This window comes from Terribacillus sp. AE2B 122 (genome assembly GCF_902497585.1).
In the GTDB taxonomy this organism is placed as follows: Bacteria; Bacillota; Bacilli; order Bacillales; family Amphibacillaceae; genus Terribacillus; species Terribacillus saccharophilus_A.
The window spans coordinates 321,605-379,275 of record NZ_LR700943.1 but is presented as its reverse complement, the minus strand read 5'-3'; the positions used below and the strand labels follow the sequence as shown (position 1 = coordinate 379,275).

The window sequence follows — 57,671 nt, the reverse complement described above, 5'->3', positions numbered from 1 at the left end:
CTAAATTTACTTTTATCAATTTCTATCTCTATTGGTACCTTAGAATAACTAATCAACTTATCTAAAATATATTTTATTGATATTGCATTATTAGAAGCAACATTATATACACCATTGGGTAATTCGCTTTCGATAACTTTTACATATTTTTGTATAATATCATCTATATATTGAAAGTCTCTTTCAGCTTGAATATTACCAACCTTAATTATAGGCGGAATGTTGTTATTCTCTATTTGGCATATTTGATTACAAAAGTCACTAACAACATAGCCTAATCCTTGTCCTGGACCATAATGATTGAAAGATCTTAAATGTACAAAATTAAAATTGTTCTTTTCAGCTAGTTTTGCGCCAAGTAAGCCTACTGTATATTTGCTTATAGCATAAGGATTTTGTGGACTACAGGGAATATCCTCATTCAATGACTGATTATACTTAGCAGCTAAACCATATTCTTCACCACTTCCAACAGATACAAACTTGATGCCTGATGATACTTTAGAAGTGATCTCCATTAACTTTGTAGTTCCTAAGATATTTCTTGAAATAGTGTCACTAGGGGCGTTCCAAGAACTTGGAACGCTCCCTTGTGCAGCTAAATGAAATATGCAGTCTATAGATAAACTTTTTAAAGTGTTTTCGAAATTACTTAAATTTTCTAGATCAACAATTATTTCTTCAGTATCTGTATTAGACACGTCTCGTTTTGTTCTTACTCCTGCATACACTTTGTGTTCCTTTTTAATTAATTCTCTTGTTATATGCTGACCTACAAAACCGGTTGAGCCAGTCACAAGTATATTCATCTTTAGATACCAAACTCTTTTTTCACTCTATGCATATCAGCTTCAACCATCATTGTAATCAATTCATTTAATGAAGTTGAGGCATTCCAACCTAAAGCATTTTTTGCTTTTTCAGGATTACCAAGTAAAACATCTACTTCAGCAGGTCTATAAAACTTAGGATCTATAACAATGTGGTCTTCAGGATTCAAATTAACGTGGTTAAAGGCAATATTACACATATCTCTTACAGTCGTTGTTTCTCCCGTTGCAATAACGTAGTCATCTGCTTTCTCCTGTTGCAGCATCAACCACATTGCTTCTACATAGTCACCTGCAAAGCCCCAGTCCCTTTTAGCGTCAATATTCCCTAAGCGAAGTTCCTGTTGTTTACCTAGCTTAATTCTAGCCACAGCATCTGTAACTTTACGTGTAACAAACTCGATACCTCTTAGAGGAGATTCATGATTAAATAAGATACCGCTTGATGCATGTAAATCAAAACTTTCTCTGTAATTGACAGTAATCCAATGCCCATAAAGTTTTGCTACTCCATAAGGACTACGAGGATAGAAAGGTGTTTTTTCAGACTGCATCTCTTCTTGAATTAAACCAAACATTTCACTTGTTGAAGCCTGATAGAATTTAATACTAGGATCAAAAATCCTTATAGCTTCAAGCACGTTTACAACACCCGTGCCAGTAACGTTTGCTGTTAGAATGGGTTGTTCCCATGAAGTACCTACAAAACTCTGCGCTGCTAGATTATATACCTCTGTAGCTTTAGAGACTTTTAATGCCTTTAGTATAGAGGCCAAATCTGTTACATCTCCATCAATGAATTCAACATCGTCTTTTATGTTTAAGAATTCTAATCTCCAAGTAGAATCAGTACTTCTTCTCGGAAACAAACCGAAAACCTTATACCCTTTATTTAATAATAGTTGCGCTAAATACGAACCGTCTTGTCCAGTAATTCCTGTAATTAATGCTGATTTCATATTACATTCTCCTTTTCATTATAATTAATTTTTTCTTCAACGAATGCTTTAAATTCATTTGTAAATCTTTCTACAGAGAAACGCATTGCATTTTCTCTACAGTATTCAGGCTTATATGCTTCAATATTATTCTCAAAGTCTTTCACAGCTTTAATTAAGGAGTTAACATTCTGCTCTTTAAAGAAAAGACCACTAGGTTTCTCAGAATTACTATTTATAGTTTCTAAAGCCCCGCCTTTCCCATAAGCTATGACTGGAGTGCCACTAGCTTGAGCTTCTAAAGGAGCAATTCCAAAGTCTTCCTCCGCTGCAAAAATAAATGCCTTTGCTTTTTGAAGATATTCTTTTAAAGTTTTATTATCCTGATAACCCAATAAATGAATGTTATCTTTAGCAATCTTCTTTATTTTTTCATAGTCTGGTCCCTGTCCGATAACAATTAATTTCTTATTTGGCATTTCGTTAAAAGCTTGAACAATCAGATCCATTTTCTTGTAAGGTACCATTCTTGAAGCAGTAATGTAATAATCTTCCTTGGTTTCTCCAATACTAAAATCTTCTATATAAACAGGGGGATAAATCACAGTAGAATTCCTTCTGTAGATCTTAGATATACGATCTTGAATAAAGTTAGAAATAGCTATAAATTCATCTACTCCATTTGAAGTTCTAATATCCCATATCCTTATCCTATGTAAGAGATACCTAACTATAATACTTTTAATACCTCTATCCAAGCCTGTCTCTTTTAAATATTGATGCTGCAAATCCCAAGCATATCTTATAGGAGAGTAGCACATACATATGTGCTTTTGCTGAGGCCCTGTAATTATTCCTTTTGCCACTGCATGGGAACTCGAAATTATTAAATCATATTCAGAAAAATCAAACTGTTCAATTGCTAAGGGCATTAAAGGCAAATAAGATCTATATTTCTTCTTAGAAAATGGTAAATTCTGTATAAAAGTGGTATGGACCTTTTTATTTTTTATAAATGCTCTGTCCTCTAAGTAGTCAACAGTACTATATAAATCAGCATCTGGATATACATCTAGCATTTTTTCAAGTACTCTTTCAGCACCAGCATAAGTTACAAGCCAATCGTGTACGATAGCTACTTTCAAATTTATCACCTCCTTATAGTATCCATAATTACTAATTCAATCTGATTAATAGTATTTTCTAAACGAAAATTAGATTCAAATCTTAATTTGGCAGCTTGACTAACCTTCTTTAGACAAGTTCTCTCCTCTGATAAGGTTAATAGTTCATTGGTAAGGCTTAAATAATCACCAGGTTCATATAGAAAGCCTGTTTTTTTATCATCTATTATCTCTTTAGGACCGCCTATATTGGTAGCAATAATTGGTATACCGGCATCCATAGCTTCTATTATTATTCTGCCAAATGGTTCTGGCTTAATTGCTGCGTGAACTAAAAGATCAAAGTGATTAATTAGTTCTGGAATATCTTTTCGGTAACCAAGAAACTCTATGTCAGGGTGAGCTATACTTTTTATGTGATCTTTGTATGTTATTTCATCTTTAAAGAGAGCCTCTCCAACAACAAAGAACCGAAAATCTTTTCTAGTTTTTAATATTTCATTTGCTGCTTTAATAAGGGTCTCTTGACCTTTCCACTTAGCAATTTGCCCTATTATAGCTATGCGAAACAGATTATCTTCGCTTTTTGTTTCCGTTACGTTTCCCCTTGATTTGATACCATTAAATATAATAGTTTTGTTTTTTTTGAAGTAGAATTGATCTTTTACAGCTTTTGATATACAAATTACTCTATTAGGAAGTATAGAAAACAAATTTGTTATGTGACTCAGCAATTTATTATCAATAATATCTCTCACATGCCAAATAGATTTCGTATTCTGAAAGATAGTTGCAGCAGAACTAATCAAATGTGCCTTCATTGAATTTGAATATAGAATGTCTATATCTTCTTCTTTTATTACTTTCCTTACCAATCGGATAGTACCAAGAACATTTTTCATTTGACTAAATATCCCACTAACGTTGCTTGTTGTTCTGCTATAATTCAATAGATTATCATCCATTTTAATTTTTATAACTTTAATCTCATTAGTTTCAGCTGCCTCTGTTAACGGGCCACTCGTTGGGCAAAGTAAGATTGGTTCTATTTTATGTCTATCAATATTTGTTAGGATGTCTAGAAGACTTTTTTCTCCACCACTTAAAATCGATACATGATTAAAAAAAAGTACTCTAATTTTTTGTTTCATATAATTCCTCCGACACCACACTAAAATCAACTAATCGATTCTTCCACATCGAATGTTTTTTTACCCAATCCTGACCATTTCTACCCATTTCATTAGATCTTATCTCATCTTTAAGAAGAAAGTTCAACTTTTCCGATACATCCTCGACAGAATTAGGATCAACTAGAATTCCAGTTTTATTATGCAAAATAGCATCAGGTATACCACCACTATTTCCTCCTATAACAGGTAATCCATAGTAATTAGCTTCTAGAAATACAATTCCATACCCTTCAACATCTCCTTGATCATCTAACTGTCTACTAGCCATAACAAAAATATCTGCTTCTTTATATAACTTTACAAGCTCACTATCTTCTACTTCTCCAGTAAATATAACTTTGTTATTTAAATTTAATGATTCCACTAAACTTTTTAGTGTTTTTTCGTATGGACCAGTTCCGCATATCAAATACTTTAAATTGTGGTTATTAATAGTTTTTATAGCCTTTAATACAATGTCGTGTCCTTTTCTTTCATGTAGCCGAGCAACAGTTAAAATTATTTTATCTGTCTTTGCTATACCATATTTCTCTCGAACATCAACATCATCATCAGTTGTACTGGGAATTCTAAAACCTGGGCTAATAATTTTAATTTTTTTTTCATTTATATTTATCTTAATTATCTCTCTCTTAGTAAATTCACTAATGGTTATTACACGATCTGATTTCTGTAACACACTTTTCAAAAGAGAAAGTTTTATCTTTGATTTCTTTGATTCAAGAAGGTCCAATCCGTAAATATATGTGAAAATCTTAACCTTTTTATTTCTTAACAATAAAGATAATAATCCAACAGGTAATGCATTTCCAAAATGTATTTCTTCTATTGATTTCTTACGTAAGATAGTCAATATTTGAAAGTACATCTTTATTAAAGAGAATACTTTATTTATAATGTTTGATTGAGTACTTAGTTCAACTCTTTTAATATCAAAGCCTTGTTTATTATCGAATTCTATAATTTCAGTACTATCACCTTTATATGTTGTTAAAACGTCAGTAGAATTTGAGTCTAAATTTGATACAATCCCATAGATATAGTTTTGAATACCGCCCCTAGATGGTGGAAAGTCAATACTAACGAAGAGCCTCTTTCTTTTCATAGACATCTCCCTTTAGTAATTTTTTATATTCTTGAATATACTGTTCCGTAACAATGTCCCAACTATATTTATTAACACTTACTAATCCATTAGTGATCAAGCTATATCTGAGGCTTTTTTTAGTTATTAAAGATACAATATTTTTGCTTATCTCATCATCATCACTAATTATCCCGGAATTAGTTTTTTCTAAGATCTCTATTGCACCCGGGTTTTTAGTTGCAACAACTGCTGTCCCCGAACAAAGAGCTTCTATATATGGCACGCCAAATCCTTCGTAGCTACTAGGTAAACAAAAAATCCATGCTCTTTGATATAGTTCTATTAGCTTCTCTGTAGAAACTCTGCCAAAACTTATAATACCTTCTCCTTGAACATCCTTATCAGCCACTAACCACAATTTGGCATTTGGGATTTCTTTCTTTATGTCTTTAAAGTTACTTAGAAGTAATTCTCCTCGTTTTCTCCCACCGATTGTTCCAACGAATAATATGGTTGGGTTTTCTTCCTTTAATGATGTTTCTTTTCCATTTGAGAATCGATCTAGATCGACTCCACAAGGTATAGTTTTTTTTATAAACGGTAAGTCATTTATAGTATTATCAGATATAGCTACATTCTTATCGGATTTTCTACCGGAGATAAATTCAAGTGGATACAATGTAGCCTGTCGTAGAAAACGGCCGAAACTAGTACTATTTTTAGCCTCTTGCTTAGCAGATCCATAAAAGGTTCTTAGTATTGGTGCTTTTTGTTTTTTTAATAGATAATCATCACCGTGAGTGTGTAAAAGGTCATAATTATCAAAATCAATTTTTCTAACTTTGTAAGCAAATGAATATGTTCTTAACAATTTATTACTAGCTAATCTTCCCATTTTAATTTTTTCAACATCATAAAGAGCATCTTTAGGCTTCTCACACATAGAATAAATCTTTACCTTAATCCCTAATTTTGATAGGTGATTAGCTAAATAGTGAACTTGATACCCTACCCCTCCTTTTGCTTCACTAGGTAGATATCTAGAAATCATTCCTATATTCATTTTTAATCCCACCTTATCTATTTATAATGATTTTTTTTAAGTACAAAATATCACTTTTATTCATGTAAAATCTTGGCAATGGAGTTTTCAAAATAACCGGATAGCATATAACTACAGTCAAAAACTTTAAAATAGAAGACAATAAAGTCGCTATTCCTGCTCCTAACAATCCATACTTAGGTACCAATAACCAGAGGAGAAGAAGATTTATAATCATTGATAGAACTTGTAAGGTTGTAATAGCTCCTGGTTTATTTAAGGACATAAATGGTTGTGACAAAATTACTGCACATCCAGAGAACAAAACTTCAAAAATCAAAAATTTCAAAATTATATCTGCCTGTTTAAAAGAAGGACCATATAACAATTCAATTACGAATGGTGATAAGAAAAACAGAATAATATCAATAATTAATATTGCCACTAATGTTATTCTAGTGATTACTAATGTAGTATCAATCATTTGTTTTTTATCCATAGTAAGCATTCTAGGAAACAGTACTGTAACAATAGAATTATGGATTATTCCAATCATCTTAGATAAACTTAATGAAATTACATATAGACCTATGGCAGTTGAATTTAGAAAAGCTGCTATTAATACCTGATCTAATTTTCCAGAAAGATTAGTAACTAAGTCGATCCCATAAGATCTTATCCCATAACTCGTGACCCTCTTTGAAGAATCAACAAAGTTATTGAAACTAACTCTGTACTCTCTTAATATGTAAATAAATATTATTAAAAACATAGGTAGGCTTGGCAAAATATAAGATAAAGCAGCAGTTAGAGGGCTTATATTGTTTGAAAAATAGAGTATAAGTAGTGACATCAATATTATTATAGGTTCAATATATCTCCATCGATTGAATAATTTAAAATTATCCCTTGCTTTCAGTATTCCTGTTAATACAATCCCTATTAGATAAGTGATTGAAAAAATCATTAAATACTGTGCGCTAACGATAACTCTTCCCGCATACCCCTCGAACAGGAAGGGTATTATTAATATTCCAATCAGGGTAGCAACTACTCCTAAACCAAAAGCAAAAATAAGAGTAAAAGTTACTAAGCTCCTTGATAGATTAGGATTTTTTTTAATATTAAATGTGATAGAAGTCGGCAAACCTAATGTTAAGCAATATGCGAGCAATTGGGGTAACATTAAAAGAGCAGCTTGTTCACCCCTTCCAGTAGCTCCCATAGATCTAGCTGTAATTATTCCGGTAACAATATTAATTATCACTACGAAAATACTCACAATAAAAGTTTGAACTGTTACATTCTTTAGTATTGAAAGGAAATTTAATCTTAGTTTTAACAAAATATAACCAACCCCATATGAACACTACAATTTTATTCTAGTAAGCTCCTTTTGAACCAAATAATACCCGAATCGTTTTAATAATTAGCATAAGATCAAGTACAATACTTTTTTCATTAATATATTTAATATCTAACTTCACTTGTTCTTCAAAACCAATATTACTTCTGCCTTGGACCTGCCAATAACATGTCAGCCCCGGCGTTACTTTCAATCTTTCTTTTTCATAATTACTGTATAATTTCACTTCTCGAGGAAGAGCTGGCCTCGGACCTACAAGACTCATATTCCCTATTAATACATTCAATAGTTGTGGTAACTCATCTAAACTTGTTTTTCTAAGTATTTTACCTATTTTTGTTATACGTGGATCCTCTTTTATCTTAAATATAGGTCCACTTGCTTCATTATGCTCTAATAAATCCTCTAATAACTCTTCAGCATTTGATACCATTGATCTAAACTTATACATATTAAAAGTTTGACCGTTTTTCCCAACCCTTACTTGACTAAAAATAACAGTACCTTTTCTATCTTCAATCTTAATAAAAAGTGCAATTAGTAAAAATACAGGTAGGAGCAAAATAATACTCACTGCTGATACAAAAACATCTATAAATCTTTTAATTATAAGATATGTTTTATCTCCAGTAGTTACTACAGTATTTGTCTCAACAGCTTTATAGGTTTGCTGCTTTGATTCTGCCATTTGTTATCTTATCCCTCCACATTAAAAGATTCCTAAAAACTTCTTCCGTCCAATTCTTTCTGGTACATCTCCTACAATTGTTTCACCCGCAACTAACAAATCTGCATTTTCTTGATAACTATAGATTAAATCTAAGCCATACTTATCTTCAATTTCCTGTAGAGCATCTTGTATTACAAATCCTCTACTATGTACGTTATGTGCGTCAGAAGCTACAAAATGAGTAAGATTTGCTTGTATGATTTCATGGCTGAAATTCCGTATTTTCTTTCCAAACTTCCCTACTATACTTGCTGCAGTCACTTGAGTAAGTACTCCACTTTTTACAAGTTCATAAAGCTTGTCTGGCTTGGATAGCAATTCACTATTACGTTCAGGGTGCACAATTATTGGCGTGTAGCCTTCCACTTGAAGATCATACAAAAGTTTGTTTGTATACTTAGGAACAGTTAAGGTAGGTAATTCAACCAGTATATAAGAGGTATCTAGGTTTACCGGTAGAATTTCTTTGGTTGATAAACCCTCAGCAAGATCACCGTATATTCTGGTTTCTTGTCCTGGCAGGATATTAACTTCTATGTTTTCTTCCTCTAAGATTCTGTTTAACTCATCTACACGCGTAAGGATATCTTCTCGATAATTATCAAATTGATTATTGCGATGATGTGGGGTAGCGACAATGGTGTGTATACCTTGTGCCGCTGCTGCCTTTGCCATTTCTATACTGTCTTCCAGTGTTCTTGCTCCATCATCAACACCCGGCAGTATATGGCAATGAATATCTATCATACAATCTACACCCTTCATTTCCCCAAATTATTCAAAAAAACAATGACATTTTCCCTATATCTTGCGCCAAAATATATCCTCGTAGATCGAGGACATATTTTGGCATAGGTTAACTACCATAGTAGTAGTAAGTATTAGATTTCTTTTGCGCTACATCATTCAGCACAATTCCAAGCAGCTTAGCATGCGCCGGTTCTAGCAGCTCTTTTGCTTTTTGAATCGCATCATACTCAGTCTGTTCACTGCGCACCACGATTAGAGCTCCGTCACACGTATTAGCTAGGATCTGTGCATCCGTTACAGCCAATACTGGTGGAGTATCAAATATAATCATGTCATACGTTTCTTGTGCTTTTTGTATTAATTGCTTCATAGCGTTAGAACCTAATAGTTCAGAAGGGTTCGGCGGAATAGGACCGCATGTTAGGATGTCTAGATTCGGAACATCTGTTTCCTTGGTTGCTTCCTCTAATAGTTTTTCGCCTACTAGTACAGTACTAAGACCCGCACGATTATCTAGCTTGAATGTGTAATGTACAGTTGGCTTACGCAAATCGGCATCTATTAACAGTACCTTTTTACCTTGTTGCGCAAAGACGACAGCCAGGTTTGCTGTGGTAGATGATTTACCTTCCGATGGACCGGAGGAGGTTACAAGCAGCGACCGCATTGCTGTATCTACAGATGCAAATTCAATATTCGTTCGGATTGTACGATATTGCTCAGAAATCGGTGACTTCGGATTAAACTTTGTTATGAGAGATCGGACATTTGTCTTAAACTGTTTTTTTCTTTTGGCCACTGTACTCTCTCCTAACTTGTCTTCTATCTGTAGGTGCTGCATATTGCTTGTTGGTTTTCATGTCTTCCTCTGTCATATGGCTGATGATACCGATAACTGGGATGCCAATGCGTTTTTCGATATCGGCTTCTGTTTTAACAGTATTATCAAGATACTCTAATAGGAATGCGAGTCCGATTCCCACCATTGCACCCAGTACAAGGGCAATTGCAGTATTCAACAGTATGTTTGGACTAGCCGGTGATGGGTTTTCTACTGTTTCAGCTAAAGATAAAGGTTTAACGTTTTCTAAATTCATTAATTCAGGAATTTCTCTTTGGAAAACATCAACTGTAGTGTTGGCAAGCTCGGCAGCTTTTGCCTGGCTTGTATCAGTTGCTGTTACGGTGATGATTTGTGTATCAGCTTCGGAGGCAACTTCCAGCTTCTCTGCCAATTCACTGGAAGAGAGGGATAAGTTCATTTCCTTTGAGACCTCGTCCAGGATGACTGGACTTGTCATGACAATCTTATATGTATTGATCAAGCTGATATTAGATTGGATAGCGTTATTCAGAGTGGAAACATCCACGTTTTCTTCTTGGTTGACTACGACAGATGCACTAGCTTGGTAGGTCGGGGTAATCAAAAAGTAACTGACTAAAAAAGCGATTGCAGCGAAACTGACGATCAAAGATAAAATCATGAGTGTCCGTTTCTTCAATACTGCGAAAATTTCCTTTAAAGAGATTGTCTCTTCCATTCATGTCCCTCCGATGAGATGTACTAAAAAAAGATAAGTCCAAAGACAAAGAAAAATGCTAACTTTTAGAAATTTATATGTACTTTTTTATTATAAAGGCTTTGACCAGCCTTGCAATGACTGATTTTGTCGAAAATATGTAAGCGCTACAATTGTCACTTGCATCTTGTCGAAACATCGTTATAATATATAGTCCAATTTTCTTAGCCAGCAATTAAAAACATGAAAAGTATACCACAAATTTCCCAGATGCAACATAGAATTACCAAATTATATTAAAAAAACCGAACCCACTTGCGCAGGTTCGGTTTCTTCTGATTTATTTTCTTATTTATCTTCTGTTACAACACTGTTATTCAGATAATCCTGCAGCTGATCTTTTAAATCAGGGCGATCAAGTGCAAACTCGATTGTTGCCTTGATAAAGCCGAATTTATCTCCAACATCATAACGATCTCCAGTGAACTCACAAGCATAAACAGCTTGCTTCTTGTTCAATTCTTTAATCGCATCTGTCAACTGGATCTCTCCGCCGGCACCTGGAGGAAGAGTTTCCAGAATATCAAAGATTTCCGGAGTAAGTACATAGCGACCCATGATTGCATAGTTAGAAGGAGCTTCTTCCTTCTTAGGCTTTTCAACAAGGTCACTAACTTGCATCAAGTTAGGCTCGCTTGTAGAACCTTGAGGTGCAACTACACCATATTTAGATACTTCAGATTCAGGTACTTGCTGAACACCAACAACTGAACCACGATATTTCTCGAAAGCCTCTGTTAATTGTTTCAATGCCGGTGTACCGTCTGTTTTTACGATGTCATCACCAAGCAATACTGCGAATGGCTCGTTGCCAATGAATTTCTTCGCTGTGGAAATGGCGTGACCAAGACCTTTTGCTTCTTTCTGACGAATATAGTGGATATCAGCCAAGTTGGAGATGTCTTGGATTTCTTCAAGCATCTTCATCTTATCCTTCTTAATAAGCTGATCCTCTAGTTCGTAGGATTTGTCGAAGTGGTCTTCGATTGCTCGTTTTCCGCGTCCGCTGACAATGATGATATCCTCGATACCAGATTTTACTGCTTCTTCAACAATGTACTGGATTGTCGGTTTGTCGACGATTGGCAGCATTTCCTTCGGCTGTGCTTTTGTTGCTGGCAGGAAGCGTGTTCCTAGACCTGCTGCTGGGATGATGGCCTTTTTGATTTTCATACGTTCTGCACCTCTTTATGTAGTGTATGTAGATTGCGTATAGAGTGTTTCGTACAAATTATACTTCCCGATGTGCAGAAGATAAAACAACTTCGTTAACAGGCGTCATACAACTCATACAAAAGTCCCTATACCCTTACTGGATTTGTAAAAATAGTAACATATTAAGTTTGCTTACTCAATAACATGCATTCTACATTTCCCTACAATATACGAGTTTAATATTACAGTTACATTACAATGACGTAAATTCTGGTAATCTAGGTGCCAAATTATGCTATAGTATGATTAATTTCTATGGATTATGAAAATAAAGGAGAACGTTACTAGAATGAAAAAGACGATTGTTACCCTTGCTGCTACTGCGGTAATTGCTAGTTCATATGCCACAACTGTTGACGCTGCATCATACAAAGTTCAGAAGGGCGACTCGCTCTGGAAGATTGCTAGCAAACACGACACTTCTGTTTCCGAATTAAGAAAAATCAACAACTTGAAGAGTGACTTGATTTTCCCTAACCAAGTATTACAGACTTCTGGTTCATCCAGCTCTACGAATAAGCCTAATACTAATACATCTTCATCATCTTCTAGCAGTTCATCTACATATACTGTTAAATCCGGTGATACGTTGAGTGGTATTGCATCTAAACATAATATTTCTTTGAACAACTTGAAAAAATGGAATAATATCTCCGGATACTTGATTTATCCTGGTGATAAGCTGAAGGTTTCTGCAGGAGGTTCTTCTTCATCGAATAACTCTTCCTCCAATTCTGGAAGCTCATCCAACAATAGCAGCAGCTCTTCTTCCTCTTATAAAGTGAAGTCTGGTGACTCTCTATGGAAGATCGCTAACAACAACGGCGTTTCTGTTGCGAACCTGAAAAGCTGGAACAATCTATCTTCTGATGTTATCCGCGTTGGTCAAACATTGAAGATTAATGGTAAAGCAAGCAGCGGTTCATCTTCTTCTTCGAAGCCTGCGAATAACACACAAGTGGATTCTGCACAGACTTCTAAGAGTGTGGACAAGCTAATCAGCGTTGCTAAAACTCAGCTTGGCAAACCTTATGTATGGGGTGGCGCTACAACTGCTGGTTTCGACTGCAGCGGATTCATCTATTATGCTTTCAAGAACGCTGGATATGATATCTCCCGTACATCTGCGGAAGGTTACTTCAACCGTTCTTACTATGTAAGCTCACCGCAGCCTGGTGACTTGATCTTCTTCAAAGGTACGTACAAAGCTGGTATCTCTCATATGGGTATCTACCTTGGCGGCGGTCAGTTCATTCATGCGGATAACGATGGCGTACGTATCACAAGCACAAGTAATTCTTACTACGCTAAGCATTTCGATAGCTACAAACGTTTCTATTGATCATAAGAGCTTGGGACAGAAACATCTGTCTCAGGCTTTTTTCTTTTGTTTTCTGGCGATATGAGCTGGCGAAGGTCTGTCAACTGGCGAGCTACTTCAACCACCAGGAACAGCATAACGAAGACACCAATGAGATAGAAAACTATCTGGAACATGTCGTTCCCTCCTATATTTGTTACTTATTAGACGGATGGGAAGGAGGATTTGTTTCATATTATTTTATAGGTATACATATTTCACAATAATGCTCCTTCAGCATACTCGCAGTGAATCTTTCAAAGGTAGGTCTACTGTCCAATACATATCCTAGTTTTGATATCTCAAGGAATATGTATCCCCATGCTTGCTGCATTGCCTCTACAGTATGCGGCACTGTGAAACGGATATACTTACCTCCTGTTAACTCTCCTATAAGTACAACGTCATTCTGAAAATCTGCAGGTACGACAAGAGCTGCGTCATATCGACATTTCTGCGGATCTGTCGTTTCTACATTGTCTTGCGATATGCCAAGAATAATCGAGGTGTCATCCAGCAGTTTTTTTGCCTCTGCCCATTCCTTTAATTCTTGCATCGTTTGATAATTAGCAGCGCCATAGGGTCCTACTCTGCGAAAGTAAGCAATTGTGTAAGTTGGGATGGTTTCGATTTTTACATTCATTTTCATCCTTCTTTCCTTATTTGTTTTCCTTACATTTTGAATGTAATATGTTATAAAAATTTATTCAATTGAATTTCAAGAAAATATCATTAGACACAAAAAAAGCTTATTCCTATACTCGGAATAAGCTTTTTGTATGAATGATCCGGTACTTGGCTACTTCTACACGAGTACCTTCTGTTGTGGAAGACGTAATATCGAAGTTATCCATAAGCCGCTTCACTCCAGGCAGTCCACGTCCTAATCCCCCGCCTGTTGTATAGCCATCCAGCAATGCTTCCTGGAGGTTGGATATACCAGGGCCATTATCCATGGCGGTAATGTAGATACCGATTTTTCTTGTGTCTTGTTCGCTGCGGATACAGATTGTTCCGCTGCCTGCATACTTATATATGTTCCGGGCAAGCTCTGAGATGGCTGCAGTGATGCGGGCTTGTTCGACCGCACTGAACCCTAAGTCTGCTGCTAGCTTTCTGCCGCAGGATCTGCTTGTGACGATATCCTTCTCACTTTCTATCTTCATTTCAGTCACCTTCCCCTCATCAGGAGCTGACGCCGCGTGCTTAAATATACTGATAGACAGGTCCCCTTTTTGGCTGGGTCCATTAAAATAAGCCAAAGCAAAGACGATTTGTCCTTACTTTGGCTTTATCGCTAGTTCCATGCCCAGCTGATGCTAGCCAGTTCATTTAGTTATCGTTCGGATCGATAATGACAACGATCATGCTCTGATCCTTTTCAAATGACCAATCGACAAAAATCTCCTGTGCAGTGCCTTGCAGCAATTGACTTTCTTTATCAAATGCCTCTCGCAGCTCCTGCTTTTCAAGATTTCCTTTGGCTTTTCGCAGTACTTCTTCTTCACCGCTGCGGACGATCTCTTTTTCGATATTGACGAGTATGCCTTCGCGATAGATGACTAGTGTTCTATTATTAAGCTTAACAGATTTTACCTTGTCCGGCAACCTCTCTGTTTTCTTCGTAACAGCAGCAACCAGCTTGTTCACTTCCTGTAAGGAAGAATCATCAGCTTGATCCCTTAACTCCTCTTTGACAGCAACAATAACGCCGCCGTTCGTTTCCATATTCCAATCATAATAGAAATGCTTGAAATAATGACCTGTCTCATCCTTAATCTGTTCTTTCAGTTCAGGAAGGCACTTTTCCATTAAACTATCCCGCGTTGCATAAACCATGCCAAATTGATTATTCTCCAACAGCACTTTCTCAACAGGCGTGAGCAAGTCCCGTACATAGATACAGATGACATCATCTGTAAAGGAAACGAATACCGCTTCTGGTCCTTTTCCGAAATGCTTTCGTAAAAGCCTTGCAGTGAAGCCTGCCACTACATTTTGTTTGTCTTTGATTTCCATTCTCGTGTACCTTTTTCCTGGTTATTAATTTCTATTATATTTTACTGTATAGAAGCATTTTTGGGTATAAAAAAAAAGCCTGCACTAACGAATTTTGATTGTCATTGTGTAGGCTTCGTTGTTCTGTTCCATTGACATGGATAATTCTTCTCCTTCCAGGATTATGCGGGGCATATCGTCCAATGTCCGCTTCGCTTTTGGGTTTTCATAAATGAATGATTGTGGCATAAAGAACAGACTGTTTTTACCATCCGTTCCTTTCTCGAGTACGATGTCATGAAGATCAGGTATTTCGATCATATGATTAGCTATATATATTTTCGCCACGATCGGCTTATGGTTGAAAACGAAAAAGTATTTATCGTTGATGGACGAACCTTGTTTTGTTCGCTCGACAAAATCCTGCATACTTAACGTCAATGAAGGGCAAGTCATCTCTTACCACTCCTTTCCTGTCTAAGCAGATGCAAAGCTTTTTCTTAGGTGGCTTGCTACTTGTTATGTACCCTTCCAGCAATTAAAGTAAACGACTTATCCACAGGCTTTATGAAACTTTCGCACCATGACAAATATGCTTTATAACAGGGGGTATGATACACTAAATGCTGTGATTTTACTTTATTCGACAACTGGGGGCAGACTTATGTATCCTACGAACACGATACACGAAAAAGCGTCTTTATTCTTTCACATATTATGGCCTATCCTCATAACACAGATCAGCTACAATGCCATGACTGTTCTGGACACAATGATGTCTGGTCGAGCTGGTACAGATGATTTGGCTGGTGTTGCTGTGGGATCCAGTCTATGGATGCCTGTCTATACCGGATTGACTGGAATCATGCTTGCCATCACGCCGATGGTCGGGCAGCTGATCGGTAACAACCGCCGGAGCGATGTTGGACGGACGGTTATGCAAGGCTTTTATTTAGCTATCTTAATCTCCTTGGTTGTGCTTGCTATCGGAGCAGCTGCACTGCAGCCTGTCCTTGGCATTATGAATTTGAGTCCTGATGTACATACAGTCGCAACAGATTATCTGCACGGACTTTCAATCGGTATTATCCCATTGTTTGCAAGCGCCGTCCTGCGTAATTTCTTTGATGCTCAAGGCTACACAAGAGTATCTATGGTCATTTTGCTGATGGCTCTGCCAATCAATGCAGCGCTTAATTATCTGCTCATCTTCGGTAACTTTGGTTTTCCGGAGCTTGGCGGAGCTGGTGCCGGCTATGCGACCGCCTTTACATACTGGTTCATCTTCGGCGCTAGCGTGTTCCTTACATTCCAGCTGAAGGAAATGCGCACACACTACTTGTTCGTCCGCTGGTATAAGGTATCATTCCAGACTTGGAAGGAACAATTGAAAATCGGCGTGCCGATGGGACTCAGCACATTTTTCGAAGCTAGTATCTTTAGTGTGGTTACGCTCTTGATGGGTTCTCTTTTCGACACAACAGTCATTGCAGCTCACCAGACAGCATTAAACTTTACAACACTCATGTTCATGGTGCCGCTCAGCATCTCAATTGGTATGACGATTGTTGTATCTCATGAAGTTGGTGCCCGACGGATGAACCACGCGAAGCAATACGCCATCCTTGGTGTCAGCTCTGCTCTCGTAATTATTGGTATATTAAGCCTGCTGTTGTTTATTTTCCGAGAGCAGATCAGCTACTTCTACACATCTGATCGTGCTGTGGTACTGCTGGCGATGCAGTTCATGCTGTTTGCGATTATGTACCAATTTTCCGATGCAGCTCAAGCATCTCTGCAAGGTGTACTGCGAGGTTACAAGGATGTTACTATCCCGTTTATCATCGCCTTTATATCCTATTGGATTGTCGGTCTGCCAAGTGGTTACTTACTTTCTCGCTTCACCACATTGGAAGCCTTCGGATTCTGGGTTGGAATAACGCTCGGTCTGACCTGTGCCGCTATTGGTTTCTTCCTGCGACTGCGGTTCATTCAGCGCAAACAAGAGAAAGCTGCTGTATAAGCACCTCCATCCCTGGAGGTGCTTTTTTTTGTACAACTTTCCTAGTTTCCACGAACAGCGCTTCTATACCCTACTTAATGTCTAAAAATTCGACCTACTTTCCCAATAAAAATCTGTTATGAAACATGCTATGCTTGATACAGGCAAAATCTTACAGACTAGGGAGTGTAACTGATGCGTTCTGACGTCACATTCAACTCAGAAGAGCTAAGGGAACTGCTCAATTTGTGGTATATGAATATCAAATTGAAGAAAGTCCAAGCAGCGGAAAAGCTTAAAACGGAAGTATCCGAACAGCTCGCTAAAGGTGAAGCGAATGACGACGTCGTCAAGCTAGCACTTCTGATCCATAGCCGCCACCATATTCTTTGCAAGAATTATTCGGAAGCTGAAAAGCTGATCAGCCAAGTAGAAGGGTTTTCTCCTTATCTTAAGGAAGAGCATCTCTACTATCTGCACCTTTTCAAAGGCATGTACCTGTATTCAACAAAGGACTATTACAATGCCATTGAAGAATACGGTGAAGTCGAATCCTACCTCGGCTATATCCAGGACGAAATTGAAAAAGCGGAATTCTTTGACCTGTTTGCATCCGCGTTATACTACTTGGATTATACGAATCGTTCTGCTATCTATGCGGAGAAGGCTATTTATATTTATCAGTTGTATCCGGCGTATGAAAGAAAATTGACGAGAGCAAAAATTTTGATAGCGTTGAATTATATTGATATGGGTGAGTTTGATTTAGCTGAGGAGTATCTGCATTCTGCTCTTCAAGATAGAAACGCCATGAATGACGAAATGGTAAAAGTCAGTATCTATCACAATTTGGGTTTGTTGTATGAACGTAAACGTTTATACGGAGCCGCAACACGCTATTTAAAAAAAGTCTTACCTCATCAAGATTTTGAGAATTACCTTTCTACTCTTTATATGTTGACTAGTATTTCTTTTGATGAAGAGAAATTCGAAAATGCTATTAAATACTATCAATTAGGAATGGATTATATTGGTCAGGAGACTGATAGAGACTATTACTGGAAGTTCAAGATACTCTATTCTCGATATATCGATAAAGATGAGTATATTAATGTGCTAACAGACGCTGTCGATTACTTTAAAGGCAAGAAGAGATTTTTTGAAACACAAATCTGCGCAGACGAGCTTGCAACTTTCTATTCAAATGAAAGAGATTTTGAACGCGCCAACCATTTCTATCGCTTAGCCCTTGGAAATCACAATAATATAGTAATGTTTCATTCAAGGAGGTGATAACAATGACAAAGAAAAGAATCGTTGGATTTCTAGTACTTGCAACAATCCTTAGCAGTATTGCAGGCTATTCCTTTAGTGATAGTGCAATTGAAAAAGGACACCTACCTAACGCCATCAAGTACACGGACTTCTAATACTTAAAAAGCGAAAAGCCCGGCCTAAGCCGGGCTTTTCTTATTTACCGTATCTATAGCTTGGTGCTCCGACTACGTCAGTCTCGTATACAAAGATCCCGCCAGCAAGAGGCTCTTTCTCCAGATCCTCTTCTTTTAGGTTTTGTCTCGCTGTCGTGATGTACAATGTCTTCCGCTCCGGACCACCGAAAGTACAGCTGGTTACTTGGCTGACCGGCAAATGAACGTCCTCGAGCCGCTCACCTGTTTCAGGGTTCCAGCGGGACACCTTGGATCCGCCGTAATGTGCAATCCAAAGCTTGCCTTCTTCATCAATCGTCATGCCATCCGGTTTACCGTCCTTGAACGAAACAACGGTGCACGGATTGCTGATTTCGCCTTTCTTTCCATCATAATCAAAACACTGCACCTCACCAGTCGGCGTATCGATGTAGTAGAAATATTTATGATCCGGGCTCCAGGCTAGTCCATTGGAATTTCCGATACCGTCGATGATGCGGGTCAGTGTCTGATCTACTTCCATCCGGTAAAAGGCTCCTTTATAGCCGCTGCCTTTTTTAGGCATGGTTCCTGCCCACAGCCTGCCGTAAGGATCTGCTTTACCGTCATTAAAGCGGTTGGAAGGTCTATCAGTTTCCGGGCTGTGGAGCAGCACCTTCGCTTTCAATTCGCTATCCGTTTCATAAATGCCTTCCTCCATTGCCATAATAAGGCCGCCATCCTTTTTCAATACGACCGCGCCGACTTTCTGATCGACGGGAATCTCTCGATGTTCTTCCGTTTTCGTATCATAGACATGAATTGCCTGACCATTTATATCCACCCAATATAGCTCTTCTGTTTCTTCTCGCCAAAAAGGACCTTCGGCTAAGCTCTGCTTTGCATCTAAGAATAATTTCGCTTCTGCCATTTTCTCCACTCCCTTTATGTATGAATTACCTGCTATAGTAATAATACCACTATATGGATTACTTATTACCTGAATCCCTATCATCTAAGCATGAAAAGGAGGGAATACGATGATTAAAACAGATCGGCTGCTAATACGACCTTATACAACTGAGGATATGCATTTTTTGGAGAGCTTAGTCAGCGATCCGCGAGTGGTTCGCTTTATCGGAAACGGAAAACCGAGAACTAAGGAAGGAGCTCGCTTGTTTTTCAATTGGAATTTGTCTCATATGAAGGAAAATCTGCAATTTGGACTGCAGGTTTTAGTTGAGAAAGTAAGTGGTGAATCTATCGGGCATGCCGGGTTGGTTCCACAAGAGGTGGACGGAGTGATGGAACTTGAGGTGGGATACTGGATTGCGCCTGCCTTTTGGGGAAAGGGCTTTGCTACTGAGGCTGCTGCTGCATTCCGAGACGTTGCACTTGAACAATTGAACGAAGATAGAATCATCGCCTTGATCTATCCAGATAATAGTGCATCCTGTAGAGTAGCCGAGAAGCTAGGGATGCATGTTTGGAAAACGATTGAGCGCCATAACAAGCCTGTACTTGTTTATGCCAAAGAAAAAACCCCTCCTAATTAGGAGGGGAAGGAATTATGCATCATAACCATTCGGACGGTTCTGATGCCATCTCCATGCATCACCAATGATGTCTTTCATATCTGTGCGCGTTGGGTTCCAACCGAGTACTTCTTTCGCTTTTGAGGAGCTTGCGATAAGTACAGCTGGGTCACCAGCACGGCGAGGACCGACTTTAGCCGGGATTTCTTTGCCAGTTACGGAGCGAGCCACGTCGATCATCTCTTTAACAGAGAAGCCTTGACTGGAGCCGAGGTTGAAGACATCACTCTGGCCGCCTTTATCCAAGTACTCCAAAGCGAGCAAATGAGCATCAATCAAGTCAATAACATGGATATAGTCGCGGATACATGTTCCATCTTCTGTCGGATAGTCGTCACCGAAGATGCTGATATGCTCACGCTGTCCGAGTGCTGTCTGCAGGATGATTGGAATCAGATGACTTTCCGGGCGGTGATCTTCGCCAATCTGCCCTTCCGGATGGGCTCCACCAACATTAAAGTAACGTAATGAGACGAATTTAATACCATACGCTCCGTCACACCATTTCATCATTTTTTCCATCATCAGCTTGGACTCACCATATGGACTTTCCGGATTTGTATCCAGATCCTCTGTAAGCGGCACGACATTCGTATCGCCATATGTTGCTGCTGTAGAAGAGAAGACAATCTTCTTCACTTCATGCTTACGCATTGTTTCTAGCAATACTTGCATACCATACACATTGTTGCCAAAGTACTTCAATGGATCTTCAACTGATTCTCCAACAAGAGAGCTTGCCGCAAAATGGACGACTGCATCAACTTTTTCCTTTGTGAATACATCATCCAAAAATGCTCCATCACGAAGATCTCCTTCATAAAAGACCGCATCCTTGTTTACTGCTGCTAAATGGCCGGTAATCACATTATCAATGATGACTGCCTCGTGCCCTTTTTGCAAAAGCATGGACACCGCATGAGATCCAATATAGCCGGCACCGCCAGTAACTAGTACTTTCATAGATTGTCCCTCGATTCTCTTATATTATCAATCAAATTATATCACGCTTTCACTTACATAAATGGTTAAGTTTACATCTTATTCCATTCATGCAGGTCTAGACTGCGCACACCATTAACCAAGTATGGATCCTGCTCGGCCAATGCTCTCGCTTTCGCCTCTTCTTCTGTCTGATAGATGACTAGACCGCCTGTTCCATCAGCGAATGCTCCTCTAGCGAAAATGAATCCCTTTTCGTCCAAGTCAGCTAAAAAATCCAAATGTGCTTGGCGGTATTGCTGGTTTAATTCAGGTTTCTCCATTTTAAGAAATGCTGCAAAGTATTTCATGAGAATCTCTCCCTACTATCTTATTTTGCTGTTTTGGCAAGCATAAGTGCTCCGACAATTCCTGCATTGTCTTCAAGACCTGGCGGAACTAAATAATTTTCCGGCAGTGGGACATAACGCTGCAGAAGTGCTTCCAGTTCCTGCTGAATCATCTCATGAAGGCCTTGCTTCTTCATGACGCCTCCACCCATGACAATTTTCTCTGGGCTGAGCACCAATGTGTAGCTCATGATTGCCTGAGCCAAATAATAGGCTTCCATCTGCCATACCGCTTCTTGATGATACAGCTTCTGTGCTTTCTCTCCCCAGCGAGCTTCAATAGCAGGACCAGCTGCCAGCCCCTCCAAGCAGTCCTTATGATACGGACATTTCCCTGGATACGCATCATTTGTACTCCGACGGACAAGCAGGTGACCCATTTCGGGGTGGGAAAAGCCTTGCAGTGTTTCTCCATTCACAATGGCTCCAGCACCAATACCTGTTCCAACCGTAATATACAGGCAGCTGTTTGCATGTTTTGCTGCTCCGTGCATATACTCCCCTAAAGCAGCTGCGTTCACATCGGTATCCAGCTTGACCGGCACACCGAGCCTACTCTTAAGTTCCGACAGCAGCGGGTAGTCCTTCCACTGCAGCTTTGGTGTGTTGCCGATTGTGCCGTAATTTGGGCTGTCTTCTTTTACATCAACAGGTCCAAAGGCACCTACGCCTAGTGCTTCGATCTGTTTACCATGGAAGAAGTCAAACACCAGCTGCAGCGTTTCTTCCGGTTTCGTTGTCGGGAAAGATGCTCTTTCTTCTATATTTCCATGTTCGTCACCGACAGCACAAACAAATTTCGTACCGCCTGCTTCAATTGCTCCATATCGCATCACTATCACCTCATTTGTCTCTCTTATTCTACTATGGAATTTTTCTCCTTCCGCGTCAATAGTTACCCTAGGCTGTACAAATGCGGAAATTGTTATAAAATAGAAATATTGAATTGTATCTAATAATCTTAAAAACTTGATTAGTCTGTCAGAAATGGGGGGATGCATGATGACTGCTCTGCAAGCAGTAACTGCATTTGCGCATGAACACGATTTACGTAAAAGTTTTAATAAACTAGCCAGAAAAACTTTTGGCTTTGATTTTGAATTATTATATAAAAGCGGCTTGTGGAATGAACGTTATCACACGCATGCTTTCGCTGATAATACTCAAATTGTCGCGAACGTTTCTGTAAGCGCACTCACAGTACATATCAATCAGCAGAAGACAAAGGCGATTCAAATCGGAACCGTCATGACTGACCCGAGCTACCAGAACCAAGGACTTGCTACGCAGCTGCTGCGGCGTGTCATTCAACAATACGAAACGGACACCGACCTCATCTATCTGTTTTCCCGGCCAGGTGTGGAAAGTATCTACAAAAAACTTGGCTTCACTGCTGTACAGGAAAAACTATTTTCCATTCCGGTATCTTCTGAACCGCGCCCGGTTCCGGATTATCGAAAGCTCAAGCCTGCTGTTAATCCGCAGGACATGGTTGTGCTGCTTGACCGTTATGGCAAACGCCATCCGCAGTCTAGTATTCTCGATGTGTCAGACGGTCAGCATATTCTAGGCTTCCATACACTGTATGATCAAGAAATAGAGATTATTGAGCTATTAGAGCCAGCAGCTCTATTGCTTTATAAAAAGATTGGCCAGACTATGCATTTATATGAAGTGATCAGCCCAACACGGCTTGTCTGGAGGCAAATCGCAGATTACGTCGCTCAACCAGGTGTAACCGAAGTCATCTTCCATTTCACCCCAACATTTGCGGATTTGGAACCTCTCTCTCACACGCACACTGAAAGAGATACACTATTCGTAAACAAACCAGAGCTGCTGCCCGTAGATTTCCAGTTTCCCGAATTGTCTCATGCATAATATAATGAGATAAAGCTGTGATAGAAAGGAACGAAAAGCAATGCTAGATTTAGAAATGCTGAAAGACAAGGTTGAATTTTTCGAAGCGCATGACTTGTCCACATTAGAAAAGAAAATCAACGAACAAATCCAACACAACAAAGCAATTCTGCTTGAGCTGCACCACGTAGCGCATAACATGCATGTAGATGAGAACGGCCGACGCTTTTTTAGTGCTGTTGCGCATTTTAAGGCAAAGTAAATGCTTGCTTATTAGCACATCTTTAAGCGAAGGCAGAGACTCAATACCGACATCCTCTTAGATATAGTTTTACATAAAAATACCGTCCACACGGACGGTATTTTTGCGTTCCTAGAAGATGATACCTGTAATAACCGCAACCGCAATAACAGCAAACGCTGTCCCAGTTGCCCAGAGAATCGTGAAACGCTGGAATTCCCCGAAGTCCACCTTCGACATTCCGACAAGCAAGTATGTAGCCGGAACGAGCGGGCTAAGTAAATGGACAGGCTGTCCGAGCAAGGAGGCACGGGCAATTTCCGCTGCTGAGAAGCCATAGTTGGCAGCTGCTTCTGCCAAGATAGGAACAACACCGAAGTAATAGGCATCATTAGACATAAAGAATGTGAATGGAATGCTCGTAACTGCAACAATGATACTGAAAGCAGGACCCCATGAATCTGGAATAATGGAAATAAGGCTTGTTGCCATCGCATCCACCATTTCAGTACCAGATAGGATACCTGTGAAAATACCAGCTGCAAATACAAGCGATACGACAGCAAGTACGTTTCCAGCGTGATCAGCAATACGCTCTTTCTGTTGTTTCAAGTTCGGGTAGTTGATTGTGATTGCCACTGCAAATGCAAGCATGAACAATACTGGTAGCGGCATGACACCCTCAATCAGACCAAACATCAATAACGCCGTTAATGCGAAGTTGACCCATAATAGGTGTGGACGCTTCAGTGATGCATCAACTGTAGCAGCCTGCTGCTGAAGGATACGCTGCTCTGCATCATCGAATGTTACAACACCAAGACGTTTCTTTTCACGGCGTCCCAAGATGAAAGCAGTGAAGAAGATCCAGATTGCTCCGCCGACCATAGTTGGGATTAGCGGAACAAATACATCACCTACATCAACATTAAGGGCTGCAGCAGCACGTGCTGTCGGTCCGCCCCACGGTACCATGTTCGTCAAACTTACACACATGACGGCGATTGCCGGCAATATGAGTGGATTCATTTTCAGTCTCTGGTACAGTGGGAAGAACGCAGAGACAGTGATCATATAACTTGTTGTTCCATCCCCATCCAAGGACACAACAAGTGCAAGAGCAGCTGTACCCATAACAATCTTCGTCGGATCACCTTTAACCGCTTTCAAAATACGGCCGACGACTGGATCGAATAAACCTGCATCAATCATGATTCCGAAATATAGAATCGCAAATAATAGCATGATTCCAGTTGGTGCCAAGTCTGTGATACCTTGCAGTGACATTTCCCCTAAGTCACCGGCATGCCCGGTCAGTACTGCAAAAATAGCCGGAATGATCATCAGCGCAATGAGCGCAGACAGCTTTTTCGTCATAATCAAATACATGAATAGAAAGACCATCAAGAATCCCATTATTGCTAACATCCTAAATCCCCCTCATCGTCTCCTGAAACAATTCCCCCAAATCCTAAGCAGCGTTGCATAATATATTACAACTATTGTATGCGCTTCCAAATATAATTTCAACAGTTTTGTTACTTTTTTAAGTAAGAAAACTGATCATAGAATTAGAATGAGCTCTATAACAGCTTTTCCCCTTGAAAATCAGGTAGAATCACCTATATTTAGATCATTATAAACACGTTAAACACCCTCTACCGTATAACACAATTACCCTTTATAAGTTATACTATTTCACCGTCCCTAGTTTTCATTTTTAATAAACCTATTGCATTCTGTTACCCAAAACTTTTACCTTTCTCTATCATAAAATATACCTTACCCAAAAAGAATACCGGCCATATACACTACGATGGTAACAGTGATACTGCTCAAAACTGTCGTCACAAGAACAGTTTGCGCTGCCAAATCCGGGTTGTTATTATACTCCAAAGCGAATATTGAACTGTTCCTGGAAGTCGGAAATGAGCTGGCAATAAACAGTGACTGTGCGACAGTTCCGTCAAGACCAAGCAGGAAAATGATACCTAAGGCTGCAGCTGGCCCAATCAGAAGGCGGGAAAACGTACTCAAATAAAGCACAACGTGCGGGCGTTCCAGCTTAATCTGCGCTACTTGAGCCCCAAGCGTGATCAATGCCACAGCAAGGAAGGCATCGGCTATGGAGGTGATAGGATTCCAGAGAAATGTCGGAATGTCCACATGGAATGATGCGCATAACACACCGAGGATAATTGCATAAATCATTGGCAGCCGGAGAAGTTCCTTCAAGATAGCATTTCCTTGGCTTTTGACACTCACCATATTGTAAAGCCCGTATGTAAAGGTGAGTAGATTCTGATAGACCATGACAATCAGCTGAATGGATACCCCGAGCGGATTTGACTGGAAAACAAGCTGACTGACAGGAATTCCGTAATTCCCTGAGTTCATAAGCACCACGCTGTTCTTATAGGTCGCGGCCACTCCTCGATCCAGCTTGAACAGTCTGCTCGTAATTTCCGTAAAGCTGATGGAAAACGCAGTAAACAGCAGAAGGAATAAAATGATCTGACCGAACACAGAAAGCGGCATACTGCTTTGATACATATTGATAAAACCGTTCACAGGCAGGAAGCAATACGTCAGCAGCTTGGACAAGGTTCCCAGCTGTAATGAAAATTTTCGCTGCAGGATGACGCCGACAGCAAGAAGAATCAATAAAGGCGCAATAACTTCCAAGAAAATCAATGATAATACAGCCATGTGCTCCCTCCTTTTGTAAGCGAATACATGGGTATTATACCCCTACCTTTATCAAAACTCTATAGGAAGCAATTAAAAAAGCAGCCACTCTACGTGGCTGCTTCCACTATACTCTTTTGCGAAGCTTGTTTATCCCAAAGAAAATGACACCGGCAGCAACGAGTGCAACGCCTCCAAGCAGCCAATTAAACACATTCGTGCTCGTATTCGGTAATGGCTGTCCTTCTGCATCATCAGTATCTGATTTAGCTGAAGCAGTTGTCTGTACATTGTCCTGCTGATCCGATTCAGGCTCTGTCGTCGTATTTTCTGTCTCAGTCTCTGTTTGTTCTTCCACTTTCTCTGTATCTTGCTTTGGTTCTTCTGCGTTTGTTTCTTCCTCATCTACCGGTTCAGGTGTCACTTCGGCTGGAACTTCTGTTTCCGGCTCATTCGGTTCTGTTACCGGCTGCTCGGTCTCTTCTTCCTCTTCCGGGACTGGTTCTGGCTGTGTTTCGGCTTTCTCCCCAAGTGCGTAAGCAGCAATCGTACCTGACACTTCATGCGCCGCCAATAGCAGCGTTTGACCTGTCGGACTTTCGGATGCTGGAATGTACGTCAACCCTTCCGGCGCAACATCGCCGCTTGCACTATCCACAGCTGCTTCATCTCCTTGGAAGTTACGGCTGGAAAAATACGTCGAGAATGCTGGGCTGTTTGGATTCGTCACATCATAAGCCATAATACCGCCTGTCCGCTCCAAACCGATAAATGCATACGTCTTTCCGTCTACATCACCAGTAATAACAGCTTCCGGCTCAGGTCCTTTATCATCACTGCGATTATCAAGCTTATCTTCATCGTTTGTTGTATTGAAATAATCCGGAATTGCTTCGGCTGTTATTTTCTCAAAATCGGCGCCGCTATCGTATACCTGCTGTAAGGAATCCGCATCCCAAATCGAGAAGCTCCGCCCACCGAATCCATAGACAGCTTCATATTTGCCGTCAGCATTTTTCGGGGCCACAATACTTGTGTTCAAACGGCCTAGCTTTTCATCCTCAAACAAGCCATCCTGCACAAGCTGATCAAGCTGCTCCTGCGTATATCCTTCATACAAATCTGCATTAAGTGCGTATGCATCCTCCGCGGCTAAATCAGCCACCCGCATTTCCTCAGAGAAGCCTTCCCAGTCCTGGGCATCGCCTTCATTGGCTGTAATAAGATATGTCTTCCCTCCGGATTGGAATGCTGTCATCCCGTCCGGCATGTACATGCTGAGTACTGGCCAATTGCCGATCTGGATACCATCATCTTTATTGGATGGATCCAGCTCTATACCTTCCTGGGAGAAATCCTTATATCCTAAACTCTTCACTGTCGTGAAGCTGTTTGACTGCAAATCCAGCTTCGCAATAGCATTGCTTTCCTGTATAGCTACATATGCATAACGATTATCTTTATCTACAGTTATGTATTCCGGTTCCAGGTTTTCCGCGTAAGATGAATTTTCCGGATCCAGATTTACTTTACGTACATCAGAATCCACGATGTCATCGGTGAATACTGCTGTTTCAGCTGTCAGGTTATCCAAACCATTTGCTATATTAATGATACTGACAGAGCCCTCAGGATTAACTGTGTAATCATCAGAAGGTTCTCCTTCATTGGCAACAAGCACTTTCGAGCCATCATGTGTGAAAGTAATCATGTCCGGCAATGCCCCTACTTCAACACTAGCCAGTTTATTGCCATCCGTATCGAGCAGAACGACATGGCCTGGATCAGTCTTCACCGCACTTGGTACCGACACCGCAATATATTTACCTTCCGGATGAATGGCGACACTAGTTACATCGGAAGCACTTACTCCGAACGATTCCAGAGATACACGTTTCAAAAGCGGAATCTCTCCATTTCCATCCTTCAATCCATTCAAATCAAGAATATCTAAAGCTCTGGCTGCACCGTTCACTGAGAAGGCACGTTTTGTGTTAGCATCATATGCTACAATCTCTGTTCCGCCTTCACCGATTCCGCTGCCGCTGTTATAGCGGCCAATCTGTTCCACTTGAAGCGCTTGTGCTTGATCTCTGTTATATACCTTCAGTTCTTCTGCATGTCCAACAGCTGGCAATGCTAAACTAGCCGCCGCTAGCGACATGGCTGTCCATTTCTTCCAACTCTTCACCTTCGCCACCCCAACTCTATCATTAGAATATGTATGATAGTTATCATAGCTTACGGCCGTTAAGTTCCTGTTAAAAGTATATGAAGTTCTTGTATTGTTGCAGGAATTAAATTAGATGCAAATTCAATGCAGACTGTTCGCTTAAATTATCTAAATAACAGAAAATACATGAATAATAGACCTGAATAAAATACTCCGGAAATCAGACATGCATTCCATAAACCAACAAAAAAGTCATTCTCTTTAAGGATCATGGGTTCCGCCCTTTCTTTAGTGACAGTAAATTTACTTATACAACAACTTTATCGGATTAATTCTATTTCTCTAATTGGTGTTCTTATAGTAATACTAAATTGTTGTAAAGCAACTTAAACTACATCTACAGTTTGAAGACACGATACTGAATCTGGTAAATGAGATATGATATCTAACCTCTAAAAAATAAAACAAGAAGACCAGCTTCCTAATGCTAACGGCTGCTGGTCTTCTTTTTCATTTCAGTTTCTCCGGCAAACTATGGATGGAAGCAATCAGCGTATTCAACTTGTTTTCGATCCGGTGCATCAAATAGAAGGTGACAGCTGCCGGAAATCCAAATTCCTTTATGATCGCAAGCCATGGTTCCATCTGGTACGCCTCCTTTCTTATTAAAAAAGGAGTGCAGCTCGCAGCAGCTGCACTCCATCGGGATTAAAATACTTCCTGTACGGTACGATCGACGATACGGGCAGCTTTTTTCGAGACAAGCGGTCCTCCGCTCGATGAGATGACATTCTGCGCCAAGATTGCGTCCATTGCCTGGTCGATTGCTATCTCGTCGAATGGTTCGACAGGCTGCTCCAAGCTGATGGTCACAGTCTTGCCAGCTTCATTCAAAAACTGCATATCAAGCTTCTTCATGCTTTATTCCTCCTTTTTTGTCGAATTAAGATTCACGCAGGATTGAGTGGTCGTTCTTTTCCACTGCGTAGAGATTGCGCTGCTGCAATGGTACCAATGCATCGGCGAATGCCTGCAGCTCTTCCGGTGTCGCATCGAGTCTGATGTTGTTAAAAGATTTTGTTTTGTATTTGTCTTTTCCTGTGTCCGGATCCACGCCATCGTACAATACGATGCTAAGGCGTGTTTTGTTATGGGTTGCAATGACTGCCATGTTTCTCCCCTCCTTTCACAGCTATAATCGGAACCTGCCCTGAAAAAGTGTGGAAAAAGTTTAGAAAAATATTCATAAGCACGGCCTAAGCCCAATCACTAGCGGGAAAGGCATGTAATATAATAGTAATTTTACGTTGTTACTGTTTCATAGTACAATTAAGGTTAGCATGTTCTGCTAACAGGTAGACTTTACCAGCAAAATTAATGAATAAACATACAGATACATCAGTAAATAAAGGAGTTTAATCATGAGAAGAAGGTCACCTTACCAACCACAGCCTCCCAGGCGAATAGTGAAGAAAAAAGTAAATAAAAAACGAATTATAATGCTGCTCCTTATCCCCATTTTAATCCTTGGAGCAGGCGGAGCAGCATATGCTGCCCATTTATGGACCTCCGCCGCCAGTGCCATTGAAAATGCCCATGTCGCAGATACGCGTGACAAATCAGCGTTGAGAGAAGAAGCAGTTGACCCCGTTGAGGACAATGTTTCGATTCTATTTATGGGAGTGGACGACAGTGACACACGCGATGAAGGAAATTCCCGCTCCGATGCGATGATACTTGCTACTTTCAATAAGAAAGAACATAGCGTCGATCTTTTAAGCATCCCGCGTGACTCATACGTGTACGTACCGGAAGTCGATCGTCAGACAAAAATCACCCACGCACATGCTTATGGCGGTGCCCAGGCTAGCGTTGAGACGGTTGAAAACTTCCTTAACGTCCCTGTCGACTATTATGCAGAAATCAACTTCAATGCCTTCATGGACATTATTGATACACTTGGCGGTATTGATGTAGAAGTTCCTTACGAGCTGTATGAGCAGAACTCTAAGGATCAGAAAGATGCTATTCATTTGGAAGAAGGAATGCAGGAGCTTAATGGCGAAGAAGCACTAGCCCTTGCACGTACCCGACATTACGATAACGATATCGAACGCGGTAAACGCCAGCAGGAAATCATCAAGGCAATGATCACAAAAGCATCCTCTGCAGGATCAGTATTTAAATATGATGCATTAATTCAGGATGTAGGCGACAACCTAAGCACAAGTCTTACATTCGATCAGATTAAGAGCTTCATCTCCTATGGTACAAGCAATGACCTGAAGATTAACACATTGAACCTTGATGGCACCGGCGGTAAGCTATCTGACGGTATTTGGTATTACCAAGTTGATCCAACCTCTCTGGCAGATATCCAAAAGCAGCTTCGTGAGCATCTTGACCTGTCTCAGGAAGTAGATACAGATAGTGTGGAAACCGATGGCAGCGGTGTTTATGATGATGGTACAGGTACAACTGATAGTACTGGAACAACTGATTCCACTGGTACTACAAGCAGCGGAACAGGAGAAACTGGTACAACTGACAGCAGTACTGGAACTTCAGGAAGCACCGGGACAACTAATAGCACTACCGGAACTACTGGTTCAACTAGCAATAGCACTGGAACTAGCAACTCCACGACAGATGATAGCTCAGAAACAAGCGGCACTTCGAGCTATGATACAGGTAGCTCTAGTTCAGACAGTTCGACCAGCAATTCAACAAGTGGTACAACCTATGAAGATACAACAGGTACTTCAACAACCGAAAGCACTTCTGTCGGTTCAACAGGAAGTACCACAACACCATAAACGAAACAAGGCTGCCACCCTCTTCCGGGTGGCAGTTCCTTTTGTCACATCAGGCTTCGCTATTGTAAAGGCTATGTAAATTAAAATTGTTTTCTATTGATGTTGCTAGTATAATTTAAGAGGTCTGAACAAGAACAAAAGAACATCCTGGCAGGAAGGACTTTTTTATGAAATCAGCAATCACTGTTCTAAAAGAACAATTCAAGCATTTTAATCTCATTCGACGCATATCGCTTTATGAACTAAGGAATAACAATAATGCTAACTACCTTGGATTGGCGTGGGAAGTTATAAGTCCGCTTATACAAATTGCCATCTATTGGCTTGTGTTCGGTTATTTAATCAGTGGCGGTAAACCACGTGAGATTCCGAATCCCTCAGGAGGAGAAGATTTACAATTCTTCCCTTGGCTCGTTGCCGGTTTAATTATTTGGATGTTTTTCCAACCAGCAGCTACACAAGGTTCTAAATCTATCTATTCGAGACTACGGTTATTATCGAAGATGAACTTCCCAATGAGCGTGATACCAAATATCACGATATTCTCGAAGCTTTATCCTCATTTAATTCTTGTAGTGTTCACAATTATCCTTATGCAATTTACCGGATATCCGGTTAGTATCTATATAGTGCAACTTCCATACTTCATCATAGCGACAGTAGCATTTACTTATGCTTTTGTGCTGCTTATGACAACTCTAACGACGCTTATACGGGATATTCAGCTGCTTCTACAAGCCACCTTACGTATGGTGCTGTATTTGACACCTATCTTATGGATATCACAAGGTTTGCCGGATTTTCTAAAAGTTGTAATGAAGCTTAACCCGCTTTATTATCTTGTTGAAGGTTACCGTGCATCATTGATGGGGCAGAATGGCTGGTACTTCATTACATCATGGGAGTACACAATCTACTTCTGGGTAGTTACTGCAATCATCTTCATGATTGGTGCTGCCTTGCATATCCGTTTCAGAAGACACTTTATCGACTTTCTCTAATTAGAAAGGGATTTTTATGGATAAATCAATTATCGTTGAAAATGTAAGCAAAAAATATAAGTTATATAGCAAAAGCTCTGACCGTATAAAAGACATCATTTTCCCGAAGGAATATGGAGAAGACTTTTACGCATTGCGCAATGTCAGCTTTACAGCTGAAAAAGGTGATGTCGTCGGATTCATCGGTATCAACGGATCTGGTAAATCGACTTTGTCGAATATCATCGCTGGTATTGTTCCAGAGACGACAGGCTCTGTTACCCTGAATGGTGATGCAGCTCTGATTGCTGTTTCCGCTGGTTTGAAAGGCGATTTGACTGGCAGACAGAACATTGAACTAAAGTGTTTGATGCTTGGACTTAATAAGAAAGAAATTGCCGAGCTTGAACCGAAAATCATAGAATTTGCTGAGCTGGAGAAATTTATCGATCAGCCGGTGAAAAACTATTCAAGCGGGATGAAATCACGCCTAGGCTTCTCTATTTCTGTTAATATCGATCCTGAGATCCTGATTATCGATGAAGCTTTATCCGTAGGTGATAAAGCTTTCGCTGAGAAGAGTCTCGCCAAGATGCATGAATTCAAGGATAAAGGCAAGACAATGATTTTCGTCAGCCACTCGCTTGGACAGATGAAGCAGTTCTGCGATAAGATCCTTTGGCTGGAATTCGGACAAGTACGGGAATATGGCTCTATCGACGAAGTTATTCCGAGATATGACCAATTCCTGAACGAATACAAGAAGATGTCCAAGGAAGAAAAAGAAGCATATCGTCAGCGCGCCATCGCGGCTGCAGAAAATTAAAAAAGACAGAAGGGCTATTCGCCTTTCTGTCTTTTTATTTGCGTATTAGGACGCGGAACATAAATTCAAATGCTTTAAGTATCCGTTTCCAGCGAAAAGGCTGCTTTATCAAACGGTACAGCCATTCTAAATTCAGTTTTATCCAAGCTTGAGGTGCACGCTTCATTTCTCCGGCTAATATATCGAATACTCCGCCAACACCCATGAATACACCTTTGTCGAATAGATGTTTATGAGCAGCGATAAAGTTCTCTTGTCTCGGGAACCCCATTGCTACAAAGATAAGATCTGGTTTTGTTGCGGCTGCTTGCTCCGCCACCGCTGCTTCTGCATCAGCATTAAAATATCCATGGTGGCTTCCGGCAATACGGATACCAGGATATTGAGAACGTACACGATTTACCGCTCGCTCGTTCACTTCCTGTTTCGCTCCAAGGAAATAGCAGCTGAGGTTATGCTTCTCGGCATAGCTGAGCAGCTTGAACATCAGATCGAAGCCCGTCACACGTTCTTCAATTGGGTTACCTAGTATTTTAGAGGCGATGACGACTCCTGCGCCGTCCGGTATTATATAATCAGCACTTTTGACGCTTTGTTTATAAACACCATCTACTCTTGCCTGCATGACAATTTCCGGATTTGCCGTTACGATATACGTGCGTTCACCAGCGTTGATCCGTGGATAAAGATGCTGTTGCAATAGTTCTTTTTGTGTTAATTTATTAAAAGGAATATCCATTATTTCTACGATTTCTTGATTTGACACACTTGTAACAACCTTTCAAGATCAAACCATCAGGTAGGAATCTTTCGTATGATAGACTTTCCCATTATGCCACGAAAACAATAACTTTACAATTATTCACATAGAATTTACACAAATAGAAAACAGCCGGTAATATACCGGCTGTTTTCTTATTTACGGCCAAATCCGAAGAAAGAACGTTTCTTCTCTTGCGACTTATCGTTTTCTGAAGGGGTATAGGATTGTCCGAACATTTCTACCCAATCCTTTTTGAAGCTCTCTTCGCTGAATCGCTCAATCACTTCTGTCGCACGCTCTGCTAGTCTGTCTCGAAGATTGCTGTCATTCATGATAGCGACCACTTTATCAGCTAGTGCCTTCTGATCGCCTTTTTTGACGAGATACCCGTCAACGTCATCCCTGACGATATCCTTCGGTCCATACTTAATATCATAGGCAACCGCTGGAGTTCCTGCTGCAAGCGTCTCTGTAAGCACCATACCAAAGCCTTCAAAATCGGAAGTTAAGATCGTACAAGCAGCCGACTGATAGGATGCTGTCGGATCAGATGAGAAGCCTAGGAGTTTCACATTCTTCTCGAGACCAAGTCGTTTAATCTGAGCCTTCAGTTCATCCTCAAGCGGTCCAAACCCGTAAATATGATACTCAGCATCAGGTATTTTATCCACAACATGTTTGAAGGCTGCAATTCCTTCATCCAGACGCTTTTGCCCTTCAAAGCGAGCCAATGTAACAGCTACCTTCGGCTGATAGGCTTGCTGTGCAGTTGGTGTGTCTGGAGCTGCGTGCGGAATGACATGCAACTTCGTTGTTACCTGATAGCGGGAAGTAATATCCTTTTCTTGTTCATGCGTTAGGAAGACAACATGGTCGAAGCTATTGATACCTTCCACGAAATGATTCCAGGATTTTTTTGTCTTCGCACTTTCATCATAAGGTGACTCAAAGTGGTTATTGTGCGCAACAGCAACCTTTTCCACATCTGCTTTAACAAGCTGGACAGTTTCGTCTGTCTTTCTTGAATCAGACATGATGACAGGTGCTTCGTATTCAAGCACTGCTGTATCAATCCAAGCCGCATAGGCATGGTTGATGGAATCATATTCTACATCTTCTTCACCAAAGAGAATGGTTCTGCCTTCGCTGCCTGAAGGATTGACCCAAACCGTAATACGGCATGTACCATCTTCAAGCAAATAACGATGCAGTTTCGGCTTATTAGTAATATAATCCATGTGGCTTGTCCTGACCAAACGACCGTCTCGCAGATATTCTGCTCTGCTGAGACGTGTGCGGCTGTCATCCATATAGTCAATTAGCTTTAGCGAGCCGTCTCCATTGAAACGACGGTATTCTTTATAGACGCCGTCCTCGTAATAACGAAAAGCAGGCTGCTTGCTTTTCTTATCTTGAATTGCATGCAATCCCTCGATTTCAACTGATGCTTCCTTAGGATTATCAACCTTGCTGATATGCAGAAGGTCCGTATAATAGTTTCTCACTTCAACTCTTCTATCCAGCTGTCCTGTCTTATACAATTTTTCAATGATATTCTTATGGTCCTGCTGAAAAGCCAGTGTGAAGAAAACAACTTTCCCGTAATGGTCTGCGAGAATATTTGCCCGCTTCATCACTGCTTTTGTCAGGCCGCCTCGCTCCACATTCAGTGAATTGAACACGAATATTGGGGTCTTCATCATTTTATCCTCCTACTGGTATGCAATTTCGATAAAAACGCAGTACCAAACAGTCATTTACCATAATACAAAGCAATTACTTTTTCATAAAACCGAATAATGATTTTTTCTTCTTGTTTTGCTGGGACTGTGAATTGAACACTTCAATCCAAGACTGATTATAGTTTTCTTCACTAAAGCGTCCGGATATATCAATTGCCTTTTCGGCCATTTCTCGGCGCAGTTCGGTGTCCTCCATGACGGATAATATTCGATCAGCGAGCAGTTTTTGATTACCTGCTTCTACGATGAAGCCATCCACTCCATCTCGTATGATTTCCCTAGGTCCGTATTTCATATCATAGGTGATGGCTGGCGTACCCGCCGCCATACTTTCTGTCAGCACCATTCCAAAACCTTCGTATCTTGAGGTTAGGATGGAGCATGCCGCCGATTGGTAAGCTGCTGCTGGATCAGTGGTAAAGCCCATTAGCTTTACATTGTCCTGCAGGCCGAGTTCATTGATCAGTTTCTTCAGCTGTGCTTCCAATGGTCCGAAGCCGTAAATATGATAGCGTGCATCTGGCAGCTTATCAACGACATACCGGAATGCACGAATTCCTTCATCTACAGCTTTCTCTTCCGAATATCTCGACAAGGAAACTGCAAGATGAGGATCCACGCTCGCTACAGCCGCAGGGGCCGTTGGCGAAGCTGCATGCGGAATAACATGCAGCTTTTGTGAATCAACTTGATATCTCGAAATAATATCCTGCTTCTGGTGTTCCGTCAGAACTATTACCTTGTCATAATCATTGATTCCATCAAAGAAAGTATGCCAAGTGATTTTTGTTTCAGAGTCATCTTTATAAGGTGCTGCGATATGCGAACTATGCGCAACTCCCACCTTTTCGAAATTGCCTTTCACTCGAAGGACAGTTTCATCTGTCTTTCTGGAATCGGAAAGAAGAACAGGTGCTTCATACGTCTTGACCGCCTCTTCTATCCAATCTGCATAGGCATGTTCGATCTTTACGTATTCCTTATCCAGATCAAACCGGATAGTACGGCCTTCTGCATCTGGTTCATCCAGCCAAACAGCTAGCTTGCAAGAACCGTCTGCACCGAAGTATCTGTGCAGCTTTGCTTTATTATTTGTAATATCCATATGGCTCGCTCTGACTAGACGATTATTGCGCAAATATTCTTCTCGTCGCTGCCTTGTTCGGCTTTCATCCATATAATCAATCAGTTTCAATGAACCATCCTGCTCAAATCGGCGATATTGTTCATAGAAGCCATTATTATAGTAGCGATAAGCTGGCAATTTACTTTTTTTATCGGCAATATGGCTATAGCCAGGAAGCTCGACTGGTGCTTGCACCGGTTCCGTAACATGCTCCATTTCGAGCAGATCGGCGTAGAAATTCCTTACCTTGATACGCCTGTCCATTTGTCCGGATTCATATAGCTTTTCAATAATATTCTTATGGTCCTGCTGATAAGCAAGTGTAAAGAAGACAACCTCCGGACAATGATTGACCAAGAGGTTGGCACGTTTTAATACCGCTTTTGTTAAACCACCGCGTTTAACGTTCAATGAGTTAAACACGAAAATTGGTGTTTTCATTGCTGTGTCCTCCTAAGCGGAATTATTGTTCATTTAAGATAGCATAACTTAGCAGTTATTTAAAACGATAACCTAATCATGCTCTTAGCATCCGCTTGATTTTGTTGACGATACGCTGCTTTTTGCTAAGCTGTTTTGGTTTCTTTTTCGTCGTATCCTGCAGTTTAAAGGATAGGTTTCCGTGCTTTGTATTGTAGGTTGTAACATTAAGCAAATGATTCTTTTTCTTTGAAGATGTAAGCTTCGTTGTCGCATGATGAGGCATCTCGCCTAAGATTCGCCCAATAGCTGTGTAATTTTCGATTCTGCTCACAAGATGCAAATCTACGATATCCTTCTCTGCTTCAATCAATTCAATTACAGAAGCAGGGATGACAACATGGAATGTGGTAAGCATCTGTTCCTGCATTGCCTCAGGATTCACAGGTATTGGACTGTCAATATGATAGGCACCCTTTTGGACAGTAAGAGAAGTTACACGCTCACTATCCCTGTCGCTAAGCTTCAAATAAAGCTGTTCCTCAGAGGCGTCAACCAATGAATGATAGCTATAGCCTTCTAATAACAAACCTTCTGCTTTTTTCTGTATACGCGTTACTGCTGCAGCAAGCTTATTTGAACGATGGAAGGATAGTGATTCAGCTTTGGCCAATTCGTATGCTTTTTCAGCCTTCGGATAGATTAACCCATGGAACACTTGCATATTGCCAGGATGACGCTCTGCATACCAAAAGTTGATAAGATCGTCGAGCTCACCTTGCTCAATAATACGCAGCAGCAGCTTTTCTCTTGTATTGAAATTCGCATAAATCTCTAAGAAATTATGCTTTTGGAACAAAGCTTTCAAGGAATCGAAAATAAATTGTTTATCCTCCATTTGGAAGGAGCGAGTAATCGTCGTCCGAAGCTCGATGTTCAATACGCGAGTCAAGTATTGATAGTATGTACGCAGCTTCTTCTCTTTGGGCAGCTGCAGACTCTCGACCGCTGCAAGCGTTTCTTCGAATTGATGCATGTAAAGTCGGCCGGTAATTGGTTTTTTTGTGAGCTGCTCCCTGCCAACTGTGAGATTATTCGTCAAATAATAGCACGGGTAATCCTTCACAATAGAAATGGAATTGGAGTAAGCATAAGCCTGTATGATGAATGGCTGATCTTCTCCCAAGGAGTAATGCTCTGGGAACCGAATATTATGCTCACGAAGCATGCTAACCCGGAACAGCTTCTGTACACTGACTGTGTATAGCGCATTAGAGCCGTAGAAGCTGAAGTTATCAGGATTCCGTTTGAAAATAGCTTGTGGAACCCCTCTATTGATTCCGACATATTGCCCCACAACGATATCGCTGTCGTATTGAAGGATCTTCTCCTCCATTCGTTCTAGAGCTTCTTCGCCAAGATAATCATCACCATCAACGAAAAAGATGAAATCGCCTGTCGCAAGCTCAATTGCTTTATTTCGCGGACCACTAGGAGATCCACTGTTTTCTTGATGAACGACACGGACGAAGTTGTATGTATTGCTATATTCTTCTAAGATAGCTGGACTTTGATCGGTAGATCCGTCATTCACACAGATTATTTCCAGCTTGTCCTTATCAATTGTTTGATTAATTATGCTATCCAGGCAGTGCCTGATTGTACTTTCATCGTTATAAACAGGTATTGCAATAGTATATTTCATTTGTTCCTCCGATATTTACATTCTTTTTACACTAACTTTATTTTACAACTAATTCCTACAATATGTAACAAAAAATCACACCGCATCATATAAAACGCGGTGTGATCTGGTTATTGCAAATATGCTGAATGAATCCATACTTCTTTTCCAGCTAACATTCCTCGATACCATGTGTTATTGCCGACCTTCTCTGTCAAATTGACCTTGAATTCCTTGCTGGCATACGCCCCAAGATCATAGACAAAGTCTTTTGATCCGCCCCATGCTTTCGCATATGCACTGCCTGTTCCTTTGACGTGCAGTGTTTTGCTTTTCTTATCAACAGTAACATGGGAATATGTCTTTATCTGTCCTGATTCAACCCAGCCGATAGTACCGCTTGTACTGCTCGGTTTACTGCTGATCAAATAATATGTTTTCTTATTATATACTGCTTGCTTCTTAATATAATACACCTGATCTGTATAGCCATCAGCTGCATTTTTTGCATTCTTTGTTACGCCTGGAGCCGTAAGAATTACCGCTCCTCCACGCAGATGTCCAAGACGGCTTGTCTTGCTTTCTATTTTCGTGGAAACATATGCACTGTGAAGCCACATTTGCTTCCCGTCAAGCGTTCCACGATACCAAGTGTTGTTGCCGACTTTCTCGGTTAGATTGACATAGAAAGGTTTGCCGCTTGCAGCAGATAGATTGCTGCTAACAAGGTTTTTACTGCCGCCCCATGCTTTTGTATAAGATTTTCCGGAGCCTGTCACATAGAGCGTCTGAGCAGTCTTACTGACAGATGTGTGTGAACGGACTTGCAGCTGCTCCGCCTTTACCCAGCCAACTACATCTTTTGTTCGGCTTGGAGCATAGCTGATCAGATAGAACAGCTGTCCATCTCTCTCAATCTGTTTCTTAATGTAATAAACCTGGTCATAGTCGTTGCTTCCTGCATTGCGATATTTAGCTGATGTCTTGGCATCTTCATAAATTCTGGCACCGCTTCGCAGATGGCCTAGCTTACTTGTATTACTTTCTTGTCTTTTATCTGTAACAAAGCCGGAATGCACCCATACTTCCTTGCCATTCAAAGTACCGCGAATCCAAGTATTGTTACCGACTGTTTCAGAGAGATTGGAGGTGAAAACCTGTCCCTTCATGGAAGCTAAATTGTATACTTGGTTTTTAGAGCCGCCCCATGCTTTATCATAGGCTGTTCCCGTTCCTACAATCGTGTACATATATTTATCACGGTTGAGGCCTTTGTGATCATGTACTTTTACATCACTAGACTTCATCCATCCGATAGTTCCGGATGTAGCACTAGGTTTCGTGCTCAAGAGATAATAAATAGTTCCGTTAACATTCGCTTGTTTCTTAATGTAGTAAACTTGGTCAGTTTTACTGCTTCCAGCTTGTGAACTGCTGGATAGATTCGATAGGTTTGGATAGACTCTCGCACCTGTAGTCCGAATATGTCCAAGTTTGCTTGTACTGCTGTATTTAATCGCCTTCTGATTGTACTTCTCAGTAACCAACTTCACAAAGTCGTTCCAGTTATAACCATACTTCGCAAAGTAACCGTGAGGGTCAACGTGGTTTGTACCGCCCAAAAACCTGCTGACGGCATTATGTGACCACAATGTACCTCTCCCGTTTGATTCTGCACTTGTCACTCCAAGATCATATTTTGCCAGTACATAAGCAATATAATCAGCATAGTTGTTGATTGATTTCGCAAAATTTTCGAAGCTGTTTACTTCAACCAATTCAACATGTACAAAGCGTTGGTTCGCATAATAACCCGCACCCCAAGCACCTAAATCTGTCGGGTGGATTTCGATGATATTGTTATGATCGACAAATGCATGAACAAAGGCATTGTTATGGTTCGCTGTCATATAATTTATTTCAGATCGTATAGAGGAATTCGGATTGGCAGTTTCATGAGCTACCACTCCTTCGACGGCACCTCTTCCATAACGATAATTGAACTTAGCGAATTGGCTCTTATGCTCATACTTAATGGCAGCAGTGGATGGTGAATTCTTTTTAATCCAATCGTTTACATTCGGATAGCTTGCCCGGGCATAGAAACGTGGTTCGGAAGCAGTTTCTTCTTCTGTTTCATCAATACCATCACGCCAATCAATTGGAATGTACTGCAGCTCCTCTGCTGAAAGCTTACTGATATCTATTCCATAAACCATCGTACCTTCTTTGATCCCGAGTTCATTATACTTTGGTTGTTCTTCCTCTTGCTCTTTAGCAACAGATTCTTGAACTACTGTTTCAGCTTCCTCAACTGCAGGCGTGTCAATTTCTTCCTGTTGCACCTGCTTCTCTTCAGTTACCTTAGTATCAGTTGATGGCATTTCAGCCTCTTCTTGCACAACAGATTCCTCTTCTTGCTTTGATGATGAATCATTTTCTGTTTTCGACGTATCTGCTTCGGTCTGATCTTCTGTCACTGTATTGTCTGCTTCTGTTTCCTGAGAAACATCAGTACTATTTGAATCACTGCTGATTTCCTGTGTTACCTGATTATTATGCTCTTCCGCAAATACGCTTACTGGTATACTGCTGAAAGATAGCATTAAAACGACTATCAAGCTAATAACTTTTCTCATTTTTACCCTCTATCTTCTTATTTGAAAATGGTTATAGCTGCCGTTTTAAAACTTGCCTCCTTCTCGGCCTGAATGGATTAGGAAGTAAATGATGTAAAATAATTGCTAAAACCTTTCCTAACTAATATATCGACAAAAAATTTACAATTTGAAATCTAATTTACAAAAAAAGCACATTATCCGTATCGGATAATGTGCTTTTTTGAATTAACGATAGTTTGGTATATCAAGATACAAGGTATAAATACCCATATTCTGATATAAGTTGTACATTGTAGAGACTTGCTTGGATGCCCAGCCAATATCAGTCGCGTATTGCTTACCGAATGTACCGGATGCTGCCATCGCCTCAGGGTTCCATCTCATCTTATACAATGTGTTTTGACCTGAATTGATGTAACCATCACCTATGAACTGTGCTCCTCCAACAATGGCAAGATATGGAGAAGTCCAGCCCTCTTCATATGCCCGTTTTGCGCCACAATCTACTGGACATGCGTCAATAGCACCAATACCATACATGTTGTAAACTGTCGTGCCATTATACTTCACTCCTTGAGCCAGTGTGGAAGAACCATTACCTGTCTCAAGTGTAGCATGTGAAACCAAATACACATCATTGATTCCGTAAAGCTTCGCTGCGTCAATGAATGCTTGACCTTGTCCAGCTAGCGTTCCTTTACCAACAAGGTATTTATTTAGTGTCGCTGCGTCCGCATCACTAGCTCTCGTCAGATCCAGGAATTGGAATCGCTGTCTTTCATCGTTGATGAAGTTATTCGGGTCCAAATAGTACTGAATATCATCCGGACTTGCGTTCACCCACTGACGAGAGTTCGTGAACTCAATCTGATACCAGCTGCCTGTTTGTCCGACGATTGTAACCTTTGCACCCTTGCTTAGTGTTCCAACAACCCAGTAGCTTGTGCTAGGACCGCCGCGTACATTCAGAAGGTCAGCAGTCACTTGGTTATTACTATTGATATACTCTGCGGATACATATGTGTTGTATTCGCTATCTGTCTGAGCAGATGCGGTCTTCTGTATCGCTACCGCTTCTTGCAGTGTCAGATCGTATTGCGTTTGTTTATCGTAACTTTCGACTACGTATGCTTCATGCAGCCACATCGTCTTTCCATCCAATACACCGCGGTACCAGATGTTGTTTCCGACTTTTTCCGTCAAGTTGATTTTGAATTGAGTTCCTTCGTATTTAGACATACTGCTTGCAACTAGATCCTTCGATCCACCCCATGCTTTCGCGTAGGAACTGCCTTTACCATTCGAATAGAATGTTTTTGCAGTTTTGTCGATCGTCGTGTGTTCATGCGACGACATTTCAGTAGATTTCACCCAGCCAACAACACCAGTTGTGCTGCTTGGCTCTTTACTGATCTTATAATACGTTGTGCCATTCACTTCGACTTGTGCTTTGATATAGTAGACCGCATCCGTCAAGCCCGCATCGGCAGCATTTCGCCCTGATGTATCAGACCAATTATCGTACACTGTTGCATTTCCATTCAAGTGACCAAGACGGCTGATCTTCGTTTCACTCACTTGCTGAACGTATGCACTGTGGATGAAGACTTTTTTATCGCCAAGCGTTCCACGATACCACGTATTATTGCCGACTGTCTCAGTCAGATCAACACGAAAAACTTCATTCTTATAGTCTGATAGATTATAAACTAAATCCTTGGATCCTCCCCAAGCTTTGGCAAATGCCTGCCCGGAACCTTTCACAAGGAAGCCCTTCTTCTCTTTGCTGATCGTTGTATGATCATGCGTGGACAGCTGGGAGGCTTTCACCCAGCCAACAACACCATTAGTTGCGCTCGGTTCTCTGCTGATTAAGTAGTAAAGCTCACTTGCAACAGTTGCTTCTTTCTTAATGTAATAGACAGCGTCTGTATAACCGCCATCTACAGCTGAAAGTGTAGAAGCTGGATTTTTCAAATCAGGATAAATAACTGCATCTGCATGCAGATGACCAAGCTTACTGATACTTTGTTCAGTTATTTTAGGCTCATATGCTGATAGATAAGCAGAATGAATAAACACTTGCTTGCCATCCAGCATTCCACGATACCATGTATTGCTGCCGACAGTCTCAGTCAAGTTCACGTAGAAGGTTTTGCCTTCCATGTCGCTCAGAGTATAAACAAGATCCTTCGATCCACCCCATGCTTTCGCAAAAGCTTGTCCGGATCCTTTAACAGTGAAGGTCTTCTTGTTTTTATCAATTGTCGTATGAGCATGTGTAGACAATTGGGAGGCTTTCACCCAGCCAACAACACCATTAGTTGCGCTTGGTTCTTTGCTGATCAAATAATGCAGTTCACCGTTTATCTTCGCTTGCTTCTTGATATAGTATACGGCACTTGTATATCCGCCAGCCACAGCTTCAACTGCAGAAGATGGATCATTAATATCAGGATAAATAACTGCACTGCTCTTCAGGTGACCAAGCAAGCTCGTTTTCTGTTCCTCTTCGATCTTAACTGGCTCATATTTATCTACATATGCAGAATGAATATAGACAGTTTTACCAGCAAGAGTACCTTTATACCAGGTATTAGCGCCGATTTTTTCTTCAGCAGTCACTTTGAACTGTTTCCCCTTGTACTTGCTCAAGGTATAGACAAGATCCTTCGATCCACCCCAAGGCTTGCTGTAGGCGTTCCCAGATCCGCTAATGACAAATGTCTGCTGATTGCTGTTCACAACTGAATGCTCATGTGTACTCATTTCAGAAGATTTCACCCAGCCGATAACACCCGTCGTACTGCTTGCCTGTTTACTAATGAGATAATACGTTTCATTATTCCATTTTGCTTGTTTCTTGATGAAGTAAACAGTGTCTGTATAGCCGCCAGCGACGGCTCCTTTAGAAGTACTCATATCGTTCAGATCAGGATAAATGACAGCATTGGAACGCAAATGACCCATTAAATCAATTGCAGTCTCCACAGGAGTAGCTTTAGCAGCACGCATCACCTTCTGCTCGCTTTGTGAATCATCAGCTTCTTCGGCTTCAGTTTCGGAATCTTCCTCTACTGCCGGAGCATCAGCTTCTTCTTCCTGCTTCACTGTGTTGTCCTCAGTCTGCTGATTTTCACTATCTTTTTCGGTATCAGTTGAAACGTTTCCCTCGGTTTCTTGAGGTTCCTCAGCTGGGACGGCTTCTGGTTCTTCTGTCTCATCGACAGTTCCCGTTTGATCTTCAGGAGCAATAGTTTCCGGCTCCTCTGTCTGCGTCTCATCGACCTGATCGACAGCTTCTGTCTGCTGATCGAACTTAATTGTTTCCTCCGCAGATACATACTTGGCTGGAGACACTAAACTAAACAAAAGCAGAAAAATTAATGCATAAGTAAATTTCTTCATTTCACCCTCCAAAATATTCAGTTTTCAATGTGCAGACGCCATCGCATCGTTGTTTCTGTATCGATAAACTCATCGACCACTCCTTCGTTTTTACTAGGGATAGGTAACAATGGTATGTATTAGGCAACTAATTACCTATTTATCTATAATTCTACAAAATCAAACAAAGCTTTACAATCTATTATCAAATTTTCATTTAGTTTACAATTAAAATAGTACTATAGATTCAATTTTTACCATTTTATTGAAGTTGACTCTTTCTCAATTACTAATCGAAATAAATTAATAAAAAACCACCGTCAAATTGTGACGGTGGCTCACATTACTTAATCACTTGTTTTACAACACGTTCTGAAGCGTTCCCGTCTTCTAAGTAACAGAATCGGTTGTAGAAGGCTTCGAATCGTGCATCCGGCTGATAACCTTCCCTGTCGATCCTTTTCACTTCCTGGATAATTTGCTCTGTTTGTTTGAACAATGGACCCGGTGCAGTTTCTTCAAAATCAAAGTAGAATCCGCGGAGGTTATCTCGATAGTCATCCAAATCATATACGAAGAACATCATAGGACGTCGCAGGTTAGCGTAGTCAAAGAATACAGAAGAATAATCCGTAATTAACATATCTGCCATTAAGTAAAGTTCACGAATATCTTCATGTTTGGAAAAGTCATAGGCAAATCCTTCATAGCTGGAAAGATCCAAATTTTCGGCAACAAGATAATGCAGACGTAAAACAACGATGTATTCGTCACCCAGTTCCTGACGCATACGTTCTAAATCAAGCTCCAAATCGAACTTATACTTCCCTTTCTGATAGAACTGATTATCCCTCCAAGTCGGCGCATAAAGGATAATTTTCTTATCTTCAGAAAGTCCGCAGCTTTTTTTCAGAGCTTCTATATTCTCTGGCTTATTATGTGTATAAAGAAAATCGTTTCGCGGGTATCCTGTTTCAAGCATGTCCTTTTCAAAACCGAAGGCCCTTCCGAAAATTTCACTGGAATACGCATTTGGTGAAACAAGATAGTCCCATTTTGAAGCTTCGAATAAGAAATTACGCTTATACGCTTCTGTATTCGTGCCAGGCATATGCACCTCGTCCATATCTGCGGCAAGGCGTTTAAGCGGTGTTCCATGCCAGGTTTGCAAATAAATCGTATGATCGGGTTTTGGAATCCAAAGCGGCAGGCGGCTATTTGATACCCAATACCTTGCCCTTGTCATAAGGAATAGCCAGCGTATCGAGAATCTGCGCACATAAGGAACATCCTTCGTTTCAAAGTATGGGACTGCTCGACGATCCGAGCTCCAATACATTTTATACTCTGGATGGTGTTCCCGCATGTACTCATAAATTGCCCTTGGATTATCACTATATTGTTTGCCGAGAAAACTCTCAAAAACCATTAGTTTCTTATCAACTGGCAAGATAGCACCAAATAGCTTGAACACTTGCTGATAACTGTTCTTAAGGAATCTGCCTCTGCGAATGTTAACCCACTTACGTCTCGCTCGCGAAATACTTTCCCGAATAAAGAAATACTCAGCAGTCTGAACAGAAAGAAATTTCGACTTCTTCGTCAATTTCGCAGTCATCTTGAATTTCTTACCATTAACAGTTGTTTTTACAGATGCAGGCAAAGTCGAATCTTTTTTCAAATGGCGCATACGAATACTTCGGATTGTCTGAAGCTCACCATTATATGAGTAAGTTAGTTCGACATAGAATTTCAAAAACTTTTTATCGGACAAATCAATATGCGGTGTTATATCGAATACTCCTTCAAAACCAGAGTGACGGAGCAGTTCATTTCCTTCATATTTATCTGCTAAATCCTCTCGCTCTTTGAACTGAAGCGGGAAAGTGAGCTCTTCCTCTTCATTCAAATTGTTTGTTACCACAAGTTTCAGCTCTTCCAATTTGTAAGCATCGCTTTGGTATAGCGGAGCATAGTTAATTGAACCGGAAAAGTGCAATACTCCCGATTTGTTTAAATGAACCTCTTCCAAATTGGCAAAGAAAACATAATCATTTACTCGGTAAGAGATGTTCCCTTTTCCGGTGCGATACGGATAGAAAACCTTCTCCGTTCCTGGTATGAAATAGGAATGATATTGCAGATGCTCCGGCGGATTAGAAATCCGAGCCCGCTTCGTCTCCCCTTCATTTTCCCGTTCAACGTACAAATCCCACATAACTCCATCCTGGAGCATCTGAGAGTGTTCCGTCGGGTCCAGCGTTACTCTACAAATCGTATATTCATCCACGCTGTGGTCTTCTTCAAAAGTAAGATAAATGTCCTCGTTCGTATAACGATTCACCAATAAGAATCGATATGTTTCATAATCAGCGATGTAGGAGGCTTTGATCGGAATCTCCATATAGTAAATTCCTGCTTCAATCCGAACCGATATGGCTCTCCTATTTCGAAGGCTGATGTTTTCCATGCAGTACTTTCTCCTCTCAACTTGCAAATCCATTCCTTATTATAAATTTCATATGTAGGTAATTCAACAATGCATTTGTAAAGTTCTTTACATATACTTCGTATTTGATATGACTTTTCTGATCATGCTTAGCATGTTTCATACCTAGTCATTTATACATTTTTTAACCAAATGCAGGAAAATTAGGTAAATATGTATGCGTTTTCGACATTTCACGCATATATTTGCATTCTATTATAATAGCAGACTTGAAATTTAATTAAAATGTAAATATAATGTTAATCAGGTGTAAATATTATGAGGTATAATTTACACTGTGACAATGAAGATGCAGACAACTTTTATATATGAAAAACCAAACTACAAAAGGAAATGAGGCACAACAATGAAGAAAGTAATTACGTACGGTACATTTGATTTGTTGCACTGGGGCCATGTGAATTTACTTCGCCGCGCGAAAGAAATGGGCGATTATCTGATTGTGGCAATTTCTTCTGATGAATTCAACAAGCTGAAGGACAAGAAGTCTTATCACAGCTTTGAAAACCGCAAAATGATCCTTGAAGCGATTCGTTATGTGGATGAAGTAATCGCAGAAGAGAACTGGGATCAGAAAGTCCACGACGTTGTGGACCATAATGTTGATGTATTCGTCATGGGCAGTGACTGGGAAGGTAAATTCGACTTCTTGAAAGACCATTGTGAAGTTGTTTACTTGCCACGTACAGTTGGTATCTCTACTTCTAAGATCAAAGACGATCTTTTAGAAGTGGATAATGGTTAGAGAATTAGCTATTTCTCTCTATCTAGCGTTCTTCAAAACGCTATTCATATGTTTCAAGCTATTTCCCCAAAAGAACAAAACCACCTTGGTTTCCTCTTTTGGGGATAATGTTTTGTATACAGCTAAATCGCTTGAAAAATGGAACGCGGGAGAAATAGTCATATTAAAGACTTCTTCCTGCCGGGAAGAATTTACTGATCTTGATGCGGAGATTGTACCATTTTCCATGACAAATGTTAGTGCTTTTCTAAAAGGTATCTATCATCTGGCCACTTCGCGCGTCGTGATGGTAGATAATTATTTTGGCTTTCTTGCTGTAACGGATTTCAAACCGAACGTCACATGCATTCAGCTGTGGCATGCAGCAGGTGCGATGAAAAAATTCGGTTTGACAGATCCTTCTGTTCAAACAAGAAGTCCAAGGGCTCAGGAAAGATTTAAACAAGTATACAGCCGCTTCACATATGTAACCGTCGGTTCTGAAAAAATGGCATCTATCTTCCAGGAAAGCTTCGGACTTTCGAATGCGAATATACTGCGAACTGGTATGCCACGGACGGACTTCTTCTTTGACAATAGTCAAATCGAGCAAATCGAAAAAGAAATTACCGAGCAATATCCGATTATCAAGAAGCGTAAGGTCATCCTATATGCTCCAACTTACCGAGATGATGAGCTGGCCAAGCCTAAGATAGAACTTGATATCGAACGCTTATACCGTGAGCTGGGGCAGGAGTATGTATTATTCCTACGCCTCCACCCTGCTGTTACATGGGATCTAGCAAACTATTATCCAAATTTCGTAATCGATGTAACACACTACAAAAATATCAACCCGCTTTTACTAGTGACGGATATTTTGATTACCGATTATTCTTCGATACCATTTGAGTATTCTCTGCTTAATCGTCCGATTATCTTCTTTACGTATGATTTGGAGGATTATCAGAAAAAACGCGGTGTGTCAGACGAATATCTCGAGTCATTACCTGGACCAATGGTCAGAGATACAAAGTCACTCATCAAAGTAATTAAAAAGAGTGACTTCCAGCTGGAGAAGGTTCAGGCTTTCTCGAAGCAGTGGAACCAATATTCGAACGGACACGCTAGTGAGCAACTGGTACAAGTAATGTACACGTCCAATCCGGCCGTTGCTGCTACAGCCAATCCGTCTACACAAACTACACGCTGATGTTATCAGCGTGTTTTTTTTGTGTACAAAAAACCCTTCTCCACTGGAGAAGGGTTTCGTTTATTGCTGATGCTGTTTGCGTCGTTCTTCTTCTGTCACTTTCGGGAAACCTACCATATTGAGTAATGGACGATAGCGATCGCTAATCAATCCAGTAATTTCGACAATCAATTCAATTACTATTGCCAAGGCAATAATCAGGATGGCCGATCCCCACATGGTTGCTTCTGTATAAAGCACACCTGTAATGCTGAAGATTCCGCTGATTGCATAGATTACTATAACAGTCTGACGATGCGAGAATCCTAGATTTAGCAGACAGTGATGCAAATGCAGCTTATCTGGTGCTGACAAAGGCTTCTTCTGTACAATCCGGCGGATAATGGCAAATGTCGTATCCAAGATCGGTACGCCAAGAATGATGATTGGCACGATCAAGGAGAACAATGCGACGTTTTTGAACAAACCGCTTACGGATAGGACAGCAATCATATACCCGAGGAACAATGCTCCTGTATCTCCCATGAATATCTTAGCCGGGTGGAAGTTGAAAACTAGGAAGCCAAGTGTGCTGCCCAAAAGCAGGACACCCATCATTGCAGAAATTGGGTTACCCATGCTTATTGCTATCATAGCGATTGTGAATAACGCGATAGCTGAAACTCCTGCTGCCAATCCATCCAACCCATCAATCAAGTTGATGGCGTTCGTTATACCGACAATCCACAGAATCGTGATTGGAATTGCCCAAGCACCGAATTCGATACGGCCAGTGAATGGCAATGTTACAAAGTCGATCTGAATTCCGCCCAAGACCGTTACAGTTGCAGCTGCAATCTGTCCGATAAGCTTCACTCTTGCAGAAAGCATGAACTTATCGTCCAACATACCAATCAACGTGATCATTGTTGCACCAATCAGGATTGGTGCTGTGTTCGAATCATGTGGCATGAAAATTAGATAACCAATAATGAAACTGATGTAAATGGCCAATCCGCCCAGTCGCGGCATAATTTTCTGGTGTACTTTTCTAGCGTTTGGTTTATCCGTTGCTCCGATTGCGAATGCCAGCTTTTTCACCATAGGCGTCAGCGCGATCGAAAGAATGAAGCAAACTGCCAACGCTATGATTAAAGGCGTTATGTGTACCATTTGTATCCTCCTAAATAGCTTGCAAATCGTTCCAAATATGCTTTTATAGTCCAAGTATCATAATTTACTAGATTTCGACAGTATTCTGCGTAGGTTCTGTACTATTATAATGTTTCTGTTGACAAAACACAATTACACACAATGTAAAGTTTACATCAGAACCGGGTCAAGTGCCTTTACATTTCTTTTACATTTATCAAGCTTCTTTGATGAAGTTGCTTAGAATCGTGAACATTCGCTCTTTTCCGGATTGGAATGGCTCTGGCTGGAAGCTCTCTGTTTCCTGTATTATCTTGCCCAGGTCCTCCCCTTCTCCCCAACTAAGGATATGCTTTTGTTCCAAGAAGATGGACATTAGCTGCAGCTGATGATCATCGTTATGTTCTCCATACTTTTTCAGTCTGGCTGCTGCGATGACTTTTTTTCCTTTTTTCAAGGCGGAGATAACCGATCCGGTGCCTGCATGCGTGATAACAAGCCGGGCATCCTCCATCAGCTGATCCATGACCTCATAGTTAACGAATGGTTTAATCTTCAGTAGGTTACTGTCAAACTTCGTGTGTCCAGCTTGAACGACAACTTCCTCGGTGATAAATCCTTCTCGTTTCAGCCGTTCCACTTCTTCGAGCAGACGGGTGAATGGAAGCTCGTGGGTACCTAAGACGACCAGTATCAATAGATGGACCCCCCGTAGACCGCTTTCGGATAAATCTGTTTCATCGTTTCCCATTGAACAATGAATAAATCGGCAATCGGATAGATCAGCTTTCCAGAAATGGTCGGGGAAGTGGACTTCGCAAAGCTCTCAATGAAAATGACCCGCTTCCCGAACAGTTTAGCAATGTAGCACATCGGCACGGATGTATGTGCTCCTGTGGAAATGACGACATCCGGACGATGCTTCAAGAATAAGAAAATCGATTTTATGATGTTATAACTAAACTTGAATATATAGCGAAAAGGATAATTACGCGCTCCGTAAACAAGAAAGCTCATCGGGTGCTTGCCCTTCATTTGCTCCGTTATTTCGGATTTTTCTGTCACGATATGATAGTCATATTCTTTGAATAGCGGTTCCAGCTGCAAAAGCTGCGTTAAGTGTCCGCCAATGGAAGAGATCAGAAGCAACTTTTTCTTTTTATTTTTATTTTTCATCATCACAGAATCGCTCCATTTCAGTTAAGGTGAGATGCTATTGAAAGAACTTCTCCGGCTTCTGCTTGACCAATCCATACAGGAACCCGAGGAACAACGCCAGATAAAATCCAGATGCTGGTGACGATAAAATGTGGCCGGCAATGAATGCTGCACCAAGACCGATACAAGCTCCCACACCACTGAACAAAGCTGTTGCGCTTACTGTACGGAAGCGCTGCTTGAATATGAACACCAGAATACTGCCGATAACGAACAGCAGTGGCAGTACGAGGATCAATGTCCCGAGATATCCAAAGCCGAAGAACCAATCCAAGATATCCATCTCGATGATCCTCGGTTCATCCCCTGTGTAGTTCCCACCGATTCCCATACCGAATACTTTTTGGATGACTGGTGCCCGTTCAAAATAATAAAGTACAGTGCCAAAGAATTCTTCCCGCCCATTCAACGCCATGAGCTGCCAGGAACTCCACTGTCTGACGCTGCCAGGAGGTGGAACTTCCCCACCTTCTTCCTCCGGCAATAGCGGAGCTTCTGCTTGTTCCTGCTGCTGTGCTGCCTTTTCATTTGCCATATCTACCGACAAACCGAGGTTATTACCTATTGGCATTTCAGGCGATACGAAGACGGTCACTGCTAACAGAACTAGGACAATACCTGCTTGAATGAAGTTATTGCGTTTGATTATTGCTTGTATAAGGAGCAATAGGAAGGCCATCCCTAATACAAGCAGGGCTGCTCCAAATGCGACTTTCGTTCCGATTGTCAGCATCGCCCATATCATGACGGCTATAAGTGCTGTACAGATAATTTGCGCCAGAAGGCCCTTCTTTATGAACAGATAGTAGATGATTGCTCCACAGAAACCCATACCTAAAATGGCACTGATTTCATTACCGGAAAAGAACCAGCCAGAATGACCTTGCTTTTCCAAATAATCGTAGCTCCTCTTCCCTGTACCAGTGAGTTCCGCTACAAGCATCACGACACTGACAACACTTGTGTTAATAAATAGATATTTCGGTACAATCACTTTCCATTCCCTATTTTCTCCGATATGACGGAAAATCATCACATAAACGAGTAAGGCAGTGATGAAGAAGAATGTTTTCAAGATAAATGTCAATTCACCTGCCGCTGAAACAGGATCCTTCCAAATCATATTGACACCGAAGTTGATGGCAAAATAGACAGCCAGCACTAGCATGTAAATGAAAGTATTTCTGCTCCAGCGCCGATCTGGGTAGCTAAGCATGTACAACGCTCCAATCGGAATGACGAGCAGCCGAATTGGATTGGAAACCGGTATCGAGAAGTACGACAGCAGGTCTAGAAACGGCTGAGCCAAAATGAAGAAAATGAATAGCTTTTCGAATATATGATAATTGTCCTTGAGTTTCTGTGTCAGAGCTTGCAAATGATTGTCCTCCTTCGTGCCACTCTTGCCAATTACTTAGCAGCGGAGCCGCCTCTTCCCAATAGGATGTAGAATGATTTGATTTTCATCAGGAATACGCAGATCAGAAATACGATGACACCGGCTGCTGAACAGATAAGAATTGTCAGGATAGGCTGTACATCGCTCAATGTCCCCTTAATAAAGAGGACAGCGATTCCCATGATGAGTACACTGGCAGTTGTCTTGGCCACATCCGCCAGCATCCCTTTAATAGGTATTCCACCCGTGAGCTTCCTGAATATAAGGAAGCAGGCGACTGCATAGATTAAGCCTGTCACAGATGAAGAAAGCGGGATACCGATGAAACCGAAGCTTTCTGTAAATAAGTAGTTGAGCAAGAGCTTCAAACCGATAGATAGGAACCCTAGCCGCATCATGTAATGTCCCTTTTCCATCGTATAAAAACCATTGTTTACGATAATTACCAGACTGTAGAATAAGATGGTTCCGAAGTAATAGTAAGCTGCGATGCTCGTCTTTTCTGCATGCTGTGCAGTGAATTCTCCGTTTACAAAAAGCAGGGTGACGATCTCCGGCATTAGCAGCATCATACCTGTCAGAACTGGCAGCAAGATAAAATACATTATCTGAAGACCGCGTGTGATATTCTCCTTAAAGCCTTTTATATCATGTTTTGCATATGCGGCAGCAAGCATTGGGAATACGATTGTGCCAACAGTGACACCGATAATATTCTGCGGGAATTGCGTTAGGTTCTTTGCGATATTTAAATATGTAGCGAAGCTTCTGCCAAGCATATTGGCAAAGGATGTATCAATCAACAATGTAATTTGGCCGATCATCGCCGTAAGCGCCACCGGAATGAAAATATGGTAGAAGCGTTTGTTTTCTTCCCAATTTATTTTGTCTTTTAAGGTAAGCGTCCGCTTAGGCAGCAGGAGCAGAAGCTTAAAGAGCAAACTTAGGATTACGCCTGCCAAGTTACCGAATGCAAAAGCATAGGCTCCTATATCATCAGCGAAGAGCAAGGCACTTCCTATTGTTCCTAAGAGCACGATTGCTTGTGCCAATACCGATAAATAGTATTTATTCTCGGCATCGAAGTAAGCTTCCAGCACAGCATTAACGCCGACGAATAATAACGATGAAAGGAAAATGATCGTCATGATTGTTGCCATCTGCGCTGCATCACCTGTTAGATTCGGAAACAGAAGACGAATATATACCGGCGCGATAAAGATGAAAACAATCGAGATCAGCAAACTGAACAGCAGCGTCCCTTTCCATACGTCCTGCAGATGCGAAAGCCCTCTGCTCTTTTCTTTGTATTTGATATAACTTGGAACGAACGCACTCTTCATCCCTGTTGTCAGGAACAAGATAAACATATTCGGCAATGCAAATGCCGCGTAGTAAGCGTCCGATTCACTGCCGGCTCCGAAATAATTGGTTATCAGCATATCCCGGATCAACCCTGATACTTTCAGCACGAGGGTCACGAACAGCAGTAGCAGACTTGCAATGCGAAGTTTCGACTTCATAATAGAACCTCTCTTTATTTGCCCATGTAGCACAAAGCTCCTGGGATGCGTATTGCTGGCTAAATTATAAGACTGAATAGAAAGGCGTTTCAAGGCAATTTACAGTATCTTAACGTAGGTCACAGTAGTTAAGGTACCTTAAACCCTTCCAGTAACTGGGCTAGGAGATAACTTTACAAAATATTCGTATATTCATACTATTTACAATTACTTCACCATTAGTTAACAGTTGCACAATAATCCTTTGCTAGACTTGGTTCGACATATCCTAGAAAAGGAATGGAGTGTACGTATTGAAAATAGCTGTATTGATTCCATGCTACAACGAAGAACAAACAATCGGTGATGTTATCGATGCTTTCCGGAACCAGCTGCCAAATGCAGATATCTATGTGTTCGACAACAATTCAAAAGACAAGACGAGCGAGGTCGCCCGGAGACACGGCGCAATTGTTCGTCACGAATACCAGCAGGGTAAGGGACATGTCGTCCGTTCTATGTTCCGAAATATTGAAGCGGATTGTTATGTAATGGTCGATGGGGATAATACATATCCAGCTGAATTCGTCCATGACCTGATTGCACCGATACAGGAAGGCCGTGCTAATATGGTCATCGGTGACCGCCTGTCGAATGGCACATACCTAAAAGAGAATAAGCGCAAGTTCCATAACCTTGGGAATACGATGGTGAAGAACTGCATCAACTTCCTATATAAAAAGAAGCTTAGCGATATCATGACAGGCTACCGTGCCTTTGACCGTCTTTTTGTCAAGACAATGCCAATTATGAGTCCCGGATTCGAGATCGAGACCGAGATGTCTATCCATGCACTCGATAAGCGGCTTGCAATCGTCGAAGTACCTATTACTTATCGGGACCGTCCGGAAGGAAGCTATTCAAAATTGAATACGTTGGCTGACGGCCGCAAAGTGCTTTATAAGATTTTCACCCTATTCAAGGAATACAAACCGATGCTCTTTTTCACAGCGTGGTCCCTTCTGTTTCTTGTACTTGGATTAGCTGTCGGTATCCCGGTCATTGCTGAATATTTCGCGACCGAGTTCATTACACGTGTTCCTTCGGCCATTCTCGCTGTTGGATTAGTTGTCCTTTCGGTGCTAAGTTTCGCTTGCGGTGCGATATTGGATACTGTAGCTTCCAATCAGCGTAAACAATACGAATTGGAATTGAACCGGATCCAGGCAGATAACAAACCAAGACCTGTCCAAGGTATGACCAGAACTGGAGGCTCCATGTAATGACGCGCGTTCGAAACCTTTTGATCAGTGTGGCTGCAGGTCTTGCAGCCACTATTTCTGTATTGGCTATAATGCAGGCAAGGCAGGATACGTCGCTTTTGAAATATGCTGCTCTTTCTGTTATTAGTATTTGTTTCTTTTATGCTTTTCTCACTTTGCGTAAACAAATTCTCCAGTCTGTTCTGGAGAAACGCTACATAATGATAGGCATCATTTTGCTGTCCGTTTATACGCTGATCAGCTTAATTGACTGGCCGCTGTTCATCAATCGCCCTTGGTATGAGACAGTGCTTGTGGATCTTATTTCACTTGCTACGATCTTCTGCTTCTTTTCCTTCATTGCTTTTGTCCTGCTGCGTGGAGGTTATATATGGCAGAAAACGACGGTAAGCAGGTGGCAAATCCTGTGGTATATGCTACCGATGATATTCGTCTGGATGTTCTACTTACTCGCCTTCTTCCCGGGTAATATGAGTCCCGATTCCTTGAACCATTGGCGGCAAGTAGAGAACATGGAGTTCAATAACTGGCATCCATTTGCTTACACAATGGTTATCTTAGTATTAACAATGATCTGGGATTCCCCTGCTATCATTGTCATATTCCAGATTCTGCTCATGTCGTTCGTTTATTCCTATGGAATCTATTCCTTCCGTCAGTATGGACTTGGAAAGGGTATCGCTTGGATTGCGGTTCTTCTATGGGCAGTACTGCCGGTCAACGGCATTTTCTCCACCATTCTTTGGAAAGATGTTGTTTATAGCACCTTTATCGTCTTCTTGACACTCTTTGTCATGAAAACAGTGCTGCAAGAAGGGAAAAATCTTCGGACTTGGAGTGGCATTGCAACATTTACGATTGTGCTTCTAGGCATTGCATTCTTCCGTAATAATGGATTGCCAATTGCCATTTTAACGGCCATTGGCATGCTCATAGCGTATCGACGAAACCGGAAGCAGCTGCTGACACCGCTTGTGTTGGTTTCCGCGCTTTATATTGTCGTCACCGGACCAGTATTTACGGCTTACAACATCCAATCTGCCAATCCGAATGAGTCGATGAGTATTCCGACGCAGCAAATTGCTGCAGTCGTGTCCCAGGATGGAGAGCTGACAGAAGAGCAGCTTGCTTATTTGGATACTATATTGCCGATTGATGACTGGGATGCGTATAATCCATATCTAACAGATCGAATAAAGTTCCATGATAATTTTAAGGATGATGTTATTGTGGCAGATATGGGTAAGTACATTTCGGTCTGGTTCGAGATTGTAAGGCAAAATCCTGCTATCGTCATAGAGGCTTATTTGAAACAAACTTCACTTATATGGCAAATTAACAAGCCTATTGATGGCTATACAAACCCTTATACAATCGATGTTGATCCAAACAGTATGGGCTTGGAAACAAAGCCGGTGAGTCAGACTTTGTATGATGTTATAGAATATGGACTGGAAACATCCCGCTACCATACGGAAGAGCTCTTCTGGCGACCAGTTGTGTTCAGCATTCTCATCGTCCTGTTCAGCTTGATAGCTTCCCGTAAACTCGGGGCGATTGCCTGGCTGCCAATTTTACCTGTCCTGCTCAATACAGGGACGATGTTTGTCGGGCTGCCGGCTCAAGATTATCGCTACCAAGTCAGCAACTGCATGGTGAGTATTTTCTTCCTTCTCTTTGCTTGTTTGTATAAGAAGGGAAAGGAGCCAAGCCATGGAGAACGCACAACCCCAACACAACAGTCGTAGCAAACAAAAGCTCGGTATTGCTTTAATCTTATTGTCAGCAGTATGCACAAGTGTCGGTCAGTTGTTA

At 40.9% G+C, this 57,671-nt stretch carries 54 protein-coding genes (2 of these 54 running past the window's edge); 15 read left to right on the top strand and 39 right to left on the bottom strand.

All coding sequences use genetic code 11. From position 1 onward, the window contains the following. From AE2B122_RS07145 to galU, 12 genes are all read right to left on the bottom strand, one after another. Positions 1 to 809, bottom strand: partial view of a GDP-mannose 4,6-dehydratase gene (locus tag AE2B122_RS07145; protein ID WP_175073507.1) — the 5' portion only. The gene continues 139 nt to the left of window position 1, outside the view; only the first 809 of its 948 coding nucleotides appear in the window; its start codon is at positions 807 to 809; its stop codon lies beyond the left edge, outside the window. A gap of 2 nt (positions 810 to 811) precedes the next feature. After that, on the bottom strand, positions 812 to 1,789 hold the full coding sequence (gene gmd / locus AE2B122_RS07140) for a GDP-mannose 4,6-dehydratase (RefSeq protein WP_175073506.1): 978 nt from the start codon (positions 1,787 to 1,789) through the stop codon (positions 812 to 814). Further along, positions 1,786 to 2,913 (bottom strand): glycosyltransferase family 4 protein, encoded by a 1,128-nt coding sequence (locus tag AE2B122_RS07135; RefSeq protein ID WP_175073504.1) that lies wholly within the window; start codon positions 2,911 to 2,913, stop codon positions 1,786 to 1,788. The genes gmd and AE2B122_RS07135 overlap by 4 nt, the downstream gene beginning before the upstream one ends. A gap of 5 nt (positions 2,914 to 2,918) precedes the next feature. After that, positions 2,919 to 4,043 carry a glycosyltransferase gene (locus tag AE2B122_RS07130; protein WP_175073503.1) on the bottom strand — a complete coding sequence of 375 codons (1,125 nt, stop codon included), beginning with the start codon at positions 4,041 to 4,043 and terminating at the stop codon, positions 2,919 to 2,921. After that, positions 4,027 to 5,190, bottom strand: coding sequence for a glycosyltransferase family 4 protein (locus AE2B122_RS07125; protein ID WP_175073501.1), 1,164 nt, complete (start codon positions 5,188 to 5,190; stop codon positions 4,027 to 4,029). Before AE2B122_RS07125 ends, AE2B122_RS07130 begins: the two co-directional genes overlap by 17 nt. Then, the gene (locus AE2B122_RS07120; protein WP_175073499.1) at positions 5,165 to 6,235 is read right to left on the bottom strand and encodes a glycosyltransferase family 4 protein; all 1,071 of its coding nucleotides are present in this window, start codon (positions 6,233 to 6,235) and stop codon (positions 5,165 to 5,167) included. Before AE2B122_RS07120 ends, AE2B122_RS07125 begins: the two co-directional genes overlap by 26 nt. Before the next feature lie 13 nt (positions 6,236 to 6,248). Continuing rightward, positions 6,249 to 7,559, bottom strand: a complete 1,311-nt coding sequence (locus AE2B122_RS07115; RefSeq protein ID WP_175073497.1) for an oligosaccharide flippase family protein — start codon at positions 7,557 to 7,559, stop codon at positions 6,249 to 6,251. 37 nt (positions 7,560 to 7,596) lie between these two features. Then, entirely contained in the window at positions 7,597 to 8,268 is a 672-nt protein-coding gene (locus tag AE2B122_RS07110) for a sugar transferase (RefSeq protein WP_175073495.1), read from the bottom strand. A 21-nt stretch (positions 8,269 to 8,289) separates the two neighbouring features. Further along, positions 8,290 to 9,057, bottom strand: a complete 768-nt coding sequence (locus AE2B122_RS07105) for a tyrosine-protein phosphatase (RefSeq protein ID WP_175073493.1) — start codon at positions 9,055 to 9,057, stop codon at positions 8,290 to 8,292. A 109-nt stretch (positions 9,058 to 9,166) separates the two neighbouring features. Further along, a complete protein-coding gene (locus AE2B122_RS07100; RefSeq protein ID WP_254593442.1) occupies positions 9,167 to 9,859 on the bottom strand; it encodes a CpsD/CapB family tyrosine-protein kinase in 693 nt (230 codons plus the stop codon). Further along, positions 9,834 to 10,601, bottom strand: coding sequence for a YveK family protein (locus tag AE2B122_RS07095; protein WP_175073490.1), 768 nt, complete (start codon positions 10,599 to 10,601; stop codon positions 9,834 to 9,836). Before AE2B122_RS07095 ends, AE2B122_RS07100 begins: the two co-directional genes overlap by 26 nt. A 327-nt stretch (positions 10,602 to 10,928) precedes the next feature. Beyond that, positions 10,929 to 11,813 (bottom strand): UTP--glucose-1-phosphate uridylyltransferase GalU, encoded by an 885-nt coding sequence (galU, locus tag AE2B122_RS07090; RefSeq protein ID WP_095232306.1) that lies wholly within the window; start codon positions 11,811 to 11,813, stop codon positions 10,929 to 10,931. A 331-nt stretch (positions 11,814 to 12,144) separates the two neighbouring features. Here galU and AE2B122_RS07085 point away from each other — a divergent pair, with 331 nt between their 5' ends. Next, positions 12,145 to 13,197 carry a LysM peptidoglycan-binding domain-containing protein gene (locus tag AE2B122_RS07085; protein ID WP_175073489.1) on the top strand — a complete coding sequence of 351 codons (1,053 nt, stop codon included), beginning with the start codon at positions 12,145 to 12,147 and terminating at the stop codon, positions 13,195 to 13,197. On the opposite strand, the gene AE2B122_RS07080 is transcribed toward AE2B122_RS07085, so the two are convergent. The 5 genes from AE2B122_RS07080 to AE2B122_RS07060 all read right to left on the bottom strand — a co-directional run bounded on the left by AE2B122_RS07080 (position 13,191) and on the right by AE2B122_RS07060 (position 15,669). Further along, positions 13,191 to 13,352: a hypothetical protein gene (locus tag AE2B122_RS07080; RefSeq protein WP_175073488.1), complete on the bottom strand. Its 162-nt coding sequence runs from the start codon at positions 13,350 to 13,352 to the stop codon at positions 13,191 to 13,193. The genes AE2B122_RS07085 and AE2B122_RS07080 overlap by 7 nt on opposite strands. A gap of 59 nt (positions 13,353 to 13,411) precedes the next feature. Further along, entirely contained in the window at positions 13,412 to 13,858 is a 447-nt protein-coding gene (locus AE2B122_RS07075; protein ID WP_175073487.1) for a GyrI-like domain-containing protein, read from the bottom strand. A 112-nt stretch (positions 13,859 to 13,970) separates the two neighbouring features. Next, a complete protein-coding gene (locus AE2B122_RS07070; protein WP_175073486.1) occupies positions 13,971 to 14,381 on the bottom strand; it encodes an ATP-binding protein in 411 nt (136 codons plus the stop codon). Positions 14,382 to 14,547: 166 nt separating this feature from the next. Then, entirely contained in the window at positions 14,548 to 15,234 is a 687-nt protein-coding gene (locus AE2B122_RS07065; protein WP_175073485.1) for a Na-translocating system protein MpsC family protein, read from the bottom strand. 84 nt (positions 15,235 to 15,318) lie between these two features. Continuing rightward, the gene (locus tag AE2B122_RS07060; protein WP_095219400.1) at positions 15,319 to 15,669 is read right to left on the bottom strand and encodes a hypothetical protein; all 351 of its coding nucleotides are present in this window, start codon (positions 15,667 to 15,669) and stop codon (positions 15,319 to 15,321) included. Between the two features lie 208 nt (positions 15,670 to 15,877). Here AE2B122_RS07060 and AE2B122_RS07055 point away from each other — a divergent pair, with 208 nt between their 5' ends. The 3 genes from AE2B122_RS07055 to AE2B122_RS19370 all read left to right on the top strand — a co-directional run bounded on the left by AE2B122_RS07055 (position 15,878) and on the right by AE2B122_RS19370 (position 18,645). Next, entirely contained in the window at positions 15,878 to 17,236 is a 1,359-nt protein-coding gene (locus AE2B122_RS07055; RefSeq protein WP_175073484.1) for an MATE family efflux transporter, read from the top strand. Positions 17,237 to 17,410: 174 nt separating this feature from the next. Further along, complete coding sequence (locus AE2B122_RS07050) at positions 17,411 to 18,508, top strand: hypothetical protein (protein WP_175073483.1); 1,098 nt, start codon at positions 17,411 to 17,413, stop codon at positions 18,506 to 18,508. 5 nt (positions 18,509 to 18,513) lie between these two features. Beyond that, a complete protein-coding gene (locus AE2B122_RS19370; RefSeq protein ID WP_256366455.1) occupies positions 18,514 to 18,645 on the top strand; it encodes a hypothetical protein in 132 nt (43 codons plus the stop codon). Positions 18,646 to 18,685: 40 nt separating this feature from the next. Here the strand turns inward: AE2B122_RS19370 and AE2B122_RS07045 are convergent, their stop codons facing one another. Then, positions 18,686 to 19,555, bottom strand: a complete 870-nt coding sequence (locus AE2B122_RS07045) for an SMP-30/gluconolactonase/LRE family protein (protein ID WP_175073482.1) — start codon at positions 19,553 to 19,555, stop codon at positions 18,686 to 18,688. A 109-nt stretch (positions 19,556 to 19,664) separates the two neighbouring features. Between AE2B122_RS07045 and AE2B122_RS07040 the strand changes: the two genes are divergently transcribed. Then, the gene (locus tag AE2B122_RS07040) at positions 19,665 to 20,180 is read left to right on the top strand and encodes a GNAT family N-acetyltransferase (protein WP_175073481.1); all 516 of its coding nucleotides are present in this window, start codon (positions 19,665 to 19,667) and stop codon (positions 20,178 to 20,180) included. Positions 20,181 to 20,192: 12 nt separating this feature from the next. Here AE2B122_RS07040 and galE read toward each other — a convergent pair whose 3' ends face one another. From galE to AE2B122_RS07025, 3 genes are all read right to left on the bottom strand, one after another. Next, positions 20,193 to 21,182, bottom strand: a complete 990-nt coding sequence (galE, locus tag AE2B122_RS07035; protein WP_175073480.1) for a UDP-glucose 4-epimerase GalE — start codon at positions 21,180 to 21,182, stop codon at positions 20,193 to 20,195. Between the two features lie 71 nt (positions 21,183 to 21,253). Then, complete coding sequence (locus tag AE2B122_RS07030) at positions 21,254 to 21,511, bottom strand: YciI family protein (RefSeq protein ID WP_175073479.1); 258 nt, start codon at positions 21,509 to 21,511, stop codon at positions 21,254 to 21,256. A gap of 20 nt (positions 21,512 to 21,531) precedes the next feature. Next, complete coding sequence (locus AE2B122_RS07025) at positions 21,532 to 22,386, bottom strand: ROK family protein (protein ID WP_305852005.1); 855 nt, start codon at positions 22,384 to 22,386, stop codon at positions 21,532 to 21,534. Positions 22,387 to 22,552: 166 nt separating this feature from the next. Between AE2B122_RS07025 and AE2B122_RS07020 the strand changes: the two genes are divergently transcribed. Then, positions 22,553 to 23,431 (top strand): GNAT family N-acetyltransferase, encoded by an 879-nt coding sequence (locus AE2B122_RS07020; RefSeq protein WP_175073477.1) that lies wholly within the window; start codon positions 22,553 to 22,555, stop codon positions 23,429 to 23,431. Between the two features lie 40 nt (positions 23,432 to 23,471). Beyond that, on the top strand, positions 23,472 to 23,672 hold the full coding sequence (locus tag AE2B122_RS07015; RefSeq protein ID WP_095219391.1) for a DUF2536 family protein: 201 nt from the start codon (positions 23,472 to 23,474) through the stop codon (positions 23,670 to 23,672). Positions 23,673 to 23,783: 111 nt separating this feature from the next. Here AE2B122_RS07015 and AE2B122_RS07010 read toward each other — a convergent pair whose 3' ends face one another. From AE2B122_RS07010 to AE2B122_RS06985, 6 genes are all read right to left on the bottom strand, one after another. Next, on the bottom strand, positions 23,784 to 25,079 hold the full coding sequence (locus AE2B122_RS07010; RefSeq protein ID WP_175073476.1) for a CitMHS family transporter: 1,296 nt from the start codon (positions 25,077 to 25,079) through the stop codon (positions 23,784 to 23,786). 354 nt (positions 25,080 to 25,433) lie between these two features. Further along, positions 25,434 to 26,360: an AEC family transporter gene (locus AE2B122_RS07005; protein WP_175073475.1), complete on the bottom strand. Its 927-nt coding sequence runs from the start codon at positions 26,358 to 26,360 to the stop codon at positions 25,434 to 25,436. Between the two features lie 106 nt (positions 26,361 to 26,466). Next, on the bottom strand, positions 26,467 to 28,530 hold the full coding sequence (locus AE2B122_RS07000; protein WP_175073474.1) for a choice-of-anchor I family protein: 2,064 nt from the start codon (positions 28,528 to 28,530) through the stop codon (positions 26,467 to 26,469). A 492-nt stretch (positions 28,531 to 29,022) separates the two neighbouring features. Beyond that, the gene (locus AE2B122_RS06995; RefSeq protein WP_077307232.1) at positions 29,023 to 29,157 is read right to left on the bottom strand and encodes a YvrJ family protein; all 135 of its coding nucleotides are present in this window, start codon (positions 29,155 to 29,157) and stop codon (positions 29,023 to 29,025) included. 63 nt (positions 29,158 to 29,220) lie between these two features. Further along, a complete protein-coding gene (locus AE2B122_RS06990) occupies positions 29,221 to 29,430 on the bottom strand; it encodes a DUF2922 domain-containing protein (RefSeq protein WP_175073473.1) in 210 nt (69 codons plus the stop codon). A gap of 25 nt (positions 29,431 to 29,455) precedes the next feature. Next, the gene (locus tag AE2B122_RS06985; RefSeq protein ID WP_175073472.1) at positions 29,456 to 29,683 is read right to left on the bottom strand and encodes a DUF1659 domain-containing protein; all 228 of its coding nucleotides are present in this window, start codon (positions 29,681 to 29,683) and stop codon (positions 29,456 to 29,458) included. 250 nt (positions 29,684 to 29,933) lie between these two features. Here AE2B122_RS06985 and AE2B122_RS06980 point away from each other — a divergent pair, with 250 nt between their 5' ends. The 3 genes from AE2B122_RS06980 (at position 29,934) to tagH (ending at position 33,134) form a co-directional block, all read left to right on the top strand. Then, entirely contained in the window at positions 29,934 to 31,328 is a 1,395-nt protein-coding gene (locus AE2B122_RS06980) for an LCP family protein (protein WP_175073471.1), read from the top strand. A 167-nt stretch (positions 31,329 to 31,495) separates the two neighbouring features. Then, complete coding sequence (locus tag AE2B122_RS06975) at positions 31,496 to 32,329, top strand: ABC transporter permease (protein ID WP_175073470.1); 834 nt, start codon at positions 31,496 to 31,498, stop codon at positions 32,327 to 32,329. Between the two features lie 16 nt (positions 32,330 to 32,345). Then, positions 32,346 to 33,134 (top strand): teichoic acids export ABC transporter ATP-binding subunit TagH, encoded by a 789-nt coding sequence (tagH, locus tag AE2B122_RS06970; protein WP_175073469.1) that lies wholly within the window; start codon positions 32,346 to 32,348, stop codon positions 33,132 to 33,134. A 34-nt stretch (positions 33,135 to 33,168) separates the two neighbouring features. Here tagH and AE2B122_RS06965 read toward each other — a convergent pair whose 3' ends face one another. The 7 genes from AE2B122_RS06965 to AE2B122_RS06935 form a co-directional block, all read right to left on the bottom strand. Further along, a complete protein-coding gene (locus tag AE2B122_RS06965) occupies positions 33,169 to 33,900 on the bottom strand; it encodes a WecB/TagA/CpsF family glycosyltransferase (RefSeq protein WP_254593441.1) in 732 nt (243 codons plus the stop codon). A 149-nt stretch (positions 33,901 to 34,049) separates the two neighbouring features. Beyond that, positions 34,050 to 35,597, bottom strand: coding sequence for a glycosyltransferase (locus AE2B122_RS06960; RefSeq protein WP_175073468.1), 1,548 nt, complete (start codon positions 35,595 to 35,597; stop codon positions 34,050 to 34,052). Positions 35,598 to 35,673: 76 nt separating this feature from the next. Then, positions 35,674 to 37,206 (bottom strand): glycosyltransferase, encoded by a 1,533-nt coding sequence (locus tag AE2B122_RS06955; protein ID WP_175073467.1) that lies wholly within the window; start codon positions 37,204 to 37,206, stop codon positions 35,674 to 35,676. Positions 37,207 to 37,282: 76 nt separating this feature from the next. After that, positions 37,283 to 38,890, bottom strand: coding sequence for a glycosyltransferase family 2 protein (locus AE2B122_RS06950; protein ID WP_175073466.1), 1,608 nt, complete (start codon positions 38,888 to 38,890; stop codon positions 37,283 to 37,285). Between the two features lie 110 nt (positions 38,891 to 39,000). Further along, positions 39,001 to 41,508: an N-acetylmuramoyl-L-alanine amidase family protein gene (locus AE2B122_RS06945; RefSeq protein ID WP_175073465.1), complete on the bottom strand. Its 2,508-nt coding sequence runs from the start codon at positions 41,506 to 41,508 to the stop codon at positions 39,001 to 39,003. A gap of 207 nt (positions 41,509 to 41,715) precedes the next feature. Further along, the gene (locus AE2B122_RS06940) at positions 41,716 to 44,898 is read right to left on the bottom strand and encodes an N-acetylglucosaminidase (RefSeq protein WP_175073464.1); all 3,183 of its coding nucleotides are present in this window, start codon (positions 44,896 to 44,898) and stop codon (positions 41,716 to 41,718) included. A gap of 322 nt (positions 44,899 to 45,220) precedes the next feature. Then, complete coding sequence (locus tag AE2B122_RS06935; RefSeq protein ID WP_175073463.1) at positions 45,221 to 47,347, bottom strand: CDP-glycerol glycerophosphotransferase family protein; 2,127 nt, start codon at positions 47,345 to 47,347, stop codon at positions 45,221 to 45,223. Positions 47,348 to 47,732: 385 nt separating this feature from the next. On the opposite strand from AE2B122_RS06935, the gene tagD reads away from it, so the two are divergent. Together tagD and AE2B122_RS06925 are read left to right on the top strand one after the other, a co-directional pair. Next, complete coding sequence (gene tagD, locus AE2B122_RS06930; protein ID WP_038564171.1) at positions 47,733 to 48,131, top strand: glycerol-3-phosphate cytidylyltransferase; 399 nt, start codon at positions 47,733 to 47,735, stop codon at positions 48,129 to 48,131. 112 nt (positions 48,132 to 48,243) lie between these two features. Further along, positions 48,244 to 49,323 carry a CDP-glycerol glycerophosphotransferase family protein gene (locus AE2B122_RS06925; protein WP_254593440.1) on the top strand — a complete coding sequence of 360 codons (1,080 nt, stop codon included), beginning with the start codon at positions 48,244 to 48,246 and terminating at the stop codon, positions 49,321 to 49,323. Between the two features lie 60 nt (positions 49,324 to 49,383). Here the strand turns inward: AE2B122_RS06925 and AE2B122_RS06920 are convergent, their stop codons facing one another. The 5 genes from AE2B122_RS06920 to murJ all read right to left on the bottom strand — a co-directional run bounded on the left by AE2B122_RS06920 (position 49,384) and on the right by murJ (position 54,594). Beyond that, a complete protein-coding gene (locus AE2B122_RS06920; protein WP_175073461.1) occupies positions 49,384 to 50,475 on the bottom strand; it encodes a glycosyltransferase family 4 protein in 1,092 nt (363 codons plus the stop codon). Between the two features lie 196 nt (positions 50,476 to 50,671). After that, entirely contained in the window at positions 50,672 to 51,151 is a 480-nt protein-coding gene (gene pssE, locus AE2B122_RS06915) for a PssE/Cps14G family polysaccharide biosynthesis glycosyltransferase (RefSeq protein ID WP_175073460.1), read from the bottom strand. Next, positions 51,148 to 51,633 (bottom strand): PssD/Cps14F family polysaccharide biosynthesis glycosyltransferase, encoded by a 486-nt coding sequence (gene pssD / locus AE2B122_RS06910; RefSeq protein WP_254593439.1) that lies wholly within the window; start codon positions 51,631 to 51,633, stop codon positions 51,148 to 51,150. The genes pssE and pssD overlap by 4 nt, the downstream gene beginning before the upstream one ends. A gap of 34 nt (positions 51,634 to 51,667) precedes the next feature. Then, positions 51,668 to 53,050, bottom strand: a complete 1,383-nt coding sequence (locus AE2B122_RS06905) for an O-antigen ligase family protein (protein ID WP_175073459.1) — start codon at positions 53,048 to 53,050, stop codon at positions 51,668 to 51,670. Between the two features lie 32 nt (positions 53,051 to 53,082). Continuing rightward, positions 53,083 to 54,594, bottom strand: a complete 1,512-nt coding sequence (gene murJ, locus AE2B122_RS06900) for a murein biosynthesis integral membrane protein MurJ (RefSeq protein ID WP_095268320.1) — start codon at positions 54,592 to 54,594, stop codon at positions 53,083 to 53,085. A 293-nt stretch (positions 54,595 to 54,887) separates the two neighbouring features. On the opposite strand from murJ, the gene AE2B122_RS06895 reads away from it, so the two are divergent. The 3 genes in view from AE2B122_RS06895 to AE2B122_RS06885 are tightly spaced (each overlapping or abutting the next) and all read left to right on the top strand, a layout consistent with a single transcriptional unit that may run on beyond the window. Then, the gene (locus AE2B122_RS06895) at positions 54,888 to 55,856 is read left to right on the top strand and encodes a glycosyltransferase family 2 protein (RefSeq protein ID WP_095268319.1); all 969 of its coding nucleotides are present in this window, start codon (positions 54,888 to 54,890) and stop codon (positions 55,854 to 55,856) included. Next, complete coding sequence (locus tag AE2B122_RS06890) at positions 55,856 to 57,604, top strand: DUF6020 family protein (RefSeq protein WP_095268318.1); 1,749 nt, start codon at positions 55,856 to 55,858, stop codon at positions 57,602 to 57,604. Before AE2B122_RS06895 ends, AE2B122_RS06890 begins: the two co-directional genes overlap by 1 nt. Next, positions 57,570 to 57,671 carry the 5' portion of an EamA family transporter gene (locus AE2B122_RS06885; RefSeq protein ID WP_175073458.1) on the top strand. 255 nt of this gene lie beyond the right edge of the window, so the window shows 102 of its 357 coding nt (coding positions 1–102); it begins with the start codon at positions 57,570 to 57,572; the stop codon falls past the right edge of the window. Before AE2B122_RS06890 ends, AE2B122_RS06885 begins: the two co-directional genes overlap by 35 nt.

What these genes read in the sequence shown, in the direction of transcription:
- gmd (WP_175073506.1), bottom strand. Translation starts at nt 1,789, where the DNA reads ATGAAATCAGCATTAATTACAGGAATTACTGGACAAGACGGTTCGTAT.
- AE2B122_RS19370 (WP_256366455.1), top strand. Translation starts at nt 18,514, where the DNA reads ATGACAAAGAAAAGAATCGTTGGATTTCTAGTACTTGCAACAATCCTT.
- AE2B122_RS07005 (WP_175073475.1), bottom strand. Translation starts at nt 26,360, where the DNA reads ATGGCTGTATTATCATTGATTTTCTTGGAAGTTATTGCGCCTTTATTG.
- AE2B122_RS06890 (WP_095268318.1), top strand. Translation starts at nt 55,856, where the DNA reads ATGACGCGCGTTCGAAACCTTTTGATCAGTGTGGCTGCAGGTCTTGCA.
- AE2B122_RS07070 (WP_175073486.1), bottom strand. Translation starts at nt 14,381, where the DNA reads ATGAAGATAGAAAGTGAGAAGGATATCGTCACAAGCAGATCCTGCGGC.
- AE2B122_RS06995 (WP_077307232.1), bottom strand. Translation starts at nt 29,157, where the DNA reads ATGGAACCATGGCTTGCGATCATAAAGGAATTTGGATTTCCGGCAGCT.
- AE2B122_RS07080 (WP_175073488.1), bottom strand. Translation starts at nt 13,352, where the DNA reads ATGTTCCAGATAGTTTTCTATCTCATTGGTGTCTTCGTTATGCTGTTC.
- AE2B122_RS07105 (WP_175073493.1), bottom strand. Translation starts at nt 9,057, where the DNA reads ATGATAGATATTCATTGCCATATACTGCCGGGTGTTGATGATGGAGCA.
- AE2B122_RS07075 (WP_175073487.1), bottom strand. Translation starts at nt 13,858, where the DNA reads ATGAATGTAAAAATCGAAACCATCCCAACTTACACAATTGCTTACTTT.
- AE2B122_RS06950 (WP_175073466.1), bottom strand. Translation starts at nt 38,890, where the DNA reads ATGAAATATACTATTGCAATACCTGTTTATAACGATGAAAGTACAATC.
- AE2B122_RS07055 (WP_175073484.1), top strand. Translation starts at nt 15,878, where the DNA reads ATGTATCCTACGAACACGATACACGAAAAAGCGTCTTTATTCTTTCAC.
- AE2B122_RS07120 (WP_175073499.1), bottom strand. Translation starts at nt 6,235, where the DNA reads ATGAATATAGGAATGATTTCTAGATATCTACCTAGTGAAGCAAAAGGA.
- AE2B122_RS07015 (WP_095219391.1), top strand. Translation starts at nt 23,472, where the DNA reads ATGCTAGATTTAGAAATGCTGAAAGACAAGGTTGAATTTTTCGAAGCG.
- AE2B122_RS07095 (WP_175073490.1), bottom strand. Translation starts at nt 10,601, where the DNA reads ATGGAAGAGACAATCTCTTTAAAGGAAATTTTCGCAGTATTGAAGAAA.
- AE2B122_RS07085 (WP_175073489.1), top strand. Translation starts at nt 12,145, where the DNA reads ATGAAAAAGACGATTGTTACCCTTGCTGCTACTGCGGTAATTGCTAGT.
- galE (WP_175073480.1), bottom strand. Translation starts at nt 21,182, where the DNA reads ATGAAAGTACTAGTTACTGGCGGTGCCGGCTATATTGGATCTCATGCG.
- AE2B122_RS07040 (WP_175073481.1), top strand. Translation starts at nt 19,665, where the DNA reads ATGATTAAAACAGATCGGCTGCTAATACGACCTTATACAACTGAGGAT.
- AE2B122_RS07050 (WP_175073483.1), top strand. Translation starts at nt 17,411, where the DNA reads ATGCGTTCTGACGTCACATTCAACTCAGAAGAGCTAAGGGAACTGCTC.
- AE2B122_RS06940 (WP_175073464.1), bottom strand. Translation starts at nt 44,898, where the DNA reads ATGAAGAAATTTACTTATGCATTAATTTTTCTGCTTTTGTTTAGTTTA.
- AE2B122_RS06980 (WP_175073471.1), top strand. Translation starts at nt 29,934, where the DNA reads ATGAGAAGAAGGTCACCTTACCAACCACAGCCTCCCAGGCGAATAGTG.
- AE2B122_RS07010 (WP_175073476.1), bottom strand. Translation starts at nt 25,079, where the DNA reads ATGTTAGCAATAATGGGATTCTTGATGGTCTTTCTATTCATGTATTTG.
- AE2B122_RS06975 (WP_175073470.1), top strand. Translation starts at nt 31,496, where the DNA reads ATGAAATCAGCAATCACTGTTCTAAAAGAACAATTCAAGCATTTTAAT.
- galU (WP_095232306.1), bottom strand. Translation starts at nt 11,813, where the DNA reads ATGAAAATCAAAAAGGCCATCATCCCAGCAGCAGGTCTAGGAACACGC.
- AE2B122_RS06945 (WP_175073465.1), bottom strand. Translation starts at nt 41,508, where the DNA reads ATGAGAAAAGTTATTAGCTTGATAGTCGTTTTAATGCTATCTTTCAGC.
- pssD (WP_254593439.1), bottom strand. Translation starts at nt 51,633, where the DNA reads ATGATGAAAAATAAAAATAAAAAGAAAAAGTTGCTTCTGATCTCTTCC.
- AE2B122_RS06935 (WP_175073463.1), bottom strand. Translation starts at nt 47,347, where the DNA reads ATGGAAAACATCAGCCTTCGAAATAGGAGAGCCATATCGGTTCGGATT.
- tagD (WP_038564171.1), top strand. Translation starts at nt 47,733, where the DNA reads ATGAAGAAAGTAATTACGTACGGTACATTTGATTTGTTGCACTGGGGC.
- tagH (WP_175073469.1), top strand. Translation starts at nt 32,346, where the DNA reads ATGGATAAATCAATTATCGTTGAAAATGTAAGCAAAAAATATAAGTTA.
- AE2B122_RS06985 (WP_175073472.1), bottom strand. Translation starts at nt 29,683, where the DNA reads ATGGCAGTCATTGCAACCCATAACAAAACACGCCTTAGCATCGTATTG.
- AE2B122_RS07030 (WP_175073479.1), bottom strand. Translation starts at nt 21,511, where the DNA reads ATGAAATACTTTGCAGCATTTCTTAAAATGGAGAAACCTGAATTAAAC.
- murJ (WP_095268320.1), bottom strand. Translation starts at nt 54,594, where the DNA reads ATGAAGTCGAAACTTCGCATTGCAAGTCTGCTACTGCTGTTCGTGACC.
- AE2B122_RS06990 (WP_175073473.1), bottom strand. Translation starts at nt 29,430, where the DNA reads ATGAAGAAGCTTGATATGCAGTTTTTGAATGAAGCTGGCAAGACTGTG.
- AE2B122_RS07020 (WP_175073477.1), top strand. Translation starts at nt 22,553, where the DNA reads ATGACTGCTCTGCAAGCAGTAACTGCATTTGCGCATGAACACGATTTA.
- AE2B122_RS06955 (WP_175073467.1), bottom strand. Translation starts at nt 37,206, where the DNA reads ATGAAAACACCAATTTTCGTGTTTAACTCATTGAACGTTAAACGCGGT.
- AE2B122_RS07045 (WP_175073482.1), bottom strand. Translation starts at nt 19,555, where the DNA reads ATGGCAGAAGCGAAATTATTCTTAGATGCAAAGCAGAGCTTAGCCGAA.
- AE2B122_RS07065 (WP_175073485.1), bottom strand. Translation starts at nt 15,234, where the DNA reads ATGGAAATCAAAGACAAACAAAATGTAGTGGCAGGCTTCACTGCAAGG.
- AE2B122_RS06920 (WP_175073461.1), bottom strand. Translation starts at nt 50,475, where the DNA reads ATGGTACACATAACGCCTTTAATCATAGCGTTGGCAGTTTGCTTCATT.
- AE2B122_RS07130 (WP_175073503.1), bottom strand. Translation starts at nt 4,043, where the DNA reads ATGAAACAAAAAATTAGAGTACTTTTTTTTAATCATGTATCGATTTTA.
- AE2B122_RS07110 (WP_175073495.1), bottom strand. Translation starts at nt 8,268, where the DNA reads ATGGCAGAATCAAAGCAGCAAACCTATAAAGCTGTTGAGACAAATACT.
- AE2B122_RS07060 (WP_095219400.1), bottom strand. Translation starts at nt 15,669, where the DNA reads ATGACTTGCCCTTCATTGACGTTAAGTATGCAGGATTTTGTCGAGCGA.
- AE2B122_RS07125 (WP_175073501.1), bottom strand. Translation starts at nt 5,190, where the DNA reads ATGAAAAGAAAGAGGCTCTTCGTTAGTATTGACTTTCCACCATCTAGG.
- AE2B122_RS06960 (WP_175073468.1), bottom strand. Translation starts at nt 35,597, where the DNA reads ATGAAGACCCCAATATTCGTGTTCAATTCACTGAATGTGGAGCGAGGC.